General features: G+C 68.4%; 47 protein-coding genes and 5 pseudogenes (1 of these 52 only partly in view). 19 read left to right on the top strand and 33 right to left on the bottom strand.

The window, feature by feature from the left end; all coding sequences use genetic code 11:
* The 3 genes from MTDSW087_RS12315 to MTDSW087_RS12305 all read right to left on the bottom strand — a co-directional run.
* Positions 1-2,112 carry the 5' portion of a tetratricopeptide repeat protein gene (locus MTDSW087_RS12315; protein WP_186383822.1) on the bottom strand. 39 nt of this gene lie to the left of the window's left edge, so 2,112 of the gene's 2,151 nt are visible here — the first part of the coding sequence; its start codon is at positions 2,110-2,112; its stop codon lies beyond the left edge, outside the window.
* Positions 2,113-2,230: 118 nt separating this feature from the next.
* Positions 2,231-3,439: a flagellin N-terminal helical domain-containing protein gene (locus MTDSW087_RS12310; protein ID WP_144764211.1), complete on the bottom strand. Its 1,209-nt coding sequence runs from the start codon at positions 3,437-3,439 to the stop codon at positions 2,231-2,233.
* A 205-nt stretch (positions 3,440-3,644) separates the two neighbouring features.
* A complete protein-coding gene (locus MTDSW087_RS12305; protein WP_144764209.1) occupies positions 3,645-4,853 on the bottom strand; it encodes a flagellin N-terminal helical domain-containing protein in 1,209 nt (402 codons plus the stop codon).
* 210 nt (positions 4,854-5,063) lie between these two features.
* Here MTDSW087_RS12305 and MTDSW087_RS12300 point away from each other — a divergent pair, with 210 nt between their 5' ends.
* Complete coding sequence (locus MTDSW087_RS12300; protein WP_144764207.1) at positions 5,064-5,453, top strand: flagellar biosynthesis repressor FlbT; 390 nt, start codon at positions 5,064-5,066, stop codon at positions 5,451-5,453.
* A 45-nt stretch (positions 5,454-5,498) separates the two neighbouring features.
* Here MTDSW087_RS12300 and MTDSW087_RS12295 read toward each other — a convergent pair whose 3' ends face one another.
* From MTDSW087_RS12295 to rfbF, 7 genes are read right to left on the bottom strand one after another with little or no spacing between them, the layout of a single operon-like run.
* Positions 5,499-6,674 (bottom strand): class I SAM-dependent methyltransferase, encoded by a 1,176-nt coding sequence (locus tag MTDSW087_RS12295; RefSeq protein ID WP_186383821.1) that lies wholly within the window; start codon positions 6,672-6,674, stop codon positions 5,499-5,501.
* Entirely contained in the window at positions 6,661-7,497 is an 837-nt protein-coding gene (locus MTDSW087_RS12290; protein ID WP_144764204.1) for a sulfotransferase family protein, read from the bottom strand. The genes MTDSW087_RS12295 and MTDSW087_RS12290 overlap by 14 nt, the downstream gene beginning before the upstream one ends.
* A 5-nt stretch (positions 7,498-7,502) precedes the next feature.
* Positions 7,503-8,387: an NAD-dependent epimerase/dehydratase family protein gene (locus tag MTDSW087_RS12285; protein ID WP_144764202.1), complete on the bottom strand. Its 885-nt coding sequence runs from the start codon at positions 8,385-8,387 to the stop codon at positions 7,503-7,505.
* Between the two features lie 46 nt (positions 8,388-8,433).
* On the bottom strand, positions 8,434-10,284 hold the full coding sequence (locus tag MTDSW087_RS12280; RefSeq protein ID WP_144764200.1) for a thiamine pyrophosphate-binding protein: 1,851 nt from the start codon (positions 10,282-10,284) through the stop codon (positions 8,434-8,436).
* Between the two features lie 31 nt (positions 10,285-10,315).
* Positions 10,316-11,845 carry an N-acetylneuraminate synthase family protein gene (locus MTDSW087_RS12275; protein ID WP_210248284.1) on the bottom strand — a complete coding sequence of 510 codons (1,530 nt, stop codon included), beginning with the start codon at positions 11,843-11,845 and terminating at the stop codon, positions 10,316-10,318.
* A gap of 23 nt (positions 11,846-11,868) precedes the next feature.
* Positions 11,869-13,038 (bottom strand): CDP-glucose 4,6-dehydratase, encoded by a 1,170-nt coding sequence (gene rfbG, locus MTDSW087_RS12270; RefSeq protein ID WP_306421675.1) that lies wholly within the window; start codon positions 13,036-13,038, stop codon positions 11,869-11,871.
* Entirely contained in the window at positions 13,035-13,802 is a 768-nt protein-coding gene (rfbF, locus tag MTDSW087_RS12265) for a glucose-1-phosphate cytidylyltransferase (RefSeq protein WP_144764198.1), read from the bottom strand. The genes rfbG and rfbF overlap by 4 nt, the downstream gene beginning before the upstream one ends.
* 176 nt (positions 13,803-13,978) lie before the next feature.
* On the opposite strand from rfbF, the gene rfbH reads away from it, so the two are divergent.
* Positions 13,979-15,340, top strand: coding sequence for a lipopolysaccharide biosynthesis protein RfbH (rfbH, locus tag MTDSW087_RS12260; protein ID WP_144764196.1), 1,362 nt, complete (start codon positions 13,979-13,981; stop codon positions 15,338-15,340).
* Here rfbH and flaF read toward each other — a convergent pair.
* On the bottom strand, positions 15,327-15,689 hold the full coding sequence (flaF, locus tag MTDSW087_RS12255) for a flagellar biosynthesis regulator FlaF (RefSeq protein WP_144764194.1): 363 nt from the start codon (positions 15,687-15,689) through the stop codon (positions 15,327-15,329). The genes rfbH and flaF overlap by 14 nt on opposite strands.
* Before the next feature lie 171 nt (positions 15,690-15,860).
* Here flaF and MTDSW087_RS12250 point away from each other — a divergent pair, with 171 nt between their 5' ends.
* Positions 15,861-16,112, top strand: coding sequence for a hypothetical protein (locus MTDSW087_RS12250; protein WP_144764192.1), 252 nt, complete (start codon positions 15,861-15,863; stop codon positions 16,110-16,112).
* Between the two features lie 30 nt (positions 16,113-16,142).
* Here MTDSW087_RS12250 and MTDSW087_RS12245 read toward each other — a convergent pair whose 3' ends face one another.
* Positions 16,143-16,601: an Lrp/AsnC family transcriptional regulator gene (locus tag MTDSW087_RS12245; protein WP_144764190.1), complete on the bottom strand. Its 459-nt coding sequence runs from the start codon at positions 16,599-16,601 to the stop codon at positions 16,143-16,145.
* A 143-nt stretch (positions 16,602-16,744) separates the two neighbouring features.
* Between MTDSW087_RS12245 and alr the strand changes: the two genes are divergently transcribed.
* Positions 16,745-17,902 (top strand): alanine racemase, encoded by a 1,158-nt coding sequence (gene alr, locus MTDSW087_RS12240; protein ID WP_144764188.1) that lies wholly within the window; start codon positions 16,745-16,747, stop codon positions 17,900-17,902.
* 8 nt (positions 17,903-17,910) lie between these two features.
* On the top strand, positions 17,911-19,176 hold the full coding sequence (locus MTDSW087_RS12235; protein ID WP_144764186.1) for a D-amino acid dehydrogenase: 1,266 nt from the start codon (positions 17,911-17,913) through the stop codon (positions 19,174-19,176).
* 18 nt (positions 19,177-19,194) lie between these two features.
* Here MTDSW087_RS12235 and MTDSW087_RS12230 read toward each other — a convergent pair whose 3' ends face one another.
* The 4 genes from MTDSW087_RS12230 to MTDSW087_RS12215 form a co-directional block, all read right to left on the bottom strand.
* A complete protein-coding gene (locus MTDSW087_RS12230) occupies positions 19,195-20,034 on the bottom strand; it encodes an EamA family transporter (protein ID WP_144764184.1) in 840 nt (279 codons plus the stop codon).
* Positions 20,031-22,451, bottom strand: coding sequence for a GcvT family protein (locus tag MTDSW087_RS12225; RefSeq protein ID WP_144764326.1), 2,421 nt, complete (start codon positions 22,449-22,451; stop codon positions 20,031-20,033). Before MTDSW087_RS12225 ends, MTDSW087_RS12230 begins: the two co-directional genes overlap by 4 nt.
* A gap of 177 nt (positions 22,452-22,628) precedes the next feature.
* Positions 22,629-23,429, bottom strand: a complete 801-nt coding sequence (locus MTDSW087_RS12220) for a DeoR/GlpR family DNA-binding transcription regulator (RefSeq protein ID WP_144764182.1) — start codon at positions 23,427-23,429, stop codon at positions 22,629-22,631.
* Entirely contained in the window at positions 23,426-24,307 is an 882-nt protein-coding gene (locus tag MTDSW087_RS12215; RefSeq protein WP_144764180.1) for a LysR substrate-binding domain-containing protein, read from the bottom strand. The genes MTDSW087_RS12220 and MTDSW087_RS12215 overlap by 4 nt, the downstream gene beginning before the upstream one ends.
* A gap of 118 nt (positions 24,308-24,425) precedes the next feature.
* Between MTDSW087_RS12215 and MTDSW087_RS12210 the strand changes: the two genes are divergently transcribed.
* The 8 genes from MTDSW087_RS12210 (at position 24,426) to MTDSW087_RS12175 (ending at position 34,419) form a co-directional block, all read left to right on the top strand.
* Complete coding sequence (locus MTDSW087_RS12210) at positions 24,426-25,535, top strand: 2-aminoethylphosphonate--pyruvate transaminase (protein ID WP_144764178.1); 1,110 nt, start codon at positions 24,426-24,428, stop codon at positions 25,533-25,535.
* Positions 25,536-25,556: 21 nt separating this feature from the next.
* Complete coding sequence (phnX, locus tag MTDSW087_RS12205; protein WP_144764176.1) at positions 25,557-26,384, top strand: phosphonoacetaldehyde hydrolase; 828 nt, start codon at positions 25,557-25,559, stop codon at positions 26,382-26,384.
* A gap of 228 nt (positions 26,385-26,612) precedes the next feature.
* Positions 26,613-27,629: a putative 2-aminoethylphosphonate ABC transporter substrate-binding protein gene (locus MTDSW087_RS12200; protein ID WP_144764174.1), complete on the top strand. Its 1,017-nt coding sequence runs from the start codon at positions 26,613-26,615 to the stop codon at positions 27,627-27,629.
* A 44-nt stretch (positions 27,630-27,673) separates the two neighbouring features.
* Entirely contained in the window at positions 27,674-28,771 is a 1,098-nt protein-coding gene (locus MTDSW087_RS12195; RefSeq protein ID WP_144764172.1) for a putative 2-aminoethylphosphonate ABC transporter ATP-binding protein, read from the top strand.
* 25 nt (positions 28,772-28,796) lie between these two features.
* On the top strand, positions 28,797-30,521 hold the full coding sequence (locus tag MTDSW087_RS12190; protein WP_144764170.1) for a putative 2-aminoethylphosphonate ABC transporter permease subunit: 1,725 nt from the start codon (positions 28,797-28,799) through the stop codon (positions 30,519-30,521).
* 1 nt (position 30,522) lies between these two features.
* A complete protein-coding gene (pbfA, locus tag MTDSW087_RS12185) occupies positions 30,523-31,896 on the top strand; it encodes a (R)-1-hydroxy-2-aminoethylphosphonate ammonia-lyase (protein ID WP_144764168.1) in 1,374 nt (457 codons plus the stop codon).
* Entirely contained in the window at positions 31,893-33,557 is a 1,665-nt protein-coding gene (locus MTDSW087_RS12180) for a Na/Pi cotransporter family protein (RefSeq protein ID WP_144764166.1), read from the top strand. The genes pbfA and MTDSW087_RS12180 overlap by 4 nt, the downstream gene beginning before the upstream one ends.
* 121 nt (positions 33,558-33,678) lie before the next feature.
* Entirely contained in the window at positions 33,679-34,419 is a 741-nt protein-coding gene (locus tag MTDSW087_RS12175) for a helix-turn-helix domain-containing protein (RefSeq protein ID WP_144764164.1), read from the top strand.
* A gap of 13 nt (positions 34,420-34,432) precedes the next feature.
* Here the strand turns inward: MTDSW087_RS12175 and MTDSW087_RS12170 are convergent, their stop codons facing one another.
* The 11 genes from MTDSW087_RS12170 to MTDSW087_RS12120 all read right to left on the bottom strand — a co-directional run bounded on the left by MTDSW087_RS12170 (position 34,433) and on the right by MTDSW087_RS12120 (position 45,918).
* The gene (locus MTDSW087_RS12170; protein ID WP_144764162.1) at positions 34,433-35,245 is read right to left on the bottom strand and encodes a universal stress protein; all 813 of its coding nucleotides are present in this window, start codon (positions 35,243-35,245) and stop codon (positions 34,433-34,435) included.
* A gap of 120 nt (positions 35,246-35,365) precedes the next feature.
* Positions 35,366-35,596, bottom strand: a complete 231-nt coding sequence (locus tag MTDSW087_RS12165) for a hypothetical protein (protein WP_144764160.1) — start codon at positions 35,594-35,596, stop codon at positions 35,366-35,368.
* Positions 35,597-35,771: 175 nt separating this feature from the next.
* A complete protein-coding gene (gene ccoS, locus MTDSW087_RS12160; RefSeq protein WP_144764158.1) occupies positions 35,772-35,909 on the bottom strand; it encodes a cbb3-type cytochrome oxidase assembly protein CcoS in 138 nt (45 codons plus the stop codon).
* Complete coding sequence (locus MTDSW087_RS12155) at positions 35,906-38,233, bottom strand: heavy metal translocating P-type ATPase (protein WP_144764156.1); 2,328 nt, start codon at positions 38,231-38,233, stop codon at positions 35,906-35,908. Before MTDSW087_RS12155 ends, ccoS begins: the two co-directional genes overlap by 4 nt.
* 11 nt (positions 38,234-38,244) lie before the next feature.
* Positions 38,245-38,772 (bottom strand): FixH family protein, encoded by a 528-nt coding sequence (locus MTDSW087_RS12150; RefSeq protein WP_144764154.1) that lies wholly within the window; start codon positions 38,770-38,772, stop codon positions 38,245-38,247.
* A 2-nt stretch (positions 38,773-38,774) separates the two neighbouring features.
* Positions 38,775-40,277 (bottom strand): cytochrome c oxidase accessory protein CcoG, encoded by a 1,503-nt coding sequence (ccoG, locus tag MTDSW087_RS12145; protein WP_144764153.1) that lies wholly within the window; start codon positions 40,275-40,277, stop codon positions 38,775-38,777.
* 121 nt (positions 40,278-40,398) lie between these two features.
* Positions 40,399-41,277: a cytochrome-c oxidase, cbb3-type subunit III gene (gene ccoP, locus MTDSW087_RS12140; protein ID WP_144764151.1), complete on the bottom strand. Its 879-nt coding sequence runs from the start codon at positions 41,275-41,277 to the stop codon at positions 40,399-40,401.
* A 5-nt stretch (positions 41,278-41,282) separates the two neighbouring features.
* Positions 41,283-41,432 carry a cbb3-type cytochrome c oxidase subunit 3 gene (locus MTDSW087_RS12135; RefSeq protein WP_144764149.1) on the bottom strand — a complete coding sequence of 50 codons (150 nt, stop codon included), beginning with the start codon at positions 41,430-41,432 and terminating at the stop codon, positions 41,283-41,285.
* Between the two features lie 5 nt (positions 41,433-41,437).
* A complete protein-coding gene (ccoO, locus tag MTDSW087_RS12130; protein WP_144764148.1) occupies positions 41,438-42,184 on the bottom strand; it encodes a cytochrome-c oxidase, cbb3-type subunit II in 747 nt (248 codons plus the stop codon).
* 71 nt (positions 42,185-42,255) lie between these two features.
* On the bottom strand, positions 42,256-43,902 hold the full coding sequence (ccoN, locus tag MTDSW087_RS12125; protein ID WP_373321882.1) for a cytochrome-c oxidase, cbb3-type subunit I: 1,647 nt from the start codon (positions 43,900-43,902) through the stop codon (positions 42,256-42,258).
* Between the two features lie 1,051 nt (positions 43,903-44,953).
* A protein-coding gene (locus MTDSW087_RS12120) for an IS630 family transposase (protein ID WP_144764144.1) occupies positions 44,954-45,918 on the bottom strand; the annotation gives its coding sequence in 2 pieces (ribosomal slippage) (positions 44,954-45,579 and positions 45,579-45,918; 966 coding nt in all).
* Between the two features lie 214 nt (positions 45,919-46,132).
* Between MTDSW087_RS12120 and MTDSW087_RS12115 the strand changes: the two genes are divergently transcribed.
* Entirely contained in the window at positions 46,133-46,285 is a 153-nt protein-coding gene (locus tag MTDSW087_RS12115) for a DUF4113 domain-containing protein (RefSeq protein ID WP_238178621.1), read from the top strand.
* Positions 46,286-46,604: 319 nt separating this feature from the next.
* Here MTDSW087_RS12115 and cysC read toward each other — a convergent pair whose 3' ends face one another.
* The 5 genes and pseudogenes from cysC to MTDSW087_RS12090 all read right to left on the bottom strand — a co-directional run bounded on the left by cysC (position 46,605) and on the right by MTDSW087_RS12090 (position 51,745).
* Complete coding sequence (cysC, locus tag MTDSW087_RS12110) at positions 46,605-47,273, bottom strand: adenylyl-sulfate kinase (protein ID WP_244948383.1); 669 nt, start codon at positions 47,271-47,273, stop codon at positions 46,605-46,607.
* Positions 47,274-47,651: 378 nt separating this feature from the next.
* The gene (locus MTDSW087_RS12105; RefSeq protein ID WP_186383820.1) at positions 47,652-47,873 is read right to left on the bottom strand and encodes a hypothetical protein; all 222 of its coding nucleotides are present in this window, start codon (positions 47,871-47,873) and stop codon (positions 47,652-47,654) included.
* Between the two features lie 129 nt (positions 47,874-48,002).
* Positions 48,003-48,822: pseudogene (gene istB, locus MTDSW087_RS12100) on the bottom strand (IS21-like element helper ATPase IstB).
* Positions 48,819-50,296, bottom strand: a pseudogene (istA, locus tag MTDSW087_RS12095) (IS21 family transposase). The pseudogenes istB and istA overlap by 4 nt, the downstream one beginning before the upstream one ends.
* Before the next feature lie 420 nt (positions 50,297-50,716).
* Positions 50,717-51,745 carry an IS110 family RNA-guided transposase gene (locus tag MTDSW087_RS12090; protein ID WP_144764140.1) on the bottom strand — a complete coding sequence of 343 codons (1,029 nt, stop codon included), beginning with the start codon at positions 51,743-51,745 and terminating at the stop codon, positions 50,717-50,719.
* Positions 51,746-51,837: 92 nt separating this feature from the next.
* Here MTDSW087_RS12090 and MTDSW087_RS12085 point away from each other — a divergent pair.
* Positions 51,838-51,978 (top strand): annotated as a pseudogene (locus MTDSW087_RS12085) (IS5/IS1182 family transposase); the annotation flags it as partial.
* Here the strand turns inward: MTDSW087_RS12085 and MTDSW087_RS12080 are convergent.
* Complete coding sequence (locus MTDSW087_RS12080) at positions 51,975-53,390, bottom strand: phosphohexomutase domain-containing protein (protein WP_144764138.1); 1,416 nt, start codon at positions 53,388-53,390, stop codon at positions 51,975-51,977. The pseudogene MTDSW087_RS12085 and the gene MTDSW087_RS12080 overlap by 4 nt on opposite strands.
* Before the next feature lie 236 nt (positions 53,391-53,626).
* Here MTDSW087_RS12080 and MTDSW087_RS31415 point away from each other — a divergent pair.
* The 4 genes and pseudogenes from MTDSW087_RS31415 to MTDSW087_RS12060 form a co-directional block, all read left to right on the top strand.
* Positions 53,627-53,845, top strand: a pseudogene (locus MTDSW087_RS31415) (transposase); the annotation flags it as partial.
* Positions 53,846-53,968: 123 nt separating this feature from the next.
* Positions 53,969-54,289, top strand: a pseudogene (locus tag MTDSW087_RS12070) (transposase); the annotation flags it as partial.
* 616 nt (positions 54,290-54,905) lie between these two features.
* A complete protein-coding gene (locus MTDSW087_RS12065; protein WP_144764136.1) occupies positions 54,906-55,871 on the top strand; it encodes an NAD-dependent epimerase/dehydratase family protein in 966 nt (321 codons plus the stop codon).
* A gap of 382 nt (positions 55,872-56,253) precedes the next feature.
* Positions 56,254-56,370, top strand: a 117-nt coding sequence (locus tag MTDSW087_RS12060; protein ID WP_144764134.1) for a sugar phosphate nucleotidyltransferase, incomplete at its 3' end; no start/stop codon positions are given.

The raw sequence follows: 56,370 nt of genomic DNA, 5'->3' as shown, positions 1-56,370 counted from the left end.
CTCGAACGCGTCGGCGAGGTCCGCGGAGAGGAGCTGGTGGTCCATGTGAGGGCTGCGCATCATCCGCCCGCGCAGGTCGTCGCGCAGGTCGAGCAGCCAGTCGCGGTCCTCCGCCATGCGCACCGCCAGATCGATATAGGCCTCCACGGTCGGAACGCTGAGTTCCGGCAGACCGACATTGTTCAGGATGGAGTGGCCCATGCGTGAGGAGAAGGTATCTCCTTCGAGGGCGATGAACGGCACCCCCATGTAGAGCGTATCGAGGCTCGTCGTGCCGCCGTTGTAGGGGAAGGGGTCGAGGGCGGCGTCGACGCGGTTGTTCAGCACGAAGCGGTTGCGCGGCAGGCGCGGCTCCAGGGTCACCCGGTCGAGCGGCAAGCCATTGTCGCTCAGCCGCTGCTCCACCTGTGCGCGGATCGCGTCGGAATCGACGCTCGCCACCTCCAGCAGGAGGCGCGCGTCCGGGATGCGCCGCTGGATCTCGGCCCAGGCCTGGAGGGTGCGGTCGCTGACCTTCGTGAAGCGGTTGAAGCAACCGAAGGTGAGGTGGCCGTTCTCCAGGAACGGTGCGCGCGGCGCGACGGCGGGCATTGTCGGGGTCGCTTGGTAGCAGGCGCTCACCCGGGGGAGCCGCCACAGGGTTTCCACGTAGAGGTCGTCGCCGATTCCCTCCGGCTCCGAGAAGCCCTCGGTGAAGCGGTAGTCGATCGCGCTCACGCCCGTCGAGGCGACGAAGCCGAGCCAGGTCACCTGAATCGGGGCAGGCTTGCGGGCGAAGACGAGAAGCCGGTTGCCCGCCGTGTGCCCGGACATGTCTACGAGGATGTCGATTCCGTCGGCCTCGATCAGGTCGGCCGTCTGGTCGTCGTCGAGACAGCGGATCGAGCGCCAGACGTCGAAATGGGTCTTGAGGCGCGCGGTCGCTTTGTCCTCTCCCGGGGTGTTGGAGTAGGCGAACAGTTCGAGCCGGGTCTTGTCGAAGTTGCGCAGAGCCGGCTCGAAGAAGTGGTTGACGGCGTGCTCGAAGAAGTCGCCGGAGACGAACCCGACGCGCAGGCGCCGCCCGGGTTCGCGGTCGTTCGTGAAGGGGCGGCGGCGCAGCAGCGGATCGGCGAAGGTGGTGCCGAAGGCGCGCGCGTCGGCGATGAACTCGGCGGGGTCATAGGCGTTCGCGTAGAGCCGGCTGAACAGCCGGTTGCTGTGGCTGCACACCAGCGTCGGATCGATGGCGAGCGCCTGGTCGAAGGCGGCGATCGCCTGCTCGATTCGGCCCATGTCGTGGTAGACGGTGCCCAGGTTGTTGTGGGCGAGCGCGCATTCGGCATTGAGCGCGATGGACGTCTCGAGATGCCTGATCGCATCCTCGAAGCGATGGGCCTTGTGCAGCACCAGCCCGAGATTGTTATGGGCCAGGAAGTTGTCCTCCCCGAGCTCGATCGCCTTTTCGAGACACTCGATGGCCGGGAGGAATTCACGCCGATTCGAGAAGATGTTCGAGAGGTTGACGAAGAAGCGCCCCGCGTTGCCGTCCTGGTAGATCGAGATGCTCATCAGATCGTAGGCGAGCTCCGGACGATCCGTCGATGCCGCGATCAGGCCTGCGAAATGGATGGCCTCGGAATTGTTCTCGTCGAGGAGAACGATGATGTCGACGAGCTCTTCCGCCTCCTTGAACTTGCGCTCGCCGAACAAGCCCTGCGCCTGCTGGTACAGGTTGCCGACGAGTGCGGTCTTGGTCGCCAGGGTGAGCGGGTCGGAGAAGGATTCGCGCGTGAACCGTTCGAGGATCGCGCGCGCGTCCGCGACGCGTCCGAGACCGAGCAGCGCGGTGGTGAGCGAGAGCCAGTAGCGTGGTTCGGCCGGGTTGCCCTTCAGGGCTGTTGTTAGATGGGGGATGGCGTCGTTGGCGAAGCCGGCCTGGACCTTGATGATGCCCAGCTTGTAGTTGGCCTCGGCATGGACCGCGTTGCGCTGTAAGACGCGCTCCAGCTGCTGCACGGCGTCGCGCAGGCGGCCGGCCTCCTGAAGCGCCGCCGCCTTGCGCAGGATGCGCTCCTCCAGCGGCGGCTGGCTCGTGAGCGTCGCCGTCTGCGTCCTGCCGGTGCGGGCCATGCGCGCCCCTCCCCTGCTGTACCGTGCCATCGGGCGCGGGCGCGCCGATGCGAGTGAGGCGGCGCGGCCCTTCAGAGCCCCGCCGCCTCGGAAATGTGTCGCGCCTGCCTAGAGCCGATCAGCGCAGGAGCTGGAGGATGCTCTGCTGGGCCTGGTTGGCGAGCGACAGCGCCGAGATGCCGAGCGACTGCCGGGTCGAGAGCGCCTGGGAGTTCGCCGCTTCCTCGTTCAGGTCCGCATCCGTCAGCTTCGAGGCGCCCGTGTCGAGCACGTTCTGAAGCTGCTTCGTGAAGTCCTGCCGGTTTTGCACCACCGAGAGGTTCGAGCCGAAGGTCGAGGCGCTGGAGCGCAGGGAGGCCGAGGCGGCGGTCAGCGTCGTCGCGGTCGCCTTGATGTCGGTGTCGAGCAGGAAGTTGCCGACATTGGCGTTGGTGCTCGAGGCGTTGGTGACCGCGCTGAGGCCGAGCCCGAGCGAGGTCGCGTCGATGCCCTGGACGTCGAGGTTCGACGTGTCCTTCTCGTTGAAGGCGATGTGCAGCTTGTTGGTCGAGGCGTTGCTCGAGATCAGGTTCACGCCGTTGTAGCTGGCGTCGCGGGCGAGCTGGTCGATCTGGGTCAGCAGGCTGTTGTACTGCGCGGCGAGGCTCGCGCGCTCCTTCACGCCCGTGACCGTCAGCTCCTTGGCCTGCGGCACGCCCGTGACCGTCGAGCCGGTGGTGCCGTAGACGGCCGAGGCGCCCGAGCCGGCGGTGAAGCCGAGCGCGGTCTGGCTGCTGGTGTTGGCGAACTCGATGTCGGCGTTCGCGCTGATCGCGATCTTCGTGCCGGCAGTATCCTTCGAGAAGATGTTGCCGACGCCCGCCGAGACCGCCGCCGAGTTCAGCGCGACGAGGGCCTGGTCGATGCTGGCGCTCGCCGCGATGGTGGCCGAGAAGGCCGTGCCGTTGGCGAACAGGTTGATCGTGGTCGAGCTGCTGCTCGCCGAGTAGGCGCTCGACGCCGTGCCCGAGGTGTTGATCTGGGTGGCGAGCGCCTGGTTGGCGGTGGACTTGGCGGAGTCCACGAGCTTCTGGATCGAGGTGAGGCCCTGGTTGGCCGCCTGGATCGTCTGGATGCCGTTCGAGATGTTGTCGAGCAGGGTGCCGAGGTCCGACGAACGGTTCGACAGCGACTGCGCCGTGAAGAAGTTGACCGGGTTGTCGAGGGCCGAGGAGACCTTCTTGCCGGTGGAGAGACGGTTCTGCGTCGTCGCTGTCAGCGAGGCGGTGTCCTGCAGCGAGAGCAGGTTCTGGCGCGTCGCGGCGGAGAGCGTGACATTGGTGGCCATGACGGGACCCACGGTTGGTGGACGGCGTTAAGGTTAAACAACCACGGGTTCGTTGCCATTCGGTTAAGGTTTCCGGAAGCTTGCGGCGGTTCGGGCCTGTCCTGACCCGTTTCGGCGCCGGGGCCAAAAAAGAACGGCCGGGCGCAACGCCCGGCCGTTCCATGCTTCGTCTGCCGCGCCCCGGGGACCGGGGCGCAAGCGGGGCTCAGCGCAGGAGCTGGAGGATGCTCTGCTGGGCCTGGTTGGCGAGCGACAGCGCCGAGATGCCGAGCGACTGCCGGGTCGAGAGCGCCTGGGAGTTCGCCGCTTCCTCGTTCAGGTCCGCATCCGTCAGCTTCGAGGCGCCCGTATCGAGCACGTTCTGAAGCTGCTTCGTGAAGTCCTGCCGGTTCTGCACCGTCGAGAGGTTCGAGCCGAAGGTCGAGGCACTGGTGCGCAGCGTCGATGACGCGCTCGTCAGCGTCGCCGCGGTCGACTTGATGTCGGTGTCGAGCAGGAAGTTGCCGACATTGGCGCTGGTACCCGAGGCGTTGGTGACCGCGTTGAGGCCGAGACCCTTCGAGGTCGCGTCCACGCCCTGGACGTCAAGGTTCGACGTGTCCTTCTCGTTGAACGAGATGTGCAGCTTGTTGGTCGAGGCGTTGTTCGAGATCAGGTTCACGCCGTTGTAGCTGGCGTCCTTGGCGAGCTGGTCGATCTGGGTCAGCAGGCTGTTGTACTGCGCGGCGAGGCTCGCGCGCTCCTTCACGCCCGTGACCGTCAGCTCCTTGGCCTGGGCGACGCCGGTGACCGTCGAGCCGGTGGTGCCGTAGACGGCCGAGGCGCCCGAGCCGGCGGTGAAGCCGAGCGCGGTCTGGCTGGTGGTGTCAGCGAACTCGATGTCGGCATTCGCGCTGATCGTGATCTTCGTGCCGGCGGTATCCTTCGAGAAGATGTTGCCGATGCCCGCCGAGGAGGCGGCCGAGTTCAGGGCGGTGAGGGCCTGGTCGATGTTGGAGCTCGCCGCGATGGTGGCCGAGAAGGCCGTGCCGTTGGCGAACAGGTTGATCGTGGTCGAGCTGCTGCTCGTCGAGAAGCCGCTCGAAGCCGTGCCGGTCGTGGTGATCTGGGTGGCGAGCGCCTGGTTGGCGGTGGATTTGGCGGAGTCCACGAGCTTCTGGATCGAGGTGAGGCCCTGGTTGGCCGCCTGGATCGCCTGGATGCCGTTCGAGATGTTGTCGAGCAGGGTGCCGAGGTCCGACGAGCGGTTCGACAGCGACTGCGCCGTGAAGAAGTTGACCGGGCTGTCGAGGGCCGAGGAGACCTTCTTGCCGGTGGAGAGACGGTTCTGCGTCGTCGCCGTCAGCGAGGCGGTGTCCTGCAGCGAGAGCAGGTTCTGGCGCGTCGAGGCGGAGAGCGTGACAGCGGAGGCCATGGTCGGTGATCCATATTGATCGGTGGACCGTCGTTTTGACGGCACATGAGACTGACCATGCCGGGCTCTGCCGAGCGGTTAAGCGGATCGGCGCAATTCGAACCTTTCCCCAGATCCGGGCCCGGTTCAGGGAAAACCGCGCCACTTTTTTCAATCGTCGTTAACGAGATCTGACCATGCTCCGGCCTCGACCCAGAGCCGGAGCCGCCCATGCCCCTCAAGATCGAGCTGAAGCCCTCGGAGCGCCTGATCATCAACGGCGCCCTCATCCGGAATCTCGACCGCAAGGCGACCCTGCTCGTCGAAGGCCGCTGCAAGTTCCTGCGCGAGAGCGAGATCATCCGGGAGAGCGAGGCGGACACCCCTTGCAAGAAGCTCTGCGTGACGCTGCAGGTCCTCTATCTCGCCGACGACCCGACCGCGCCGGAGAACCTGTTCGTGCAGCAATCGACGGAACTCATGGGCCTGATGCCGAGCGCCGGCCCCTTCCTGCTCGCGATCCACGATGCCATCGCCGCGCAGGAGTATCACCGGGCGATCAAGCTCGGGAAGCAGCTCGTCGCCCACGAGGCGGCGTCCCGCGAGGCCAGCGCGGCCTGACCAGGGGGGCGGGAAGGCGCGCAGGACTCGCGCGCCGCTCCGCCCTCAAACGGATTGATAGAGCTGCGAGAAGGTGACGACGTTCGTGATGCCGTGGGTCCGGGCCTGCCGGACGATATCGTCCGTGGACGATTTGGCGAGCACCACGAGGACCTGCGGCACCTTGGCCTTGAGGGCCTCGGGAAGGTTCAGGTCGATGCCGTGAACCTGCTTCACGTATCGCCCGATATAGGCGTCGACGAGGACGTGGATCCGGTCGGTCCGCAGGCCGCCGAATGTGACCAGGGCGTCGAAGATCCGCCCTCCCCCCCAGAAGCCGACCCGCTGGCGCTCCATCAGGGCGTTCAGCCGCTCGGCGATCCGCTTCAGAGTCTCGCGGTTCCGGCGCAGGGTTTCCGCATAGGCGGAGACCAGCGACGCGGCCTCGGCGGGGCGTGACGGGCGGTCGGGAGCGAAGGGCGCCGCGTTCAGGGGCTCTGCGGGGCGTGTCGCCACGAGGGTGACGTTCGAGATGTCCTCTTCCGGGCTGACGAACCGAAATTCGAAGCCCAGATGGGCCATGAACGCGCGGAGCAGATCGCGGTCGAAATGGAAGCTGTGCTTGTCGATGAAGAATTCCTCGGAGATCTCGGGATCCGTCAGGATGGCGAGATTCGGGACTTCGAGGAACAGGCGCCCGCCGGGCTTGAGGGACCGATAGATCCTGGCGAGCATGGCGCTCGCCGAGGCGGCATGCTCCAGCGTGTGCGAGCAATGGATCAGATCGAACGATTCCGCCGGTAGCGCGACGTCCTCGAAGCGCGCGATATCGAGCGCGACCTGCGGCAGGTCCTGGTAGGTCGAGACGACCGAGGCGTCGGGCTCGATCGCCGTGATCGCGGCGCCCGGCCGGATGCCGAGCAGCCAGTGGATGAAATCCCCGCGGTTCGAGCCGATGTCGAGCACGGTCGAGACCGTCTCCAGATGCACATGGGCCGTCAGGACCGGGATGGTGGCCTTCAGGCGCAGGCCCTTGCCGTGGCGGATGTTGCCCCAACCCGCGGCGCTGCTGATCGAGACCGTGCGGGTCTCCGGCTTGGGGGCGTGGTAGAGCGATTGCACCAAGCCGCACCGGCCGCAGACCGCGACCTCCGCCTTGCGGTCCGAATGGAGCACGGCATAGGCCGCCTCCCCGTCCGCGGCGCCGCAGAAGTCGCAGCGGAAGCCTTCAATACGTGACACGATACGGCTCCCTCTCCGCGTAGCCGAGACGTTCCATCATCGGCCATGCGATCTCGGTGAATTGTGCCGCCTGCTTGGGCGTGAGCTTGAAATCCATGGGGAAGAACACCCCCTGGGGCGTCTGCATCGTCTCGAAGTACGGGTCGCTGTAGTCGATGCCGACCATGGCGAGGAACCGTGCGAGAAGGTCCCTGTCGCCCGTCAGATCCTCGAGACGGACGAAGAGTTTCTGCGCGTCCGGGATCCGGGTGAAGCTTTCGAGGATGACGCGGTTGGACTCGCTCCAGTGATAGGCCATCCTCTGGTATTGGTCGAAACCGGGAAACGCCTCGCAGAAAGGCTGGCCCTGGCGCGGAATGTTCCACCAGTACTTCTTCTCCGGCGGCGGCTTCGGCACCGCATGCGGATCGTCGAGCCAGGCCGAGAGCGCGGCCGTGCTGTCGTCGTCGTAGGATTCGCTCGTGAGCTTATGGAGGAAGGAACTCGTGACGTTGCGTCCGTCGCGCGCCAGATGGATGAAGCGCGCCTTGGGGAACAGGTCCAGGATCGGCTCGATGAGCCACGACAGCTTGTTGGAGCTGTCGACGAAGTAACGCGCCTTGGAATAGTGGATGCCCGCCCCATGGGCTTCCATGAAGCGCGCCTTGGCCTCGTCCCTGCTGCAGAGTCCCATGTAATATTCGCACGCCACCGGCTGGATATGCGTGCAGAGATATTCGTGGTGCGCCTCGATCGTATCGTGCCCCGCCAGGAGCTTCGAGATCATGCGCGTTCCCGAGCGGCCGCTGCCGACGATGAAGACGGGGATCGTATCGCTTGCCATGGGGCCTACCTCGCCGCCGCGAGCACGTCACGGTCGATCTGATGCTGATGTTCGATGTACCAACGGTAGAGATTGTCCATGCTCGTGCGCAGGTCGCGAAACGGAAAGTCGCCGATGTCGCTGAGCAGGCGCGTATTGTCGCCGCTATAGTCCCGGCCGAGGCCGCCTTCGAAGATCTCGATCGGGAGATCCTTGCCTGAGATCTCGAGCGCCATCCGGGCGATCGCCGACAGGCGGACGCCTCGGCCGGTGCAGACATTGTAGACCGTGTGCGTGGGCTCGTTCTCCAGGAACCACCCGGTGATCGCCGCAAGGTCGGCCACGTCGAGATAATCGAATACGGTGTCCTGGCGGATGGTGATCGGCAGGTCGAACAGGGCCTTGCACAGCACATTCGAGATGAAGCGGATGCGCCAGTCCTCGTGCGGGCCGAACACGCCGAACAGCCGGAGATTGCAGAGTTTCTCAGCCCTCTCGACATGGAGCGATTGCAGGTATTTCGACAGGCCGTAATCGTTCTGCGGCAGCGCCTGCCCGAAATGATCCTCCGTCACGAAAGGCGGCATCGCCGTCTTGGCATATTCGGCGCCGGAGCCGTAATGGATCATCCGGCCGAAGCTGTCCGCGCAGCGCGCGACGTTGAAGAACATTTGCAGGTTGTTCTGCAAGGTCAGCGAGCGGTCCTTCGTGGAGGCTGGCGTCGCGTCCCAGGTCGCCGCATGAACGATTGCATCGAAGCGGCCGGCCCGGAGATAGGTGCGGGTCGCCTCCGCATCGAGCAGGTTCAGCGCGGCGCTGCCGGGGGCCGCGACCTCGCAGGTGGCCGACAGGGCCGCGACGACGTTGCGCCCGATGAAGCCCGAGCCCCCGGTGACGAGAACCCGCTTCACCGCGGCACCCTATGCTGAGGATGCCGATGAGCCGCGGTACCGGCGCTCATCGGCGGCGCGTCACGAGGTGCTCGGGCACCGCTTCCGAGGCGGGATCGACCGGCACCAGCATGTTCGCGAAGAACTCGTCGCGCGGCAGGAGCGGCGACATGTCCTCGAGCGGCATCGACAGGATCGAGCCGTCGGGCTGCGGCAGCGCCGCCGATTTGGGGAAGAGGGCCTCGTCCTGCACGACGCGCACGTCCACGAGGAGCGGGCCGGTCGCGTCGAGCGCCCGCCGGATGCCGGCCTTCAGGTCGGCGACATCCGCGATGGCGAAGGCGTCCCAGCCGAAGGTGCGGGCGAGCGGCACGAGGTCCGGAATGTCCAGCTTGCCCTGCGGCCCGCTGCCGACATAGCGGCCCTCGAAATAGTTGCGCTGCGTGTTGCGGATCGAGGCGTAGCCGCCATTGTTGACCACGAACAGCCGCAGCGGCAGGCCGAGCGTCGCGATGGTCTGCAATTCCTGCAGGTTCATCATCAGCGAGCCGTCGCTCTCGATGCCGATGAAGGGCCGGCGGTCCGAGGCCATGTAGGCGCCGATCATCGCCGGCAGGCCGTAGCCCATCGCTCCGAGGCCGGAGGTGAGGAAGACGCGCTGGCCCGGCTTGTTGCGGAAGCCCGTGTAGAAGAACTCGACCGCGAGGCCGGAGCTGCCGGTGACGATGAGGCTGTCCTCGGGCAATTCGTCGGAGAGGGCGTCAGTCAGGTGGAAATGGCCGATCGGGCCGGATTCCGGGAAGGGGGCGCCGTCGTTGATCGGATAGCGCGCCTTCCAGTCGGCGCAGCGGGCGAGCCAGCCGGAGCGGTCCGGCACCTGCGCCGCGCGCGCCTCCGGCAGGAGGGCGGCGATGAAGTCGCGGGCATCGGCCTCGATGCGCCGGGCGAAGCCCGCATTGCCGGCGAACTTGGCGAGTTCGGCCGGGTCCACGTCGACCACGATCTTCTGCGCGTGGCGGCCGAACTTGGCCGGGTTGTAGGCGGTGACCACGTTGTCGAGGCGGGCGCCGATGCTGAGGATCAGGTCGGCATTCTGCACGGCGAAATTCGGCGGGCGCAGCGCCACCGTGCCCGGCTTGCCGATGCTGAGGGGATGGCTCGCCGGGATCAGGTCGGTGGCGTTCCAGGTCGTCGCCACCGGCACCTGCAGCGCCTCGTAGAGCTCGCGGAACGGCCCGGCCGCCTCGGCGAGACGGATGCCGTGTCCGGCGAGGATGAGGGGCCGCTCGGCACGCGCCAGCATCGCCATGACGGCGCCGGCTTCCGCGCGGAGCGGCGCCTCGGGCGCGGGCGGCGGCGGCATGAAGGGCGCGAGCGCTTCGGGATCGATCGGCGCATTCTGCACGTCGAGCGGGATGTCGAGCCAGACCGGGCCGCGCCGACCGGTGGTCGCCGCGTGAACCGCCTCCTCCAGGTGCCGCCGGATGGCGAGCGGGTCCATCACGCGGGCGACGAATTTGGTGATCGGGCGCACGATCGAGACGATGTCGACCTCCTGCGGGCCCATCTGGCGCACGCCGCTCTCCCCGATCAGGTCGGCGCGCTTGACCTGGCCGGAGATGATCAGGAGAGGCACCGACTCGATCCAGGCGCCCGCGCAGCCGGTCACCGCGTTGGTCGCGCCCGGCCCCGTGGTGACGACGGCGCAGCCGAGCCGCCCGTTGATGCGGGCATAGGCCTCGGCCGCGATGCTGGAGGCCTGCTCGTGGTGGTTGGCCACGTAGGTCAGATCGGGATGGTTGCCGAAGGCGTCCACGAGGTACATGGCGCCCCCGCCCGGCACCAGGAAGACGCATTCCACGCCCTGCCGGGCGACGAAGCCTGCCACATAGTCGGCAAGGCGAACCGGACCAGTCATCGTCGTGTCTCTCGTCGCGGCCGGCGGGCTCTCAGCCGAGCCAGTACCGGAGGAAGGTCTTGCGCTCGGCCGTGCCGGCGATGGCGGGGTCGGTGTAGAAGGAATCGTCCGCCGCATGGGTTGTCGAGATCTCCTCGAACACCGCCCCCGTCGCGCTCTCGAAGGCGTGCCGCACGCCCGGCGCGATGGTGACGACGGAGCCCGGGCGGCAAGGCTGCGCCACCCCGTCGAGGGTCAGGGTCAGGTCGCCGTGGAGGACGTGGAAGGTCTCCTCCTTGCTGCGGTGGTACTGCTCCGGATGGGCCTGGCCCGGCAGCACGACGATCAGCTTCTTGCAGTAGCCGCGGTTGACCACCGTCACCATGGTGATGCCGTGGCTCTCGAAGCGGTCGAGCCCGTAATGGTGCGAGATCTCGAGCTCCGCCTCGCCGGGCACCACGCCGCGGCTCTCGGCGATCAGGGCCTTCACCCGCTCGACGATCGAGAGGATGCGGGCGCGCACCTCCTCGCGCCGCGTCTGCTGGCCCATCACGGGCGCGCCGGCCGGGATGGCGTCGGTCGCGGTGAAATGGGTGTATTTCGACCAGTCGTTGGCGGTCACCTGCCCCGCTTGCGTCGGGATCGCGAAGAACACGTCCCCGTCGCGCAGGCGCTCGCCGGGGCGGATGGGCCGCTTGGCGAAGGCGCCGCGGCGGAGATCCCGCAGGGCCGCGAGCTCGCCCTCCGAGGGCTCGACGCGCTGGCCCGACACGCCCGCGCAGGCATAGGCCTTGGCCGCCGCGTCGAGCCAGGCCTTGGCCTGGGCCGGCGAGGCCGAATAGGCGTTGAGTGCGTAGGCCTCGGTCGGCACGCCCACATGCTTCTCGAACAGGCTCGCGCCCTTGGCGATCGCCATGGCCACCGGCAGCGTCTCGTCCGGGTCCTCGTGCGTCGAGTAGCCGATGCGCAGATGCGGGTAGCGGGCCTGGAGCAGGTCGATCTGGTTGAGCTGGAGGTCCGCGGCCGGGGTCGGATACTGCGCGACGCAGGCCATCAGCGCGAAGTCCTTCTGCCGGTTGCGCATGAAGGCGACGACGTTGTCGAGATCGTCGAGGGCGATGCCGGCGGTGGAGCCGATCACCGGCAGGTCGGTGGCGCCGATCTTTTCGAGCAGCGGCCAGTCGGTGAAGGAGCAGCTCGCGATCTTGAGGATGTCGAACCCGTCCGCGACGATCCGGTCGACGGAGGCCTCGTCGAAGGGCGTGCACATGGCGGAGAGCCCGTGGCCCTTGATCGCCGCCACCAGGCGCCGCGTCTCCTCGCGGCTGAGCCGGGTCTCGGAGAAGCGCTTGATGTACTTGATGTCCGTCCGGCCCTGGAAATCCGGGTGGATGAAGGTGTCGAGCTCGCGGAACTGCAGCTTGATCGCGAAGCGGAAGGCGTAGCCGCGCGCGATCTCGGCGAAGGTGTCGATGATGCGCAGGCCGTGCTCGACATCTCCCATGTGATTGTTGGCCAGCTCGAAGATCACGAGCGGCTCGGGGATGCGCGAGGGCTGAGGCGTCGGGTGGGCGGGCATCATGTGCTTTCCGGGTTCCGGCCCCGTCACGCTGTGAGGCGGGCGGTGGACGGGCGGGCTTGGGCTACGGCGCCGCCGACGGGAGAGGCCGGGTGGTTCGTGTAATCCGCGATCTGGCCGAGGGCGAGCCGGCGCAGGTCCGCGCCCGACAGGTCGGCGCGGTAGAGGGCAACGCTCGCGGCGAGAGCCTGGTCGAGGTCCCAGCGCGGCGCCCAGCCGAGGCGCGCGCGCGCCTTGGCGGACTCGAGGTGCAGGAGGTGCGCCTCGTGCGGGGCGCCGGGCTCTGGGACCGCCTGCCAGCCCTCGGGGCGCCCCCACAGCCGGCAGAACGTCTCGGCCACGGTGCCGACCGTCGCCTCCGAGCCCGCATCGGGTCCGAAGTTCCAGGCCTCGCCGGAGACAGGACCCGACTCGCCGGAGGCGCCCTCCCCCGTCGCCGCGCGCTCGGCGAGGAGCAGATAGCCGCAGAGCGGTTCGAGGACGTGCTGCCAGGGACGGACCGCGCCGGGATTGCGGATCGGCACCGGCCTGCCGGCCATGAGGCCGCGCGCGAGGTCGGGCACGAGGCGGTCCGCCGCCCAGTCGCCGCCGCCCACCACGTTGCCGGCCCGGGCCGTTGCCACGCGCAGGCGGCCGGCGGCGCCGAAGGAGCGGGCATAGGCCAGGGCCGCGATCTCGGCGCAGGCCTTGCTGGCGCTGTAGGGATCATGGCCGCCGAGCGGATCGCCCTCGACATGGGCGCGCCCGGTCTCGCGGTTCTCGTAGCACTTGTCGCTCGTCACCACGATCACCGGGCAGGCGCCGCCGAGGCCGCGGACCGCCTCCAGCAGATGCACCGTGCCCATCAGGTTCGCCGCGAAGGTCGCCGCCGGCTCCGCGTAGGAGGCGCGCACCAGGGATTGCGCGGCGAGATGGATCACCACTTCCGGCTCCCTCCGCGCCACGGCTTCGCGCGTCGCCGCCGCGTCGCGGATGTCGCCGCGCCCGTCGGAGGCGAGGGGCAGAGGGCCCGCATCCGCGTAGAGGCTTCGCCCCGGCAGCGGCCCGTCGGAGAAGCCGTGGACCCGCGCGCCGAGCGCGTGCAGCCAGAGGGCGGCCCAGGCGCCCTTGAAGCCGGTATGGCCCGTGAGCAGCACGCGCCGCCCCGCCCAGAAGGCGGGATCGGGCAGGCCGCCGGCCATGGGGCTCGCGCTCACCAGCGCTTCCACGGCGCTTCGCCCCGGTCCCAGAGATCCTCGAGGTGCAGCTTGTCGCGCAGCATGTCCATCGGGTGCCAGAAGCCCATATGGCGGAAGGCGCACATCTGGCCCTCGCGGGCCAGGGACTCCATCGGTTCCTGCTCCCACACGGTGTCGTCGCCCTCGATCCGGTCGAGGGCCTCGGGGGTCAGCACGAAGAAGCCGCCATTGATGAAGTCGTTGGCCGCGCTCGGCTTCTCCTTGAAGCTCGTCACCTGGTCGCCGTCGAGGCCGAGCGCGCCGAAGCGGGCGGCGGGCGCCACTGCGGTGACCGTGGCGAGCCGCCCATGGTCCCGGTGGAAGGCGATCAGGTCCGAGAGGTCGATATTCGCGAGGCCGTCGCCGTAGGTCATGCAGAAGGGGGCATCGCCCAGATACTTGCGGACGCGGCGCAGGCGGCCGCCGGTCATCGTCGCCTCGCCCGTCTCGACGAGGGTGATCTGCCAGGGCTCGGAGGTGTTGCTGTGCACCGTGGTGGTGTTGGTGCGCAGATCGATCGTCACGTCGGAATTGTGCAGGTAATAGTTCGAAAAATATTCCTTGATCATATAGCCCTTGTAGCCGAGGCAGATGATGAATTCCGTCAGGCCAAAGGACGAATAATACTTCATGATATGCCAGATGATCGGCTTGCCTGCGAGCTCGACCATCGGCTTCGGCCGGATCAGGGTCTCCTCGCCGAGCCGCGTCCCGCGTCCGCCGGCCAAGATGACGACTTTCATGGCTCCTCGTCCTCACCGATCGAGCGCGCACGGGCGGAGAGCCGAGGCCCGGTGACCGCGCGGCGATCAAATGCGATCATGGTTAACCAAATCTTTCTTTTCCCGCCGCAAGCCTGCGGCGGACCCAATCCAGCCGCCGGGCCGTCCCGGCCGGCGCCGCGCACGGATTCCTGCCGATGGCCGATACCAGCGACGCGCATCCCCGCGAGGATAACCCCGAAAACCTGCGCCGCCAGATCCTCGACCTCGTCGCGCGCTACGCCGATCTCGCCCACGTGCCGCAGCCCTTCGCGCCGGGGCACTCGCCGGTGCCGGTCTCGGGCCGCGTCTACGGCGCGGAGGAGATGCAGCTCCTCGTCGATTCGGCCCTCGAATTCTGGCTGACCACGGGACGGTTCAACGACGCGTTCGAGACGCGCCTCGCCCGCATCATCGGGGCGCGGTATCTCCTCACCTGCAATTCGGGCTCGTCGGCCAACCTCCTCGCGGTCACGGCGCTGACCTCGCACCTTCTCGGCGAGCGGCAGCTCAAGCCCGGGGACGAGGTGATCACCTGCGCCACCGGCTTCCCGACCACGGTGAACCCGATCCTCCAGAACGGGCTCGTGCCGGTCTTCGTCGATGTCGAGATCCCGACCTACAATATCGACGTGCGCCAGCTCGAGGCCGCGCTCTCACCGCGCACCCGCGCCGTGGTGGTCGCGCACACCCTCGGCAACCCGTTCGGCCTCGCCGCCGTCACCGCCTTCTGCAAGGCGCACGGCCTCTTCCTCGTGGAGGATTGCTGCGACGCGCTCGGCGCCACCTACGAGGGCCGCATGGTCGGCACCTTCGGCGATGTCGGCACCCTGAGCTTCTACCCCGCCCACCACATCACCATGGGCGAAGGCGGCGCCGTCTTCACGGGCTCGAGCCGGCTCAAGCGGGCGCTCGAATCCCTGCGGGACTGGGGCCGCGACTGCTACTGCGCGCCGGGCCGGGACGATACCTGCGGCAAGCGCTTCGGCTGGCGGCTCGGCGAGCTGCCGGAAGGCTACGATCACAAATACATCTACGCCCATCTCGGCTACAATCTGAAGATCACCGACATGCAGGCGGCCGTGGGTCTCGGCCAGCTCGACCGTCTCGACGGCTTCATCGCGGCCAGGCGGCGCAACTTCGTCCGCCTGCACGAGCGCCTGAGCCCCTTCGCGGACCGCCTGATCCTGCCGGAGGCGACGCCGGGATCGGACCCGTCCTGGTTCGGCTTCCCGATCACGCTGCGCGAGACGGGCACGCGCACCGCGCTCCTGCGACATCTCACCGAGCGGCGGATCGGCACGCGGCTCCTGTTCGGCGGCAACCTGACCCGGCAGCCCTACATGCTGGGACGCCCGTTCCGGGCGGTCGGCGACCTCGCGGCGAGCGACCGCGTGATGCACGACACCTTCTGGATCGGCGTCTATCCGGGACTCGGAGACGCCGCCATCGACTATGCGGCCGAGGCGATCGGCGAGTTCCTCGACGGCGCCCGGGCGATGCGCCTCAGCGCATGCTGAGGCCGGCGGCGAGGTGATGGTTGATCGAGATCAGCGCCGCGAGCTTCTCGGGCTTCGGGTCGACCATGGTGTCGATCACGCGGCGGAACACGAAGACCGCGAGGTCGGCGACGTTGGTCTTGATCTCGGCCGGCAGCGGGCTCGCGGGATCGGTCGCCGCGCCGGCGATCACGGTCCAGACCTTCTGGTTGAAGGTCAGCGCCGCGGTGAGGGCCGATTCCTGATTCGCCCAATCGTCCTGCACGGCCTGGAGCTGGCGGGCCGCCTTCATCAGCACCGCGGCTTCCGCCTCGCGCGGGCTGACGGCGCTCTGCGAGGTGCGGGCATAGGCGTTCGCGGCGTGCATCATGGATGGAGGATCCTCGGCGCGCCCGCGCGCCGGGCGCGGAGCGGGGGTGAGGAATCGCATGCGGGCTCTTAAGACAGGGTAAGCGCCCCGCATGCCGTAATGCCGCCCGCTTGCCGGAGGAACCATGCCGGCGGCATCGGGATCTGCCGAAAGCCCCGGGAATTCGTGGAGATGATGAACTTTCTGCTCGGCGCGACGGCCGGCGCGCTGATCGCCTGCGTCGGCACGATCACGGCCCTGCGCCATCCCGACCTTCAGGTCCGCCTCGGCCTCCGGCCCGCGGTGGTCGCTGCGGCCCCGGCGCCGCGCGCGCCTGAGCCCGTCTGCCCGCCGCGCGCGGCCGAGCACGCGGTCGGCACCACCGAGATGCTGCTCTCGCCGCGCCGCTTCTGGTCGATCGCGCCGGACAAGCGGCCGCAATAGCCGCCGGCCCGTCATGCGGGATTGCGAAATCTAGATTCGCGGCGCGTGCGAGACGACCGTCCGGATCGCGAAGCTCGATTGCAGGCGCGCGACACCCGGCAGGCGCGAGAGCACCTCCTTGTGCAGGCGCTCGTAATCGCTCGCATCCTTCACCTCCAGCTTCACGAGGTAATCCGCGCTGCCGGTCATCAGGTAGCAGTCGCGCACCTCCGGGCAGCGGCGCACCGCGGCCTCGAAGCGGTTGAGGTAATCCTCCGTCTGCCGGTCGAGGGTGATCTGCGTGACGACGACGAGGCCGCCCTCGTCGGGCAGGGCGTCGATCAGCGCCGCGTAGCCCCGGATGACGCCCGTCTCCTCCATCAGGCGCACGCGCCGGTGGCAGGCGGAGGGTGAGAGGCCGACCCGCTCCGAGAGATCGGCATTGCTGATCCGCCCCTCGCCGCGCAGGACGCGGATGATGCGGCGGTCGATGTCGTCGATGTTCGGCATTCGGAGAAGATTCGCGAGAGGCGTAGATCCTTGCGCGGGCAAGCTTACAGCGGGAGGTTCTGCGCGTCATCGCGGAGAAATTCGAGGATCCTTCGCCTAGCCTGGAGGTGCCCGCATCGGTGGGGTCTCGGAGGGGCGGTGGCATGGCGTTCCTGGCTGCGCGTTCCGTCGATCCGTCCCGGGCCGATCCTCTCGCCGGCAGCGCGGCCCGCCGCGCCGGCGCGATCCTGACGATCGATCTCGCCGCCATCGCGGAGAACTACCGCTTCCTGCGCCGGCAGGCCGGGCGGGCCACCTGCGCCGCGGTGGTCAAGGCCGACGCCTACGGGCTCGGGGCGGCCCGCGTCGCGCCGACCCTCGCGCGGGCGGGGTGCCGCGACTTCTTCGTCGCCCATCTCGAGGAGGGCATCGCGCTGCGCGCCATCCTCGGCCGGGGCCCGCGGATCGCGATCCTGCACGGCGCGCCGGCCGGCACGGAGACGGACTGCCTCGCCGAGGACCTCGTCCCCGTCCTCAACGATCTTGAGCAGGTCGCTGCCTGGCGCGCCCTCGCCCGGCGGCGCGGGGAGGTTCTTCCGGCGATCCTGCAGGTCGATACCGGCATGGCCCGGTTCGGCCTCCCGCGCGCGGGCCTCGACCGGCTGCTCGCCGAGCCGGACGGCCTCGCCGGTCTCTCCCTCGGGCTCGTCATGAGCCATCTCGCCTGCGCCGACGCGCCGGACCATCCGGCCAATGCCGACCAGCGCGCGGCCTTCGCGAGCCTCCGCGCGCGGCTGCCGGGCGTGCCCGCGAGCCTCGCGGCCTCGTCCGGCATCTTCCTCGGCCCCGAATTCCAGGCCGACCTCGTCCGGCCGGGCGCCGCGCTCTACGGCGTGAACCCGCAGCCCGGGCGCCCCAACCCGATGCGGCCGGTGGTGCGCCTGCAGGCCCGCATCCTGCAGCTGCGCGACGTCGCGGCCGGAGACGGCGTCGGCTACGGGCATGCCGCGGTCGCGCACCGCCCGATGCGCCTCGCCGTCGTCGCGGCCGGCTATGCCGACGGCTACCTGCGCAGCGCCTCCGGGCGCGGCATGGCTTTTGCCGGTCCGCATCCGCTGGCGGGGGTCGGACGCGTCTCGATGGACAGCCTGATCCTCGACGTCACGGACGTGCCGCCGGACGCGGTTCCGCTCGGCGGGTTCGTCGACCTGATCGGGCCGGGCCACGGCGTGGACGCCCTGGCCGAGGCCGCCGGCACGATCGGCTACGAGGTGCTGACGAGCCTCGGGAGCCGCTACCACCGCATCTATCGCGAGGCTTGAGAGATCCGATGCACGTTCTGGTTCTCGGCGGCGGCGTCGTCGGCGTCACCTCGGCCTGGTACCTCGCCAAGGCCGGCCATCGGGTCACGGTGCTCGACCGCCAGCCCGGCGCCGGGCTGGAGACCAGCTTCGCCAATGCTGGTCAGGTCTCGCCCGGCTACTCGGCCCCCTGGGCGGCGCCCGGCATCCCGGTCAAGGCGCTCAAATGGCTGATGATGCGCCACCGTCCGCTCGTGCTCTGGCCGAGCCTGGAGCCGCGCCTCTACGGCTGGCTCGCCCGGATGCTCGCGAACTGCACCGAGGAGGCCTATACGCGCAACAAGGGCCGTATGGTCCGGCTCGCCGAGTACAGCCGCGACGCGCTCCGCGACCTGCGCGCCGAGACCGGCATCGCCTACGATCACCGCGAGCAGGGCACGCTCCAGCTCTTCCGGACGCAGAAGCAGCTCGACCACGTCCCCGACGACACCCGCGTCCTCGACGCCTACGGCGTGCCTTACGCGGTGCTCGATCCCGCCGGCTGCATCGCGGCCGAGCCGGCCCTCGCCCGGGTGTCCGGCACCTTCGTCGGCGGCCTGCGCCTGCCCGGCGACGAGACCGGCGACGCGCATCTGTTCACGCAGCGGCTCGCCGCGCTCTGCGAGGCGCAGGGCGTCACCTTCCGCTACGGCACGGCGATCACGGGCCTGCGCAGCGAGGGCGGCGCCGTCATGGGCGTCGTCACCGGCACGGGCGAGGTCCTGAGCGCGGACGCCTACGTCGCGGCGATGGGCAGCTACACGCCGGCTTTGGTGCGCCCGCTCGGAATCGACCTGCCGGTCTATCCGGTGAAGGGCTACTCGCTGACCCTGCCGGTGACGGACCCTGAGGCCGCCCCGGTCTCCACGGTGATGGACGAGACCTACAAGGTCGCGATCACGCGGCTCGGCGACCGCATCCGGGTCGGCGGCACGGCGGAGCTGGCGGGATTCAGCCAGATCCTGCGCTCCCCGCGCCGCGAGACCCTGGCCCGCTCGCTCGGCGACCTGTTCCCGGCGGGCGGCGACGTGGCCCAGGCGCGGTTCTGGACAGGCCTGCGCCCGATGACGCCGGACGGCACGCCGATCGTCGGTGCGACCCGGCTCGCCAACCTCTACACCAATACCGGCCACGGCACGCTCGGCTGGACCATGGCCTGCGGCTCGGGGCGCCTCCTGGCCGACCTCGTCTCCAGTCGCACGCCCGAGATCGCCGCGGACGACCTCGCGGTCGGCCGCTACCGCCGAGCGGCGTGACCGGTGATCTGACGGGCGTCAGGCGAGCCGCATCGCGGCGATGCCGGCGAGGATGACCACGGCCGCCACCGCGCGGCCCCTGATGAGCGGCTCCTTGAGGATGGTCACCGAGATCAGCGCGGCCACGAGCACGCTGGTCTCGCGGAGCGCCGCCACGAGCGGGATCGGCGCGACGGTCATCGCCCAGATCGCGATCCAGTAGGAGCCGAGCGAGAACAGGCCGCCGAACAGGCCCGGCACCACGACGCCCTTGAGCTGATGCAGGACGCTCAAGCCCCGCCGCCACAGCACGAAGGTGATGAGCGGGATGCCGTCCACGACGAACAGGGCCGCCGAATAGGCGTGGGCGTCGCCCGCGACGCGGGCGCCGATGCCGTCGACCAGGGTGTAGCCGCAGATCGTCAGCGCGGTCAGCCCCGCCCAGCCGAGGGCCCGCGGCTGCAGTCGGCCGTTGCGGCTGCCGAAGGCCATCAGGCCGACGCCGAGGCAGAGGATCGCGATGCCGGCCGCGGCGAGCGGGGCTATCGGCTCGCCCAGCACAAGGAGGGAGGCGAGGGTCGTGAGGAGCGGCGCGCTGCCCCGCGCGATCGGGTAGACCTGCCCCATATCGGCGTGCCGGTAGGCCTCCGTCAGGGCGATGTAGTAGCCGAGATGCAGGACGATCGAGCCGAACAGCCAGGGCCATGCGGCCAGGATGGGCGGCCCGAGAACCACGAGCGCCGGCAGGGCGATCACCCCCGCGCTCGCCGTGATCAGCGCCATGGTCAGGATCGGTTCCAGGCGCAGCTTCACCAGCGCGTTCCAGCCGGCATGCATGCAGGCCGCGGCGAGCACCGCGGCGAAGACCGGGGCGCTCATGCGGCCTCCGCGGCGGTGAAGGGACGGATGGCGAGGCGGGCGGGCAGGAGCCGGCCGGCGAGGTCGATCGCGTAGGAGCGGCCCGGCTGCTCGACGCCCTCCCCGCCCGCGATCCGTCCGATCGCGACGAGGCCGCCGAGCCGCTCGCTCCAGGCCGCGGAGGTGATCTCGCCGACGGGATCGCCGTCGCGCAGGATCGGCTCGCCGCCCCAGGCCATGGCGTCGTCCGGCAGGTCGCAGGTGAGGTGGACGAGGCGCTGGGCCGGCGGCGCGGCGCGGGCGGCGAAGGCCGCCTCGCGGCCCGTGAAGCTCGGCTTGGCGAAGGCGAGAACGCCGTCGAGCCCGGCCTCGGCGGGCGTCGTGCCCGGGCCGATGTCGCGGCCCCAGGCCGGGTGGCCACGCTCGATCCTCAGGGCATCGACCGCCTGGAAGCCGATATCGCGCAGGCCAAGCGCCGCGCCCGCCGCGGCGAGGCTGTCATAGACCCCGGCCGCGAACTCGGTCGGCACCAGAAGCTCGACTCCGTCGGCCGCGATGTAGCTGCGCCGCACGGCGCGGACCGTCGCGTAGCCGATCTCGATCTCGGCCGAGCCCTCCGGTGGGATGTCGGACAGCCGTGACCGCCCGACGCGCCCGAGCAGGTCCGACGTCCGCGGGCCGGCGAGCGCCGGGACGGCATAGGCCGAGGTCACGTCAGTGAGGACGGCGTGGCAATCGGCGGCAATCGCGCGGCGGACGAGATGCGCGTCGCGCACCGCCTGGCCGGAGCCGGTCGTCAGGAGGAAGGCGTCGTCCGCGAGGCGCAGCGCCATCACCTCGCTCTCGATGCCGCCGCGCCGGTTCAGGATCGGCGCGTAGCGGCTCTCGCCGACCGCCATGGCGAGATCAGCGGCGCACAGGGTCTGGAGCACGGCGAGGGCGTCGCGCCCCTGCACCAGGAGCTTGCCGAGGCTCGTCATGTCGACGAGGCCGACCGCCTCGTGGACGGCGCGCTGCTCGGCGGCCACCGCCGCGAGCCAGGGGCCGCGGCCGAACCCGTAGGCGGGCGGGGCGGCGGCCTCCCCGGGCGCGAACCGGTTCGGCCGCTCCCAGCCCATCTTCGAGCCGAACACCGCGCCCTTGGCGGCGAGGCGGTCGTGCAGGGGCGAGCGGCGCAGCGGCCGGGCCGATTCGAGCTCGCGGTTCGGCCAGGGCATGGCGTAGTGCAGGACGAGCGTCTCCTTCACCCGGTCGTGCAGCCAGGCCGGATTCGCGTTGAAGCGCCCGAAGCGGCGGATATCGACCGCCCAGAGGTCGTCCGTCGGCTCGCCGGCCACGATCCATTCCGCGAGAGCCCGGCCGGCGCCACCGCCGAGCGCGATGCCCGCCGAATTGAAGCCGGCCGCGACGAAGACGCCCTCGCATTCGGGCGCCGGCCCGAGCAGGCAGTTGTTGTCCGGCGTGAAGCTCTCCGGCCCGTTGAGGAAGAGCTTGACCGGGGCGGTCTCCAGGGCCGGGACGCGCTGGATCGCGTTCTCCATCAGGATCTCGAACTGGTCCCAGTCGTCGGGCAGGAGCTGGAACTCGAAATCCTCGGGGATGCCGGCCATGCCCCAGGGCTTGGCCTGCGGCTCGAACCCGCCCATCACGAGCCCGCCGACCTCCTCCTTGAAGTAGATGTAGCCGTCGGGGTCGCGCATCACGGGCAGGTCCGGATGGACACCGGGTATCGCCTCGGTGACCACGTACATGTGCTCGGCCGAATGCAGCGGCACCGCGACCCCGCACAGGGCGCCGACCTGCCGCGACCATTGCCCGGCGGCGATCACCACCGTCTCGCAGGCGATGCGGCCGCGCTCCGTCACTACGGCGGCGGCGCGGCCGTTCACCGTTTCGATCGCGCGGACGCGGGTCTTCTCGAACAGGCGGGCGCCGCCCGCACGGGCTCCCCGCGCCAGCGCCGCCGTCACGTCGGACGGGTTGGCCTTGCCGTCCCCGGGCAGCCAGACGGCGCCGAGCAGATCGTCGTGGCGCATCGGCGGGAAGAGGCGGCCGGCCTCCGCCGCGGAGATCGGCTCGACGGCAACACCCTGCATGCGGGCCATCGCGACGGTGCGGGCGAGCACCGTCATGCGCTCGGGCGCGCGCGCCACGGTAAGCGAGCCGCAGCGCTTCCACCCCGTCGCCTGGCCCGTCTCGGCCTCCAGCCGCTCGTAGAGGCCGGTCGAGTAGCGAATCATACGCGTCAGCGCGGCCTGCTGGCGGAGCTGCCCGACGAGGCCCGCCGCGTGCCAGGTAGTGCCGCTCGACAGGCGCCCCTGCTCCACGAGGACCACGTCGCGCTGGCCGAGACCGGCGAGATGATAGGCGATCGAGGTGCCGACGATGCCGCCGCCGACGATCACGGTCCGGGCCTGGGTCGGGAAGGCGGCATCCATCATCGCGGCTCTCCTGTGCTCGCCCGAGCCCTGGAGCCACGCCCAATCGCGTTGCGACAGGGCACAGCGCCAGACCTTTGCTGTCACGCGCGCTCGCCGAACCGGCTTCCACGTCGGCGGAGAGCGGTCTAGCGCGGCCTTGCTCGAATAAGCAACAGAAAACCACAAAAAACCACATCAAGCGGCAACGATGATCCCAAGGGCGCGCGCCGCCAGGGCCTCGGCCATGGCAGATGGCGGAGCGGCGTCGACGATGAGGGCGGTGCCCGGCGGGATCGGCTGCAGGCGGATCGGCGTCAGGCGGCCGAACTTCGTGCGGTCGACCACGACGAAGCCGCGCTCGGCCGCGCCGAGCATCGCCGCGCGCAGCTCGGTCGGCAGCACCGCGAAGTCGGTGAGGTCGCCCGATTCGGAGATGCCGCCGACCCCGATGAAGGCGAGGTCGGCGCGAAAGCGCGCCAGCGCGGCGATGCTCTCGGTGCCGAAGGCCGCCTCGTCCGCACCGTTCACCTCGCCGCCCAGCATATGCAGACGGATGCCGGGCACCCGGCAGAGCACGAGCCCGATCGACAGGCTGTTGGTGCAGACCGTCAGCCCGCGCCAGTCCGGGCGATCGGGGCCGGCCAGCGCCTGCGCGACCGCCAGGGTGGTCGAGCCCGAATCGAGCAACAGCACCATGCCGTCCTCGACGAGGCCGGCCGCGGCCCGGCCGATCGCCGCCTTGCCCTCCGGGTTGTCGCCCTGGCGCACGGCGAGCGTCGGCTCGTCGGAGCGGCGGGTCGCGCCGCCATGCACGATGGCGAGCTGGCCGCGGCCGGCGAGCGTCTTGAGGTCGCGCCGGATGGTCTCGCGCGAGACCGCGAAGCGCGCGGCCATCTCCTCGACGCTGATATGCCCGTCCGCGGCGAGGCGCTTCAGGATCTCGCCATGCCGGCGCGCGGCGATCGCGCGCGCGGAAGGGGTGACGTCGGCGCTCACGGGCGGGCTCCTTCGGGCTGCGTCTCGGCGGCGAGGTCGAGCACCGCCCGGATCAGGCGCAGCGAGCGGCGGCGGGCGAGGCAGGCGATGGCATGCCGGTTCGACAGGTCCGCCCCGGCGATCGGGATTGCGTGGATGCGCCCGTCCTCGCCGCATTCGAGGGAGGACACGATGCCGATGCCGATCCCGGCGGCGGCGGCCTCGATCACCGCCTCGCGGCTGTCGAGTTCCATCAGGACCAGGGGCTCGACGCCGCGGGCGCGGCAGGCGCGGTCGAAGGTCCGGCGGGTGACCGAGGTGGGCTCGCGCAGGACCATCGCCTGCCCGTCGAGTTCGGCGAGGTCGAGGGCCGCGCGCCCTGCGAGGGGGTGGCTCCGGGCCAGCACGGCGCGGACCTCCGAGACCGCCAGCGCCTCGAGGTGAAGCTCCTCGCGCGGCTCGGCCTCCGTCACCACGCCGATGCTCGCCCGCTCGGTCAGCAGGGCCTCGTAGGTCTCGGCCGCGTTGCCGAGGCTCAAGCCGACCGTGATGCCGGGATGCCGTGCACGCAGGCGCGCCAGCAGCGGCATCACCACGTGGGGCGAATCGGCTGCGATCTCGATGCGCCCGGTGACCAGGGCGCGGTTCGCCAGGAGCAGGTCCTCGGCCTGCTCGACGAGGCCGAACAAGGGCCGCGTCAGCGCCGCCAGCGCCTCGCCCTGGGGCGTCAGCTCGGCGCTGCGGGCGGTGCGGCGGAACAGGACGAGGTCGTAGCGCTCCTCCAGCGCCTTCACGTGCCCGGTCACGGCCGGCTGGCTGATGCTCAGGCGCTTGGCCGCGCGGGTGAAGCTGCCCTCGCGGGACACGGCGTCGAAGGCGCGGAGCTGGAACAGGTTCATCGCGATCCATCGGCCTGACTGATGGGAAACATCACGACAAACGATTTGATCTGATGGGAGCGCGAACGCAAGATCCTCCTCGTCCGCAGCGATCCGGCACGGACGATCGAGGGCGATCATGGCTTCCTCCGCTCCCATCCTCCTGACCCCGGGCCCCCTCACGACCTCCGAGCGCACCCGCGCGGCGATGCTGACCGACTGGGGCTCCTGGGACGGCAGCTTCAACGGGCTCACCGCCAGCCTCTGCGACAAGCTCGTGGCGATCGCGAACGGCTCCGGCAGCCATGCCTGCGTGCCGCTCCAGGGCAGCGGCACCTTCGCGGTGGAGGCGGCGGTCGGCACCTTCGTGCCGCGGACGGGCAAGATGCTCGTCCTCGTCAACGGCGCCTACGGCAAGCGCCTCGCGAAGATCTGCGAGATGCTCGGGCGCGACCACAGCGTCTACGAGACGCCCGAGGACGTGCCGACCACGCCGGAGGCCGTCGACCGGCTGCTCGCCGAGGATCGCGCGGTCACTCATGTCGGCCTGATCCATTGCGAGACCTCCACCGGCATCCTCAACCCGCTGCCCGAGATCGCCACCGTGGTGGCCCGGCACGGCCGCCGCCTGATCATCGACGCGATGAGCTCGTTCGGGGCGCTGCCGATCGACGCGCGCGCCGTACCCTTCGAGGCGCTGATCGCGGCCTCGGGCAAATGCCTGGAGGGCGTGCCGGGCATGGGCTTCGTCCTCGCTCGCGAGGAGGCGCTGCTGGCGGCCGAGGGCAACATCGCCTCCCTCGCGCTCGATCTGCGCGACCAGCACCTCTACATGCAGCGCACCGGCCAGTGGCGCTTCACGCCGCCGACCCATGTGGTCGCGGCCCTGCACGAGGCGCTGCTCCAGTACGAGGACGAGGGCGGCCTGCCGGCCCGCCACGCCCGCTACGCGCGCAACTGCGAGACCCTGATCGCCGGCATGCGGCGGCTCGGCCTGCGCAGCTTCCTGCCGCCCGAGATCCAGGCGCCGATCATCGTCACCTTCCACGCCCCGCGCGACGGGCGCTACCGCTTCGCGGACTTCTACCAGGCGGTGCGGGCCAAGGGCTTCATCCTCTATCCGGGCAAGCTCACCCAGGTGGAGACCTTCCGGGTCGGCTGCATCGGCGCCGTCGAGCCCACCGACATGGAACGCGCGGTCGAGGCAGTGGCCGAGACCTTCCGCGAACTCCGCATCGAGACCCTCTGAACCCTCCGCCGGGAGCGCGCCATGCCTTACGAGAACCCGAGATCCGTCCAGGCGGTGGTCCTGGACTGGGCCGGAACGGTGGTCGATTTCGGCTCCTTCGCCCCCACCCAGATCTTCGTCGAGGCCTTCGGCGAGTTCGGCGTCGCGGTCAGCCTGGAAGAGGCGCGCGGGCCGATGGGCATGGGCAAGTGGGACCACATCCGCACCCTCTGCAACGAGCCGCAAATCGCCGCCCGCTATGCGGAGAGGTTCGGCCGCACGCCGACGGACGCCGACGTGACCGCGATCTACGAGCGCTTCATGCCGCTGCAGATCGAGAAGATCGCCGCGCATTCCGGCATCATCCCGGGCGCCCTCGACGCGATCGCCCAATTGCGCGCCCGCGGCATCAGGATCGGCTCCTGCTCGGGCTACCCGGCCTGCGTGATGGAGCGCGTCGTCGCGCTCGCCCGGACCAACGGCTACGAGGCCGACCACGTGGTCGCCACCGACGAGGTGCCGAACGGTCGTCCCTACCCGGCCCAGGCTCTCGCCAACGTCATCGCCCTCGGGATCGATGACGTCGCCGCCTGCGTGAAGGTGGACGACACCGTCCCCGGTATCCTCGAAGGCCGCAAGGCCGGCATGTGGACGGTGGCGCTCACCTGCTCCGGCAACGCGATGGGCCTGAGCTACGAGGCGTTCAAGGCGCTGACCGCCGACCAACTCGCCGCCGAGCGCAACCGGATCAAGGCCCTCTTCGCCGATTCGCGGCCGCACTTCCTCATCGACACCATCGCCGACCTGCCCGGCGTGATCGCCGACATCGAGGGGCTGCTCGCGGCCGGCCGCATGCCGCAGGCCTGCTGACGCCGGCGCCCGCGCCGGCCACCACTGGACGCCCCGTATCGTCCGACCACATCGGGCGATATCGCGAAGTCATGCCAAACAGAATGGAAGATTTTCTCTGACTAGATCGCCCAAAAACTGCGCACGCTTGCAAAAACTACAAACTTGTCGCCGGGTGGTATTGTCTTTCTACTGTCATCATGCCGGAGCTATGTGCGCCCGGTACAGTTCGATGCTGGAGCCCCGCGCATGAAGTTCTTCTCGACCGTTGCCCTCGTCCTCGCTCTAGCCGGATCGGCGGCGCAGGCGGCCGAGCGGACGAAGCTTACGATCTACACCGCCCTGGAGAACGACCAGCTCGGCCCCTTCAAGGCGGCCATCGAGCGGGCGGTGCCCGAGGCCGAGGTGGTCTGGGTGCGCGATTCCACGGGCGTCATCACCGCCCGCTTCCTGGCGGAGAAGGACAATCCGCGCGCCGACATGGTGATCGGGCTCGCCGCCTCGAGCCTGCTGATGTTCGAGAAGCTCAACCTGCTGGCCGAGTACAAGCCGGCCGGGGCCGATGCCCTGAAGGAGGCGTTCCGGGACCCGAAGGCGCCCTACACCTGGACCGGCATGGACGCCTATCTCGGCGTCGTCTGCTTCAACACCGCGGAAGCCGGCCGCGACGGCGTGAAGACGCCCCAGCGCTGGGAGGACCTCCTCCAGCCCGGCCTCAAGGGCAAGATCGTGATGCCGCACCCGGCCTCCTCGGGCACCGGATACCTGATGGTGGCCGGCTGGCTCCAGAGCATGGGCGAGGAGAAGGGCTGGGCCTTCATGGACCGCCTCCACGACAACATCGCGGCCTATCTCCATTCGGGCTCGGCGCCCTGCGTCCAGGCCGCCCGCGGCGAGCGCACGGCGGGCCTCTCCCTCGACATGCGCGGCGCCTCCGAGAAGACCAAGGGCGCGCCGATCGAGGTCGTCGTGCCCGCCGACGGCACCGGCTGGGACGAGGAGGCCATGGCGGTGGTGGCGGGCGCGAAGAACCTGGCGCTCGCCAAGAAGGTCGCCGACTGGGGGGCCACCAAGGCCGCGAGCGAGCTCTACGCGAAGAGCTACGCGATCGTCGCCTATCCGGGCGTGTCGAGCGCCCCGGCCAACTATCCGGCCAATGCCGAGGCGGGCATGATCAAGAACGACCTCGGCTGGATGGCCGAGAACCGCGACCGCATCCTGGCCGAGTGGTCGCGCCGCTACGAGGCGAAGGCCGCCAAGAAGTAGGACCGGGGCAGGCGAAGCGCGACGCGTCGAGGAGCGAGAGTGGCATGACGAGACCCGATCCCACACCGTTCCTGAAGGTTCAGGGCCTCTCGAAGAGCTACGGCAGCTTCCTCGCCCTGGACGGGATCGACCTCGCGATCCCGCGCGGCGCCTTCGTCTGCTTCCTCGGTCCCTCCGGCTGCGGCAAGACCACGCTCCTGCGCATCATCGCGGGCCTCGACCGCCAGGACGAGGGCCGCATCGCGATGGGCGGGGTCGACGTCTCGGACGCGGCCCCGGCGGAGCGGGATTTCGGCATCGTCTTCCAGTCCTACGCCCTGTTCCCGAACCTCACGGTGGCGGACAACGTCGCCTACGGGCTCGTCAACCGCCGGATGAAGCGCGACCGGATCAAGGCCCGCGTCGCCGAGCTCCTCGCCCTGGTCGGCCTGCCCGACCAGGCGGCGAAGTATCCGGTCCAGCTCTCGGGCGGGCAGCAGCAGCGCATCGCCCTCGCCCGCGCGCTCGCCACCTCGCCCTCGCTGCTGCTCCTCGACGAGCCGCTCTCCGCCCTCGACGCCAAGGTCCGCATCCGCCTGCGCGAGGAGATCCGCTCGCTCCAGAAGCGTCTCGGCATCACCACGATCATGGTCACCCACGATCAGGAGGAGGCGCTCGCCATGGCCGACCGCGTCGTGGTGATGAACCACGGCCGGATCGAGCAGGTCGGCACGCCGGAGGAGATCTACCGCAACCCGGCGACCGCCTTCGTCGCCGACTTCATCGGCGCGATGACCTTCCTCGACGGGACGGTCTCGCAGTCGCAGGCGCTACGCGTCGGCGCGGTGGATCTCGTCTGCGAGGACGGGCGCGGCTTCGTGCCGGGCAGCCCCGTGCGCCTCGGCTTCCGGCCGGAGGAGATCCGGGTCGGGGGCGTCGCCGCGGGCGACGTCAACGCGATCGAGGTGCGGGTGAAGAGCCTCGAATTCCTTGGCTCCTTCTACCGGGCGCGGCTGGAGCCGAGCCGCGACCTTGGCTGCAGCCTCGTCGCCGACCTCTCGGCCAACCTGTTCGGCGACCTGCGGCTCGCCGAGGGACAATACCTCTACGTCGCGCTGCCGCCCCGGGCGCTGCGCGCCTTCCCGCAGGTCTCCGCGGCCTGATCGACGAGACGGAGGCCCGGACGCGATGAGCGATGCAGCGATCACCCTGCCCCTGCCCGACGCCGGCGCGCCGGTGACCGCCCGCCGCCGCGTCCCGGAATCGGCGATCGCCGCGGGCCTCGTCGCGGCGCTCTGCGTGCTCCTCGTCCTGATCATCGCGCTGCCGCTCGGGGCGCTGCTGATCAAGAGCTTCGAGGGGCCGAGCGGGGGCTTTGCCGGAATCGCCAATTTCCGCACCTATTTCGCGACGCCGACCCTCGTCGAGGCCCTCGTCAACAGCCTCACCATCGCCGCGCTCGCGGTGGCGCTCGTGGTGCCGCTCGCCTTCGGCTACGCCTATGCGCTGACGCGCACGGCCATGCCGTTCAAGGGCCTGTTCCTGGCCGCAGCGCTGCTGCCGATCTTCGCGCCCTCGCTGCTGTCGGGCATCGCGCTCACCTACATCCTGGGCAACCAGGGTTTCCTGCGCGGGCTCCTGTTCGGGCACTCGGTCTACGGGCCGATCGGCATCGTGATCGCCGAGTGCCTTTACGCCTTCCCGCACGCGCTGATCATCCTGACGACCGCGCTCTCCCTCTCCGACGGGCGCCTCTACGAGGCCGCCGCCGCCATGGGCACGAGCCGGCTGCGCACCTTCGCCACCGTGACGCTGCCCGGCGCGCGCTACGGCCTCGTCAGCGCGGGCTTCGTGGTCTTCACCCTGGTCGTGACCGATTTCGGCATCCCGAAGGTGATCGGCGGCCAGTATTCCGTGCTCGCCACCGACGCCTACCGGCAGGTGGTCGGCCAGCAGAATTTCCCGATGGGCGCCGTCGTCGGGTTGCTGATGCTGGTGCCTGCCGTGCTCGCCTTCGCGGTGGACCGGATGATCCAGCGCCGCCAGTCCGCCCTCCTCTCGGCCCGCTCGGTGCCCTACGAGCCGAAGCCGCGGCGCCTGCGCGACCGCCTGTCCCTCGCCTACGCGCTCGGCGTGGCGGGCGTGATCGTGGGCACCTACGGCGTCGCGGTCTGGGCCTCCTTCATCCGCTACTGGCCCTACAACCTCGCCCTCACCTTCGACCATTACGACTTCGCCGCCACCGATGCCGATGGCTGGTCGCCCTACTGGAACTCGCTCGCCATGGCGGGATCGGTCGCCGCCATCGGCACCGTGGTGGTCTTCTCCGGCGCCTACCTGATCGAGAAGCTGAAGGTCTTCCCCGCCGGCCGGATGGTGGCGCAGCTCCTCGCCATGCTGCCGCTCGCGGTGCCCGGCCTCGTCCTCGGCCTCGGCTACGTGTTCTTCTTCAACGCGCCCTGGAACCCGCTCAACGTCCTCTACGGCTCGCTGGCCCTGCTCGCGATCAATACGCTCGCGCACTACTACACCGTCGCCCACGTGACCGCGACGACGGCGCTCAAGCAGATCGATCCCGAGTTCGAGGCGGTCTCGGCCTCGCTCAAGGTGCCGTTCTGGCGGACCTTCACCCGGGTCAGCCTGCCGATCTGCCTGCCGACCGTGCTGGAACTCGCCGTCTACCTCTTCGTCAACGCCATGACGACGGTCTCGGCGGTGATCTTCCTCTACGGGGCCGATACCAAGCTCGCCTCCATCGCCATCGTCCACATGGACGAGGCCGGCACCACCGCCTCCGCCGCGGCGATGGCGAGCGTCATCATGGCGACCGCGCTGACCGCACGGCTCCTTCTCGCGTTGATCGGATGGGGGGTCGTCGCGCACCTGCAGCGCTGGCGCCGTCGCGAGGCCTGACATGAGCCGTCCCCTGGGAATCGCCGAATCCGAGAGCGACACCAACCTCACCGGCCGACGCGCCGCCTGGCAGGCCCGCAGCCTCGACGGTGAGACGCGCGGCCTGCTCGCCCGCGACGCGCGCGCCTTCCTGCACCAGTCGGTCTCGACGCCCTGCCTCAACGCCATCGCGCGGGCCGAGGGCATCTGGATCGAGGACGTGGCGGGACGCCGCTACATGGATTTCCACGGCAACAACGTCCACCACATCGGCTACGGGCATCCGCGCCTCAAGCGGGCGATCGCCGATCAGATGGACGCCCTGCCCTTCGCGCCGCGCCGCTACGCCTGCGCCCCCTCGCTGGCGCTCGCCGAGAAGCTCGGCGCAATCACCCCGGGCGACCTCGGCAAGGTCCTGTTCACGACCGGCGGCTCGGACGCGGTCGAGGTCGCCGTGAAGGTTGCCCGCGCGGCGACCGGCCGGCACAAGACCCTGTCCTTCTGGGACGCCTTCCACGGGGCCGGCACCGGCTCCGCGGCGATGTCGGGCGAGATGCTGTTCCGCTCGGGGCCGGCCGGGCCGCTGGTCGCGGGCGCGCTCCACGTGGCGCCCTTCGGCGGCTACCGCTGCCCCTACGGCACGGAGAGCCCTGAGGCGAGCGGCCGGGCCTGCGCCCGGATGATCGACTACGTGCTCGCCCGCGACAGCGACGTCGCCGCCCTGGTCGCCGAGCCGACGCGCGCCGTGCCCTACCTGGCCCCGCCGGGCTTCTGGGCGGAGGTGCGCGCCATCTGCGACCGCCACGGCGTCCTGCTGATCTTCGACGAGATCCCCACCGGTCTCGGCAAGACCGGCCGCATGTTCTCCTGCGAGCATGACGGCGTGGTCCCGGACATCCTCGTCCTCGGCAAGGGGCTCGGCGGCGGCATCCTGCCGATCGCGGCGGTGGTCGCCGACCGGAGCCTCGACGTCGGCGGGGACTGGGCCTTCGGGCACTACACCCACGAGAAGAACCCGGTGACCGCCCGCGCGGCGCTGGAGACCCTCGCGATCATCGAGGACGAGGATCTCGTCGCCAACGCCGCCCGGGTCGGCGCGCTCGCCCTCGACCGGCTCGAGGCGATGAAAGCGCGGCTGCCGGCCATCGGCGACGTGCGCGGCCGCGGCTGCCTCATCGGGATCGAGCTGGTGCGCGACCGCGAGACCCGGGAGCCCGATTCCGACCTCGCCGAGGCGGCGCTCTACCGCGCCCTCGATGCCGGCCTGTCCTTCAAGACCACCATGGGCAACGTGCTGACCCTGACGCCGCCGCTCGTGGTGAGCGAGGCGCAGATGCTCGATGCCCTCGCGATCCTGGAGGCGGCCATCGCCGACGTCTCGGGAGGGCGGCCATGACCGGCACCCTCCTCCTCCTCGACCTCGCCGGCTGGGTGGCCCTGCTCCTCTGGGGCATCCACATGATCCGCACCGGGGTGCAGCGCGCCTACGGCGCCGACCTGCAGCGCGTGCTCGCGCGGAGCCTCGGCCACCCGCTGAAGGCGCTGCTCGCGGGCCTCGGCGTCACGATGCTCCTCCAGAGCAGCACAGCGACCGGCCTGATGGCGACGAGCTTCGCGGCCGGCGGACTCGTCGAGCTGGTTCCGGCGCTTGCCGTGATGCTCGGCGCCAATGTCGGCACGGCGCTCATCGTGAAGGCGCTCTCCTTCGATGTCGCGAAGGCCGCCCCGATCCTCGTGCTGATCGGCGCCGTCGCCTTCCGCCGTGCGAGCGGGCCCAAGGGCCGGGCCCTCGGACGGATCGCGATCGGGCTCGGCCTCGTGCTGCTGGCCCTGATCCAGCTCGTCGCGACGCTGGAGCCCTATTCCGCCGCTCCGGGCCTGCACGCCCTGCTCCGGGCCGTCTCGGCGGATCCGATCATCGCGGCCCTGCTCGCCGCGATCCTCGCCTGGGCAGCCCATTCGAGCGTCGCCGTCGTGCTGCTCGTGGCCGCCTTCGCGCAGCAAGGCATCGTCTCGGCGGAGACGGCGCTCGCCCTCGTGCTCGGGGCCAATCTCGGCAGTTCGCTCAACCCGCTCCTGGCGAGCCGCGAGGCCGCGGGCCGGCGCGTCGCCCTCGGCAACCTGATCGTCCGCCTCGGCGGCTGCGCCGTGGCCCTGCCCCTCCTGCCCTGGCTCGCGGACGGCCTCGTGCTGCTCGCAGGGGGCGGCCGGGTGCTGGTCGCCGACTTCCACGTCCTGTTCAACCTCGCTCTCGCCGTGATCGGCCTTCCCCTGCTCCAGCCCCTGGCGATGCTCGTCCGGCGGCTCCTGCCCGATCCTGCGGCCTCGCCGGCCGATCCGCCGCTCCGCCTCGACGAGGGCCTCGCCGAGACGCCCTCGATCGCCCTCGGCCTCGCCGCACGCCACGCCCTGCGCATGGCTGACCGGCTCGAGGTCATGCTGACCGACGCCGTCCGCCTGATCTCCGCCGATGCCGGCCAGCAGGAGCGCATCCGGCTCGCCGAGCACGACATCGACGCGCGCGGGGCGGATGTGCAGCGCTTTCTCGCGCGGCTCGATCCCGAGGCGCTCACCGAGGCCGAGCAGCGCCGCCTCGCCACCCTCGTCAGCTTCACCGTCCAGATCGGCCACGCCGCCGACGTCCTCTCGCGCAACGTCGTCGCGCAGATCGGCCGCAGGCGGAAGCAGGTCGGCCGGCCGGCGCGACGCCAGGATGCGGACCTGACCGCTATGATCGACCGGCTCTCCGCCAATCTCCGCACCGCCGCCTCGCTCCTCGTGACCGAGGACGAGGTGCTGGCCCGCCGCCTCGCGGACGAGAAGCACGGGTTCCGGAGCCTGGAGGAGAAGCGCATCGCCTCGCATGTCGCGCATCTGCGCGACGAGCCCGGCCTCGACGCGTCGGCTCAGGCCGTCGATCTCGATCTCGTGCGCGACATCAAGCGCATCAACGATCATCTGGTCGCCTCGGCGGCCTATCCGATCCTGAGGACGCGCGGCGAGTTGCTGGACAGCCGCCTTCGCGCGGCGAACGGGGAATTCGCCCGCTCCGGCTGACGCCGGAGCGCCCTGGCGCTTGCGGTGAATCAATGTGCGGCGCGCCGCGCCCGCCATGCTGCGCCCCGGACGGGAAGCCGGGGCCGACCTCGCGCCGCGGCCCGGCCTCGGAGGATGCGGCATGCTGGTCGATACGGGCTCTCGCGACGTGCCCGCCCATATCTGCCACCACCGGCGGTCGGAGGATGGTTGCGCGGATTGCAAGGTGCGCCTGATCAGCGTCTGCGCCGGGCTGGCACTCGCCGAACTGGAGGAGCTCGAGGCCCTGAGCCAGCACCTGACCCTCGACAAGGGCCATACCCTGTTCGGGCAGGGCGAGCCGGCGAACGCGGTCTACAATGTCATCGCGGGCGCGCTCCGGCTCACCCGCCTGCTCCCCGATGGCCGGCGGCAGGTGATGGGGTTCGCGCTTCCGGGCGACTTCCTCGGCCTCGCCCTGCGGGAGTGTTTCTCGGTCTCGGCCGAGGCGCTCGGTCCGGTGAGGACCTGCCGCTTCGGCCGCCAGGACTTCGCGGCCGTGGTCGAGGCGAAGCCGCATCTTCTCAGGAGCCTGCACGCACGCGCCGGCTACGAGCTGACGCTGGCCGAGGACCAGATGCTGCTCCTCGGGCGCCGCACGGCCGAGGAGAAGGTGGCCGCCTTCCTGCTGTCGCTGCGCGACCGCTTCGCCCGCACCGGGCACCTGTCCGTCACGGTCGAGCTGCCGATGGGACGGCAGGACATGGCCGACCATCTCGGGCTGACCATCGAGACGGTCAGCCGCATGCTGTCGCGCCTCGACCGCGCCCGCACGATCCTGCTCGTGCCCGGCGGCGTGCGCCTGCTCGACATGGACCGGCTGGAGCAACTCGCGGCCGGCTGATGCGCGGCGCGCATCAGTGGCTCATCAGGCAGCAGAGGGGCGAGATCTGCAGGATGTCGCGGGTCACGCCGCCGAACAGCCATTCGCGCAGGCGCGAATGGCCGTAGCCGCCCATCACGATCAGGTCCGCATCCTGGCGTCCGGCGAAGCGCAGGATCTCGTCGGCGACGGTGCCGGCGGGAGCATGGAGCAGGTGCGTGGTGACATGCGCGCCGTGCCGGGCCAGCAACTCGGAGACGTCCTCGGCGCCCTCGAGGCGCGCCTCGCCGCCCGCGCTCACGACGAAGACCTGATCCGCATGCGCGATGAACGGCAGGGCGGCACTCACCGCGCGGCGCGCCTCCGGCGCGTCCTTCCAGGCGATCACGATGCGGTCGGCCTTGAGGCGGTCGAGCCCGGGCGGGACGACGAGGATCGGCCGGCCGGCCTCCATCAGCACCGGGCCGGGCGTGCAGGAGAAGGTGCCGGCACCGTCCCCGCGCGGATCGCGGCCGACCACGACGAGGTCGGCGCCGCGTGCCTGCCGGATCAGGACGGTCTCGGGCCCGGCCTCGGCCTCCCGCCAGACCGTACGCGTCGCCTTTCCGGCATTGCCCAGGAAGAGATCCTTGGCACGCCCCAGCTCCGCGGCGAGCTTCGCCTTGTCGGAATCGTAGGCGACCTGCGCGGCCTCGATGTCGGCGACCGGGCCGAGATCGGCGAGCCTGCGGGCGGCGATGCCGGTGAGGGTTGCGCCGAACCGGTCGGCGAGATCGGCCGCCAGGCGCACGCGGGATGCCGCCGACTGCCCGAGATCGACGGACACCATGATGCTGGCAATGGACATGGGGTGCTCCTGAATGGGTCGGTGACGGCGACCTTGCCGAGGCAGCTTCGTCGGGCGCGAGGTCGGGAGCCTTGATCCAGCTCAAGCAAGCCCGAGCCCTCTCGGGGCCGCCCGCGCTCCTCAGGCGAAGCAGCCCATCTGCAGCTTCTCAAGCGGGTCGGGCGCGCATTCTCTGGCCTCGTGTGTCGCGAGATCCGACTCAGGCCCCTCATCCGCTTCCGAGGCGGGGTCGGCATCCAGGCCGAGCGCGCGGAGCCCGGGCCCACCAGCGAGGGCGAGCGGCAGGTCGAGCCAGACCGTCCGCCACAATCCGAGCCAGACCTCCGGGGCTGCGGGATGGGAACGAGGCATGGGCACGATCCTTCACTCTCGGGCGGGTGGTCGCGCGGTGCATCGCCTCGCGGCGTCACGCTCCGAGCGTCGACCCTCGGCTGCCGATCGTTGGGCCCGTGGCGCCGGTCCATCCTTGATCCAGCGCAAGACGCGTGGCCGGCCTGCCGGCGGCGCCCTGCCGTGGGAGCCGCTCCTAGTCGTCGTGGAGCACGCGGTACTCGGCGCCCTCGATGTCGTCGTACTGGCCGCTCCTGAGCGCCCACAGGAAGGCGAACAGGCCGAGCGTGCCCAGAGCCAGCGCGATCGGGATGACGAGGAGAAGGACGTTCACGTGCCGCCTCCGACGCGCTGTGGCACGAGATTTGGGCCGGTGGAAACATCCGCCGCGCCCGGCAGGACGCACGGCGTCATCGCGCGGGCGCGCAGGGCGTTCAGCGTGACGACGAGGGAGGAGCCCGACATGGCGAGCGCCGCGATCAGGGGCGTCAGCAGGCCGGCGGCCGCGAGCGGAACGGCGACCACGTTGTAGGCGGCCGAGAACCAGAGGTTCTGGACCATGAGACGCCGCGCCCGCCGGCCTGCCGCGAGCACGGCGAGCACGGGCGCGAGGTCGCGGCCGAGGAACAGGGCGTCGGCGGCCGCCTGGCTGACATGCGAGGCGGTCACCGGCGAGAGCGAGGCGTGCGCGGCGGCGAGCGCTGGCGCGTCGTTGAGTCCGTCGCCTACCATCAGCACCCGCCTGCCCTCCCGCTGGAGGGCCTCGATCCGCCCGATCTTGTCCGGCGGCGTCAGGCCCGCCTCCCATTCGGTGACGCCGAGCCGTCGGGCGACGGCCTCGACCGCCGAGGGCCGATCGCCGGAGAGGATCATCACGCGCCGGCCTGCCTGCCTCAGGCTCGCGACAACCTCCACTGCGTCGGGGCGCAGGGCTTGGCGCACCACGAAGGCAACGGGCGTATCGTTTCCTGCCCGGAAGCAGATCACCGAGGCGTCCGGGTTCGCCGCCAAGGCCGCTTCCGCCTGCGCCTCGGCTTCGCAGAAGCGGGCCGAGCCGAGGCGCAGCTCGACGCCGTCGATGTGGGCGCGTACGCCGAGACCCGCGGCCTCTTGCGCGCCGGGGAACGGGTCCGCGCCCGAGGCGGCCGGTGCGAGGGCCGCCGCCATGGGGTGCCGGCTCGACAGCGCGAGCCGTGCCGCCTGCATGAGCGCGCCGTCGTCGGGCGGCCCCTCCGCCAGGGTGGGCAACGGGAGGGTGAGGGTCCCGGTCTTGTCGAACACCACGGTGTCGATCTCGGCGAAGCGCTCCAGCGCCGTGCCGTCGTTGAGCAGCACACCCTCGCGGAACAGGGCACCGGCCGCCACCACCTGCACGGCGGGGATCGCGAGGCCGAGCGCGCAGGGGCAGGTCACAATGAGGACCGCGACGGCATCGAGCAGCGCCGCGTGCCAACCGGCACCGGCTGCGAGCCATCCGGCGAGGGTGAGAGCGGCGGCCGTATGGACCAGGGGGACATACAGGCGCGTAGCGGTGTCGGCGAGGACGAGGGCGCGCGAGCGCGCTTCGAGGGCTCGCTGCATCAGCCCCTCGACCTCGTCGAGCAGGCTCGCGCCGGCAGCGGCGGTGACCCGCACCGTCAGAGCGCCGTTGCCGTTGAGTGCGCCCGCGAAGACCCGGTCGCCGCCGCGCACGGTGACGGCGGCGGTCTCGCCGGTGACGAGGCTCTGGTCGAGGTCGGAGGCGCCGTGCTCGACGACGCCGTCCGCGGGCACCCGTTCGCCCGGCCGCACCAGGATGCGCGCGCCGGCCCGCAGCTCCGCCGCGGGCACGTCGCGCAGGGTTCCCGCCGCATCGACCAGCGTCGCGCTCTCGCTGCGGAGCGCGGCGAGGTTCTCCGCGAAGGCGCGGGTGCGCCGGCGCATGGTCTGGTCGAGGACGCGACCAATCAGCAGGAAGAACAGCAGCATCACGGCGCCGTCGAAATAGGCGTGCGCGGCGCCCGAGAGCGATTCCACCACCGACATCACGAGCGTCAGCACGACGCCGAGCGTGATGGGGAAGTCCATCGTCACGCGGCCCGCCCGCAGCCCGCGGAAGGCGCCCTCGTAGAAGGGCCGCCCGGCATAGGCCGCGGCCGGCAGCGCGATGACCGCCTGGATCCAGTGGAAGAGATCCCGGTTCTCGGGCGTCATGTCCGAAACGTTGCCCGCCCAGACCGAGATCGCGAGCAGCATCACGTTCATCGAGGCGAAGCCGGCCACCGCCAGCGCCCGGATCAGCCGCTGCGACTCGGCCGCCTCTGCATCCGAGAGCCGGCCGGGAGCGAAGGGCTGGGCCTTGAAGCCGAGCGCATCGAGTGCCGCGAGGACGGCGCCGATATCGGCCTCCGCCTCCGGCTTCCACGTCACGGTGAGGCGCCGATCCGAGAAATTGAGCCGGGCGCCCCCGATGCCCGGCAGGTCGGCGAGTCCGCGCTCGATCGCGTTCATGCAGCCGGCGCAGCGGACGCCCTCGACGGCGAAGGCGGCGCGCGCCGTGCCGTCCGCCGCACGGGAGAGGAAGGTGGCGTAGTCCCGGGCGAGCGAGGGCTTGGTGTTCGCCTCGCTCCAGGCGGCGTGGGCCTCCACATAGGCGAGCGCCATATCGGTGCAGCACATCGGGCGCCTCCTCAGTCCAGGATGATCCGGTGCCTGCGCCGGAAGGCGAGGCGCTCGGCCTCGACCACCTCCACGACGAGGTCCCATTGCCCGCTCGCCACGCCCGCCAGGCGGCCGGCATAGGTTCCGCGACCAGCCGGAGCCAGGGCGACCGAGAGATCGGCGCGCTTGTCGGCCGGCCGCTCGAGCCGGGCTCGCAGGCTGCGCCCCTCCAGAGGCGCCCCCGCGCCGTCCCGGAGCGTGACGGACAGCGCCGCGTCGGCCCGGCCCTCCCGCACGGCCGTGCTCGCCAAGGTCCAGCCGCGCGCGCTCTGGGCGCGCGCGGCGCGCAACTCCGCGTTGTAGCGCTGGCTCGCCCGATAGGGCGAAGGCTCCTCGAGCCCGGACCATGTCCGCAGGGCGGAGGTGACGAGCACGGCGTCGGCGCAGGCGATCGTGCCGAAGAAGGCGGCGAAGATCGCGAACATCCGGCCTCCCGTGAGGCGGGGCGCCGCCGGGGCGGGATGCCCCGCGGCGTGAAGGGGGCGGGCGGCGCTCATGCTTAGGGTGCCTTGAAGTAGTCCTGGGCCCCGGCGGTCTCGCCGGTGGCGGGATCGGTGATCCGGAAGGCGAGCGGGGCGCTCGCCGCGGGGGCGCCTGGCGGCACGAAGACGAGGACGCGGAATTCCTGCGTCGCGTCGGAGGGAACCGGCAGCGCGTCCGGCACGCCGCCCACCACCTCGACGCGCGACTCCGGCAGCCCCTCGACGGAGAGCGCGAAGCGGCGCTCGACGGGCCGTTTGTTGACGATGCGCAGGGTGAAGCCGTTGCGAACCGAGCCGTCGGACAGGATCACGAATTGCGGGTTGCGGTCGTGCAGCACGCTGAGGGCGGTGAAGCTGCGGGTCAGCAGGCTGTAGAGCATGAACCCGCCGACCCCGGCGACGAGCGCCGCGTACAGCACGGTTCGCGGCCGCACGATCCGGCTCACCGGGCCTCCGCCGGAAGCCCGGCTCCGGCGGTTCGCCTCGGTATCGTAGCCGATCAGGCCGGTGGGACGGCCGAGCCGCATCATCACGGCGTCGCAGGCATCGACGCAGAGGCCGCACTGGATGCAGTCCATCTGCAGGCCGTCGCGGATGTCGATGCCGGCCGGGCAGGCGGTGACGCAGGCGAAGCAATCCACGCAATCGCCGGCCGGCTGCCCGGCGGCGCGCAGGAGGGCGGACTTCTTCGCCGAATTGCGGGGCTCGCCGCGGTCGTCGCGATAGAGGATGTTGAGGGCGTGCTCGTCGGTGAGCGCGGCCTGGATGCGCGGCCAGGGGCACATATAGGTGCAGACCTGCTCGCGCATGTGGCCGGCGAGCCCGTAGGTCGTCGCCGTCAGGATCAGGATCGCCGTGTAGGCGGCCGGGGGCGCCTGGAAGGTGGCGAGATCGGCGACGAGCGTCGGCGCGTCGGCGAAGTAGAGGACCCAGGCGCCGCCGGTCCACCACGCGATCATCAGCCAGATCGCGTGCTTCATGCCCCGCAGCGCGATCTTCTCGACCGACCAGGGCGCTGCGTCGAGCTTCAGGCGCTCGCGCCGGTCGCCCTCGATCAGGCGCTCGACGGCGAGGAACAGGTCGGTCCACACCGTCTGGGGGCAGAGATAGCCGCACCAGATCCGGCCGGCGACCGCGTTCATCAGGAACAGGATCAGCGCCGCCAGGATCAGCAGGCCCATCACGTAGGTGACGTCCTGCGGCCAGAGCTCGATGGAGAAGACATAGAACCGGCCCCGATCGAGATCGAGCAGGACGGCCTGGGACGGCTCGCCCGCACCCCGGTGCCAGCGCAGGAAGGGAACGAGGTAGTAGACGCCGAGCGCGACCGCGAGGAGCACCCACTTGATCCACCGGAAGGTGCCGCGGACCGCCTGCGGCTGGATCTTCCTCCGGGCGGCGTAAAGGGAGCCGGTGACCGCGGGGATGGCCGCGCGGGTCGCCGCCGTGCCGAACTTCTTGGCGCGCCCGGCGGGGGCGGCGGCGACGGCTCTCGGCTCGGTGGATTCGGCAAGCGGCATCGGTGCGGGTCCCGTCCGGCGGCACGGCCGGCACCGATGTCGATAGGCAGCGCCCTCCCCCGCCGCCTTGATCTCGCTCAAACGGGACCGGGCGGATGCATCGGGCGCCGTGGCGCGGGCCCTATTTCCCGCCGCCCAGGCTGTGGACGTAGACCGCGAGCGACTTGATGGTGGCGGGGTCGAGCCGGCCCTCCCAGGCGGGCATCACGCCCTTGCGGCCGTTCGTCACCGTGGCGACGACCTGCTCCGGCGCCGAGCCGTAGAGCCAGATCGCGTCCGAGAGGTTCGGCGCGCCCATCTCGGGATTGCCCTTCCCCGCCTCGCCGTGGCAGCCCGCGCAGTTGCCGGCGAAGACCTCCGCACCCTTGTCCGGCTTCGCCCCGGCGACGCCCGGCTTGCCCGAGAGCGAGAGCACGTAGCTCGCCACCGCCTCGACCTCGGCACGCGTGAGGATTCCGTCGCGTCCGAAGGCCGGCATGTCGCCCACATGCGCCTCGCCATGGCCGGAACGCGCGCCGAAGCGGATGGTGCGCTCGATCGCCTCGGCCGTCCCGCCCCAGAGCCACTCGTCGTCCTGCAGGTTCGGGTAGCCCTGCCGGCCCGTGGCCGCGCTGCCGTGGCAGCCGGCGCAATTGTCGCCGAAGGCCGCCTTACCGGTGGCGAGCGCGAGCCGCAGCAGGGCCGGGTCGGCGCGGATCTCCGCGACCGCGGCGCTGGCGAGCTGCGCCTGGCCGCGCGCGTCGCGCTCCCGGCGCACGGCCGCGACCTCGCCGAGCACGGTTGCGCGCTGCGAGTAGCCGAGTAGGCCGCCGGTATAGCCGGAGACCAGCGGCCAAGCCGGATACGCGATCCAGTAGCCGAAGGCCCAGATGATCGTTGCGTAGAGCCCGTAGAGCCACCAGCGCGGCAGGGGATTGTTGTACTCGGCGATGCCGTCCCACTCGTGCCCGGTGGTCTCCGGGCCGGCGGGCGGCGTGCCGGGATTCGCGGTGTCGGCCACGGCGATCAGTCCTCGATCAGGGGAAGATGGGCGGCGGCGTCGAACCGGGCCCGGTTGCGCGGCCAGAAGGCGTACAGGCACACGGCGGTGAAGATGCCGACGAAGTAGATGAGGCCGCTGGTCTGCGCGAAGGCGGCTGCGCTCTCGTAGGTCACGGCTCTCACCTCAGGTTCTTCTTGTCTTCGTAGATCTTGAAGTCGACCATGGTGCCGAGCACCTGGAGGTAGGCGATCAGCGCGTCGATCTCGGCGGCCTTGGTCTTGTCGCCGCCGAAATCGCGGATGGTCGCGCCCGGATAGCGGCGTTGCAGCTCGGCGGCGCCCGAACCGTCGGGATCGAGCTGCGCCTTCAGGTCGGTCCGCGCCAGCGCGATCATCTCGTCGGTGTAGGGCACCCCGAGCGCGCGGTTGGCCTTGAGGTCGTCGGCGATGGCGTCGGCGTCGAGCGGCCGGTCAAGGAAGCCATAGGCCGGCATGATCGAGGCGGGCACGACGGCGCGCGGATCGATCAAGTGCTCGCGGTGCCACTGGTCCGAATACTTGCCGCCGACGCGGGCGAGATCCGGCCCCGTCCGCTTGGAGCCCCATTGGAAGGGGTGGTCGTACATGCTCTCGGCCGCGAGCGAGAAGTGGCCGTAGCGCTCGATCTCGTCGCGCATAGGCCGGACCATCTGGCTGTGGCAGAGGTAGCAGCCCTCGCGGATGTAGATGTTGCGGCCGGCGAGCTCGAGCGGCGTATAGGGGCGGACGCCCTCCACCGCCTCGACGGTGCTCTTCAGGTAGAACAGCGGCGTGATCTCCACGAGGCCGCCGATGGCGACGACGATGAGCGCGCCGATGAGCAGGATGATGGAGTTCTTCTCGAAGATCTCGTGCCTCTTCCAGAGGCCGGGCTGGGCGGTAGCCATCGGGCTTCTTCCGTGATGCGGCGGACGTGATGGGGGCGGGGCCGCTATCAGAGGCGGCCCCGCGGCGCGGATCACTCGGCCGGGGCGAGGCCGGCGGATCCGGGGAGCGTGTCGACCAGCGGCTCGCTCGCGGCGGAGGTCTTGCCGGCGATCGTCATGGCGAGGTTGTAGGCCATGATCAGCGCGCCGATCAGGAACAGCACACCGCCGAGCGCCCGGACCAGATAGTAGGGCTGCATCGCCTCGACGGTCTCGACGAAGGAATATTCGAGGAAGCCGAGGGCATTGTAGGCGCGCCACATCAGGCCCTGCATGATGCCGGCGACCCACATGGAGGTGATGTACAGCACGATGCCGAGCGTGGAGATCCAGAAGTGCCACTCGACGAGCTTCAGGGAATAGACCTCGCGCCGGTTCCACAGCCACGGCACGAGGCAATACAGCGCGCCGAAGGAGATGTAGGCGACCCAGCCGAGCGCACCCGAATGCACGTGGCCGATGGTCCAGTCCGTGTAGTGCGACAGCGCGTTGACGGCCTTGATCGACATCATCGGCCCCTCGAAGGTCGCCATGCCGTAGAAGGCCAGCGACACGACCATGAAGCGCAGGACCGGGTCGGTGCGCAGCTTGTCCCAGGCCCCGGACAGGGTCATCAGGCCGTTGATCATGCCGCCCCAGGAGGGCATCCAGAGCATGATCGAGAAGGTCATCCCGAGCGTCTGCGCCCAGTCGGGCAAAGCCGTGTAGTGCAAGTGGTGCGGGCCTGCCCAGATATACATGAAGATCAGCGCCCAGAAGTGGATGATCGATAGCCGGTAGGAATAGATCGGCCGCTCGGCCCGCTTCGGGACGAAGTAGTACATGATCGCCAGGAAGCCGGCGGTGAGGAAGAAGCCCACCGCGTTATGGCCGTACCACCACTGGATCAGGGCATCCTGCACGCCGGCGAAGATCGGGTACGACTTCGAGCCGAACACAGTCACCGGCAGCGCGAGGTTGTTGACCACGTGCAGCATCGCGATGGTCACGATGAAGGCGAGGTAGAACCAGTTCGCGACGAAGATGTGCGGTTCGTTGCGCTTCCAGAGGGTTGCGAGGAACACGACGAGATAGGTGATCCAGACGATGGTCAGCCACAGGTCGGCGTACCATTCGGGCTCGGCATATTCCTTCGACTGGGTCACGCCCATCAGGTAGCCGGTACCCGCGATGACGATGAACAGGTTGTAGCCGAGCACCACGAACCAGGGCGCGAGATCCCCGGCGAGCCGCGCCCGGCAGGTGCGCTGCACGACGTAGAGCGAGGTCCCGATCAAGACGTTGCCGCCGAAGGCGAAGATCACCGCCGAGGTGTGCAGCGGCCGCAGCCGCCCGAAGCCGGTATATTCGAGGCCGAGATTGAGCGCCGGCGCCCAGAGCTGGAAGGCGATGATGCAGCCGACGAGGAAGCCCGCGATGCCCCAGGCCATGGCGGCGATGGAGGCGAACTTCACCGGGCCGAGATTGTAGTTCGGGCGGCCGTCGATCTCCTGCGGAGGCGCCAGGGCCGGGCGCCCCTCGTAGCGCTTCAGGATGCCGGCGATCCCAGCGAGCCCGGCCAGGGCGAACAGGTTCATATGGATGCCGAACGGCGCATCGACCGCGCGGGCCGAGGCGAGCCCGCACAGGAGCGCTCCGACGAGCAGGGTGAGGCCCAAGCCCACCTCCCCCTCTGTCATGTGTTTGGGAACGGGTGCCGCAGCCATGATCGCTCGGTTCGCCTCGCGCAGGGATCGATCCTGCAGCGATTACGGAGCGGTGGGGCTCGGAGCCTTGATTTGGGTCAAACGGGGCCCTGCGATCGGGCGGGGCCGATACCGCCGTGCCGGTTCACCCCTCTGCACGGCTCGCGGGCCGACATTTCCCAGTTCCGCTTCAATGTCGCCCATTAAACAGCGATTGTGCGTTGCTGACCTTTAGGCAGCGCCAATGATATCAATGTGTTATCAGAGATTTCCCGGGGCGTCCGGATCAGGGAAATCTGCGATCCAAACAGGGTATTCTGAGCGCGATGAGCGATTTTTGAAGGCGCGGGAACCAGTCTCGGGCACCTGCCGGGCTGGCGATCGGCTTTGGCATCGCGGTGCTCACTGTCTGCGCCATGATCGCGAGCAAGCCGAACATCGCCCCGTACCTCGAGCGGACCCGGCATTACATCGGGGACTGGTGCAAGACCTCGGAGCTGCGCGGCTTCTTTCGCGGGGCTCCCCCGGTATGATCCCGAACCCCGGCCTCCTCTGGATGGCCTTTTTTCTGGGCCTTGGAATCGGCCTGCTGGTCGGGAACTCGACGAAGTGCTGCCCGCTCTACGAGTAATGAACTGATCCTGCGAGCGTGCGTTGACCCGCGGAAATCGGAGGTCACACATGCAGGGCAAGTGGAGAACTGTGGCAGAGATTGCCGTCGAGAAGCACCTGACACTCGCCGAGGCGCAGCGTTTGGTCGACGAGTCGAACTGCCCGAAGGTGTTCAAGGCTCAGGGCACTCTCTACCTGATCTGAGCGCTCGGCCCAGCGCTCGAACCTTCAGCCCCGCCGGCAGCCGCCGCGCGGGGCGTTTTCGATTTGGAGCTGCAGCATCCGATGTCCGCCCATCCCATCCACTGCGTCCATGTGGCATGTAAGCGCTCGATCGCCTCGTCCCACATAGCCCGCACGCCATAGAGCGAGGGATCATAGGCGACGAGCGACAGACTGACGCTGATAAAGGCGGCGCTAGAGCCGTGCCCAATCATATAGCAACGGCTACGTCATCCGCGTATTCGGCAGCGGCGAGGTAGTTGCGGCACTCCTGCGCTGTGAAGAGGGTGAGCGCTTGTCGGATGGCAGTCCACAGGTCGGCGACGGTGCGGGCTGCCCTGGTCCGGAGCAGGCGCTTGAGCTTGGCGAAGACCTGTTCAATCGGGTTGAAGTCGGGTGAGTTGAGCAGGAGGTAGAGGAGCCACGCCCCCGCCGCCTCGATCGCCTCGCGCACCCTAGCCACCTTGTGAGCCCCAAGGTTGTCGAGGATGACCGTATCGTCAGGCCGCAGCATCGGGGCCAGGGTGCCGGTGATGTAAGCCCGGAAGCGTCCGCCGTTCGTGGCGCCGTCGGCCAGATCGAGCGCGCACAGGCCATCGGCGCGTAGCGCGGCGGTGAGGGTGGTGGTCTTGTAATGCCCCTGCGGCACGGCGATCCGGCAGCGCTGGCCGCGCGGCGCCCACCGGTAGCGACGGGTCATGTTGGTGGCGGCAGCGGTCTCGTCGAGGAACACCAAGCGGTCCGGATCGAGGGTGTCCTGAGTCGCGAACCAATCCTCCCCCGGGGCAGCCTTCAAGTCCGCCCGCTTGTGCTCGACCGCGTGCAGCGCCCCCTTTTGCGGGTGATTCGGTGGCGGGCGAAGAAGCGCGACAGTTCGCTCGTGCTGGTCGTCAGGCCCCGCTCGGCCAGTGCGGCACACAGTTCGCGCAGGCAGATCGTGGGCTGCGCTTCGTGGGTAGCGCAAGTCAGGTCGGCGTGCGCCTCGATGCCCAGTGAGCGCTGATCGCCGCCGCGTGACCGCGGCGCGACCTGGCCCTCCTGCCGTAAGCGCCCTGCCCACCGGCTGGCGCTCGACGCACTCACCCCGAAGCGGGCAGCCGCGCCGTGGCAGGAAACTCCCTCCGCCATCGCGGCGACGACGCGCTCACGCAGATCGATCGACAGGGCTGACGGCATCGAAGACTCCTCGGCCCATCAACGCCTCATCCCAAGCCATGTTGCAGATCGGTCGGGCGCAGCTCTAAACGGCGTTGTTCGGATCTGGGGTGGATTGGGGCGAGCGGCGGTGCCGCTATTCGAAGGCGGGCGTGGTCACGACGAATCTATTGTGGTTCGAGGACAGTTGACGAGTGCTGATCGGGCAAATGGGCCGGGAGCGCTCAAGCCGCTGATGGCGTTGATCGACGCCTGCAATGCCCACTTGGTCCGAGGCGCTGTGGTCCCGGCGCGGTCCAGCATCGCGGATCAGCGCGCGTGGAGCACGAAGTTCGAGATACGCACGCCTCGCCAAACGACGCAGGTGGAAGAAGTGGTGGTGGCATGAGGTGGTTATCACACCCTTAACGCCAGCGAGCCCCGAACCGTCATCCACCCGGAGACATTCGAACAGCAGGAATAAAGATGCAACGGTTTGCGCCCCCACCATGTGGACGAATTACAACTTCAGATCCGGCTTCGACGGGCCAGACGGCAACGATCACGCCATCAACACCGTGTTCGTCCGAAACAAAATTCTCTCCTGGGACAAGTCGAGGACGAAAATAGGTCATGCATGATTTCCAATCATTCGCGGGTGTCTACTGGCCGCAGAATCGATGGGATCAAACATCATGTGTGCTCAGCGGATGCAACGGTTGGAGATCTCACGTCCGCGAGATTGCACTCAAGTCGGCGTGAATTAGGTCTTCCTGCCGTTGCAACTCGTCGCTAAGGTTAAATAATTCTGCGTATAACACCGCAGCCGAATCCTCCACCGTCAGCCCCTGCGTGCGGATCACGAGGTCGGGCGCATCGGGCGCCTCGTAGGGGGCGGAGATGCCGGTGAAGTCCGGGATCTTGCCCGCCCGCGCCCGGTCGTAGAGCCCCTTCGGGTCGCGCGCCTCGCAGACCGCGAGCGGCGTGTCGATGAAGACCTCGCGGAACGGCACGTCGCCCGCGATGCGCCGGGCCATGGCGCGCTCCTCGCGGAAGGGCGAGATCAGCGAGACGATCACCACGAGGCCGGCCTCGGCCATCAGCCGGGCGGTCTCGGCGGCGCGGCGGATGTTCTCGGTGCGATCGGCGGCGCTGAAGCCGAGGTCGCGGTTGAGCCCGTGGCGCAGGTTGTCGCCGTCGAGCACCATGGTGTGGCGGCCGGCCCGCATCAGCGCGCGGTCAACGGCGTTGGCGATGCTCGACTTGCCGGCGCCCGACAGACCGGTGAACCAGGCGATGGCCGGCCGCTGGCCGAGCGCGCGCCAGCGCTCCTCGCGCGGCTGCAGCGTCTGCCACGTCAGGTTGCGGTCCGGCTCAGTAGCGCAACAAAGGTCCACTAGCATTCATCCCCAGCATCAATATCAGAGGGAAGCTAGCAGGCGTGCTCTGGCACGCCTGTAGATGCAATGCCACGTTGCAGGATTTCCGATCTTCAACTCTGGGTGGGCCGCGCCAGCAAGATCGCCGTTGGCGCCATGGTCCGGTGAAGGCCGGCAGGCATACCGGGCTAGCTTAGCACTACAGTTGCATTTTTTGGCGTGATCGCAGATGGGATGCCCGTGCGGCGGCCTGATGCCGTCGTCGCCAGAGGGACCAAGCCAACAGCACCGCGCGCACCGGGGCGAAGGCAAGAACGAGACGGGCGAGCAGGTGCCTGATCTTCGGGACGGAGAGCGGCAGCAGGTGCTCGGAGGGTTTCCGAAGCGGACGTCGCTTCAGGCGGCCTCGACGACGGCCTCTGGACTCCTTTCGTTCGATTTACCAGCGGCGACGCGCACCAGCTCGGCGCGCAGCCGGGCGAGGAAGGCGAGCGCGGCCATGCACAGCGTCATGTGGCGATGCCACCCGTCCCAGGAGCGCGCCTCGCAGTGGTCGAGGCCGAGTTCACCCTTGGGGGTGCCAAGGCAGGTCTCGATCGTCCAGCGCAGCCCAGCCACCCCAGTGTAAAGGGCGGCCCAATTCCGGGCCGCTGTGGCGGAATAAAAGCAGGCCACCGGCGGCTGGCGGCCTGAACGACGAAGGGCCTCGATGGGGCTCCTTCCGCGGTTCTGGGCTGATCGCGCGGCTCAGGTGGGCGTGATCGCGCCCGTCCCGGGATCGTGGCCGGCGGTGGCCTGGTTTTGCTCCGCCCTGCCGTCAGCGCGGCCGCGCCGGTTGCGGGAGGATCTGAGGCGGTAGCTGTCGCCGTTCAGGCTCAGGATGCTGACGTGGTGGGTCAGCCGGTCGAGCAACGCGCCGGTGAGCCGCTCCGAGCCCAGAACCGACGTCCAGTCCTCGAACGGCAGGTTCGAGGTCACCACGGTCAAGCCGCGCTCGTAGCGCTGGGAGAACACCTCGAACAGCAACTCCGCCCCGGTCGGCGACAGCGGCACGTAGCCGAGCTCGTCGACGATGAGCAGCTTCACCGCCGCCAGTTCGCGCTGCAGCCGCAGCAGACGGCGCTCGTCGCGGGCCTCCAGGAACTGGTTGACCAGCGAGGCCGTTGCGATGAACGTTACCGAGAAGCCCTTCTGGCAAGCCGCCAAGCCCAGCGCCAAGGCGATGTGCGTCTTGCCGGTGCCCGAGTTGCCCAGGGCGATGACGTTCTCCCGCCCGAGGATGTAGCCGCAGCGCGCCAGTTCCAGCACGAGCATCTTGTTCAGGCTCGGGATCGCGGCGAAGTCGAAGGTGTCGAGGCACTTCACCGCCGGGAAGCGCGCCGCCCGGATCCGGCGCTCGACCAGACGCCGCTCGCGGTCGATCAACTCCAGCTCGACCAGCCGCAGCAGGTAGCGCGGGTGGGAGGCCGCCCTGGGCTCACTCGCGCAGCACCGTGGGCAGCTTGAGCTGCTTGAGATGGTGGGCGAGCAGGATGCCCAGTGTGGTCTCCTCCCGCGCCGGGCTCATGCGGCCACCTCCGGCACCAGCACGGTGTCGTCGGCGGCCGCGGTGGTCCTCACCGCGGTCCTGGGCAGGTGCGGATAGGCCGACAAGTCGAGCCGGGCCAGCGCGATCAGCTTGACCGCATCGAAGCCGATCGCACCGAGCCGGACCGCCTCCGTGGCGGCCGCGGCCACCATGTCCTTGGGCATCGCCTCCATCAGACGCAGCACCTGGATGAATTCGCGCTTGCCCCGGTTGCCCATGCGCGCCTCCAGAAGGTGGCGCAGGTGCTGGAACACCTCGGGCAGGTCCCAGCCCTGGAGCGCGGCGGCCCGGTCGAGCGCGTTCGGCTTGGTCTCGATCAGCGCGAGGTAGTGCAGCGGATCGGACACAAAGACGCCGGTGCCGTAGCAGCGTTCATGCCGGGCGAACTCGATCCCGCCGCACAGGATCACGACCTCTGCGACGAAGCCTTCACCAGCACATCCCGGAAGCCGTAGGCGGTGGGCACCGAGTAGTCGTTGCCGTGGTAGCGCACCAGCGCGGTCGAGGAGACGCGTGCCGCCCGCGTCTCGCACGGCTCCAGCGGCACCGCCGGCAGCGGGCACAGGACCGCGCGGTCGGGAACGAGCCGCGTGCCGATGGTCTCGGCCTGCCGCCCAGCCCGCTCGTCCTGCCGCGCCCGGCAGCGCTGCTCCAGGTCGGCGTTCAGCGCCTCGAACGAGGCCGCCTCTGGGGCCGAGGTCAATAAGTTGGACCGGGCGAACTTGACCAGGCCCTTGACCTTGCCCTTGTCGTTGCCCCGGCCCGGGCGCCCGAAGCGGTCGCGGAACAGGTAGTGGCTGACCAGCGCGGTGAAGGCGCGCGTGCGCTCGCGCTGGCCGTCGCCGCAGATCCGGGCCACCGCGATCTTGGTGTTGTCGTACAGGATCGACAGCGGCACGCCGCCGAAGAAGCCGAAGGCAGCGACGTGCGCGTCGAGGAACGCCTCGGTGGTCTCCCGCGGATTCACCCTCACGAAGCAGGCGTAGGAGTGCGGCAGGTCCATGCAGAAGAAGTGGACCTTGCGCTGCACGCCGCCGATCGTGGCCACCGCCTCGCCGAAGTCGACCTGGGCGTCGCCGGGCGGGTGGGCGAGCGGCACGAAGGTCTCCCGGCCCTGGGCCCGGCAGACCCGCACGTGGTCTTTCACCACCGTGTAGCCGCCGGCATAGCCGTGCTCGTCGCGCAGCCGCTCGAAGATGCGCTTGGCGGTGTGGTGCTGCTTGACCGGCGCGCGCCGGTCCGCCTCTAGGATCGCCGCGATCACCGGCAGCAGGGGCCCAAGCTTCGGCTTCGCGACCGGCTTGGTGCGGGTGTAGCCCGGCGGCAGCGAGAACCGGCACATCTTGGCGATCGTCTCGCGGCTCAGCCCGAACACACGGGCCGCCTCACGCCGAGAGTTGCCGTCGATGAATACGAACTGTCGAACGGCCGTGTAGACTTCCACGGCGAACATCCTCGGCTCCTCTCGACAGAAAAGCCTCTCCACTGGCCGGCGTTTATACCGGCCGCATCAGCACGGCGCCGACGCTCCAGTGGATGGTTTTGTCACCGCCCTACACAGCCCGAAAGGGCATCGAAAGCAGCGAGCGGCTCGGACGTCACCGCTGGATTGTTGTTTGATCGCGTTGCAGGCGTCAAGTCAGACGAGAGTGGTCACCGCCGGATCGTGATTGCTTCCGCGGTCGGTCCATCTGACCGCCGCACCATGCGTCTCGAAGCGAGGCTCACCATGTCGAACGCGCGGTCCGGCACGACACCGGCCGCAAGACCCAACCCGGGATGGCCCTGCTCGCGTCCCGGCGGGGACGCCCCTGTCCGCCTCACGTCGGCGGAACTCGATGAACGGTACCTGTGCGCTTGGGCGACGCGCAGCTCATGCAGCGGCCGTCGGCCACGGCTGGAACGGCGTACCCGCCCGCCACATCGCGTGCAACACGACGGCGAGCTTGCGCGCCACCGCGACCACGGCGTGCTTGAACCCCATGCGTTCAACCCGTGCCCGTCCCCATGCCTTCAGGGCCGAGTCCTGTCGAACGCGCACTAGCAGGCTGGCTGCCGCTTCGAACAGATAGCTCCGCATCAGCCGGTCACCGCGACGCGAGATCCCACCCGTCCGATCGGTCTCGCCGGACTGAGGGCGTACCGGCGTCAGCCCGAGATAGGCCCCCACGGAGCGTGAGTGGCGGAAGTGTTCGGGCGCCTCGATGGCGGCCGCGAAGCTTGTGGCGACGATGACCCCAACGCCGGGGCAGGTCATCAGCAGGCGGCAGGTCGCATCGCCCTTGGCCAGGACGATGAGCCTCCGATCCAGGACGCCGATCTGGCCGCGCACGGCGCGCCATGCCGCCAGAAGCGGCTCGACGATGGCGACGACGGTCAGACGGTCCGCGATGAGGTCGTGCACCCGGATCTCGAAGGCACGCCCTGCTCCCTTGCCGGCCATCAGGCCGAACGTCTTGAGGGTGCTGCGGATCTGATTGGACAGGTCGACCGCGACGCCCATGAGCTGGGCGCGGGCGCCGACGAGGTGGCGCACGGCATGGGCGGCGTAGCTTTTGACACGGGCCTCGCGGTACCAGCCCATGCGCACGAGTTGCGCCAGTGTCTCTGCGTCGCGCGCATCGGTCTTGTTCCGCTGCGGGGCGGTGGCGGCTCGCGCATGCCGCGCATCCAGGCAGACGATGGGCAGGCCGAGCGTCTTGCAGGTGTGGTAGATCCAAGGGGTGAGCGGCCCCGTCTCCAGGCCGACACGTACGAGGTCGGGAGCGTGACGCCGCAAGGTCGTGGTAAGCACATCTGGATCGCTGGCGCGTTTACCGCACCAGACCGTGGCTCCGGTCTCGTCGATGACGTGGAGGGCGGTCTCTTCGTTGGAGACGTCGAGGGCGGCGTACTGGGGCATGGCGGCGCTCCGATGCAGGTGAGGACGCGGCTATCAGACCGCATCGCGTCCCCCTCGGCAGCCTTCAATCCCGGCTCGGGTCGCGATCAGCGCATGTCGAGCGCACCCACGGTTGGTTCAACCGCGTCCGCCGCCTGCCAGTCCGCTACGAGCGGCGCAGCGAGATCTACCAAGCCTTCACCAGCCTCGCTGCGAGCCTCATCACACTCAACCAGATCAGACGGTTTTGTTAGGCGCTCTTAATTGCAGCGGCCGCAGCTGCCAATCCCCAACTGACGAGGCCCTGCGCCTCCGCCGCTGTGCTCGCCTCCGCATAGCATCGCAATTCGGGTGCATTGCCAGACGCACGGAAATGAATAGTCCGACCGCCGTTCAGTTCGATCCGTATACCATCTTGTTGATTAATCGCCGTCGGAATTCCAATTGGCGCGAGAAATTGCCGTACGGCTGGCATCATACTCAGTTGCTTGAGTAAGGCTCCACTTCGCTCTGATGAGATATTGGAAAGTCGGTCGCTTGCCGTCTCGCCAACGTCAAGGGAAGAGACGAGACAGTCCAACGCCATACTACCGGACCGCGCAGCGGCAAGGGTTGCCAGAATCGGCAATATTGCATCGCGAGTTGGCAGTGCACAAAGTATACCTCCGCTCATTATAATGTTCGATCCGAGCAAAAAGCCACCGTTGGCTTCAAACCCGCCAATAGATGTTCGGCCGCTCTGCTTCATATGCTCCATACCGGCGATGACGAAAGGAGATCCGACCTTGGTACGAATTACGTCCCGAAAGCTTCCGGCACGTACCAGTCGCGATCCAGCCGTGACGGGTACCACTATTGTTTCGATGCGCAGATACCGAGCCGTGAGCATTCCGAGTACGTCTCCCCTTACGATTCGGCCTTTCCCATCAGCGACAAGAGGTCTATCAGCGTCACCATCGGTCGTCACAAGTGCATCGAATTCACCGCCAGCCATAACGTTTCGAATGAAATCGACGTCTTCAGGCCGATGCGCCTCGGTATCGATGGGCACGAAAGTAGCTGACCAACCAATCGGCACCCCTTTTGCACCAAGCGCTGCAAGTAATTCGGTCAGGAGATCACGAGCAACGGAACTCTGCTGATAGACGGCGATTCGCAACCCAGACAGGGCATCAGATGAGAAGGCATCAATGTAACGTTTGAGGTACCGCTTGGACACTTCTGTTTCCACTGACGCGGGAACTTCCATGATACGACCATCAATCTCGAACTTGCCAAGGGCACCAATGATCGCAGCTTCATCGGCTTTAGTAATTTCACCGTCTGGTAGATAAAATTTAAGTCCATTGCGATCTTCAGGGATGTGGCTCCCGGTGACCATGATCGCGCACGCTCGTAGACGCATTGCTTCTAGCGCGAGAGCAGGAGTGGGTAGCGCTCCGCAATCAATTGCTTTGAAGCCATTCGCCGCAGCAGCGTTAGCAACAGTCGCTGCGATGTCCATGCTGCTGTCGCGCAGATCTCGCCCTACTACAACAGTTCGACAGTCTCCGTTGGCAGCCGCGACAGATCGAAAGAATGCACTCGCGTAGGCGTAGCTTGGCCACCCTACAAGGTCTGTCACAAGACCTCGGAGGCCACTCGTACCAAACTTAAGGCTGCTCATAAGGTATCCACTGTTCCGGCGCTGAGATGTAACTTGTGAAACGCACAAGCTATTATAGCAACATTGGAAGCCTGAACGATGATCGCATCATATTCTCTCAAACCTTCTCTCCGCGTCCGACCGACACTAATCTACTAAGACCCCGTTTTCAGAACAGGTGTGCAAGCTTGGGCGTTTGGTGAGCGGCAGGCGTCGCGGGCGTTGGGAGAGTGTCTGATGCTCACCCGAGAGACCCGATGTGGACGCCTGCCGCCCGCGCCGAGCTTGCGCGTGAAACCCTGCCGTATGCAACCTGCCTGAGCGATGCCGAATGGGCCGTGCTCGCCCCGCTGCTGCCCGCGCCTGCCCGGACCGGTCGCCCGTGGCTCTGGTCGCAGCGCGCCGTGCTCGACGGCATCCTGTACGTCCTGCGCACCGGCTGCGCCTGGCGTCACCTGCCGCTCGACTTCCCACCTTGGGGAACGGTGTACCGCTGGTTCCTGCGTTGGGCCGAAGCAGTCGTGTTCGAGCGGCTGGCTCATGCCTTGACCCTGGCCGATCGCGAGAGGGTCGGGCGCGAGGCTGGTCCGACGGGAGCCACCGAGACCTTGGTCCCGGTGCTGCAGCCCGGCGACATCGTCGTCATGGACAACCTGCCAGCCCACAAGGTCGCCGGCGTGCAGGATGCGATCGAGGCCGCAGGAGCGCGGCTGCTCTACCTCCCGTCCTACAGTCCTGATTTCAACCCGATCGAGCAGGTTTTCGCAAAGCTGAAGGCGCTGTTGCGCAGCGCGGCCGCTCGCACGATCCCAGATCTCTGGGCGGCGATCCGTCAGGCCTTCACGCGCCTCACGCCGCAGGAGTGCCGCAACTACCTCGCCGCAGCCAGCTCCGAGAACGACTTGGCCGTCGCTACCTGACCGGGAACAGCTCTAGTGCGGAATTTCGACCGCGGCACTAGGGCCCCATCAAATTATTTGCAGTCGCTCTCTATTTTACAGCCAAATCGAGCCGCCTCCACTCGAATTAGCTGATTTCAATGACCGGTATAGCAGGCGAAGGTGCCCATTTTCTGACTTGTTAATGCTTTTTCACGTCGCCGCCAAGTCAATAGAATTCAAATTTCGACTTAAGTCCGCTTACCGATGCGAAGCCATCGCCGCCTATCTAAAACAACTGATCTAACAACTTTCAATATTAAGACGGTGCCACCCATCTAATCAGTCTATAGCAAAGGCGTTCTATGATATACGACTATCAATCTCCAATTAATAAAAATATCATAACTGTAATTCATTCAACTTGCGCGAGGTTTTATGTGCAGAGTGCGATGCTGAATGATGAAAAGACTTTTTTCGAGGAGGAAATTCACCACTATAGCCCTCGCACATGTGGAAATAAATTTATAATATATCAGAACATATACCAGCGCATTGCCTAAATTCGCCGTTATATTTAAAATCGCCCTACGCAATACTTGAAACTTGACAGGATCTTCACACAGCGTTAGCCGGAGCCTAATCGCAGGAGATGAGAATGCGCACAGCTTTAGTATGCGGAGCAGGTGGTTTTATCGGGGGGCATCTCGTCAAGCGTCTGAAGGCTGAGGGCTTTTGGGTTAGAGGTGTTGACCTAAAATTCAATGAGCATGCAGAAACAGCCGCCGATGATTTTGTTATTGGCGATCTGCGAGATGGAAATTTTTGTCGATCAGTAGTAGATCGCAAGTTTGACGAGGTGTATCAGCTGGCTGCAGATATGGGCGGCGCCGGGTACATATTTACGGGCGAGCATGATGCAGATATCATGCATAATTCAGCGTTAATAAACCTTAATATGATTGAAGCATTAAGAAAAAGACAGAATAGAAATATATTTTATTCTTCCTCGGCATGCATGTATCCGGCTCACAATCAGGAAGATCCTGAAAATCCGAACTGTGTGGAAGACTCTGCATATCCTGCAGCCCCCGACAGTGAGTACGGATGGGAGAAGCTCTTCAGTGAGCGTTTGTATCTTTCATTCAACCGCAATTATAATATGCGGTGCAGAGTTGCGCGGTATCACAATATTTTTGGTCCCGAAGGAACATGGACTGGAGGAAAAGAGAAGGCTCCGGCCGCGATTTGCCGAAAAGTGGCCTCGGCACGCTCCGGCGAGTCCATCGATATTTGGGGTGACGGCAACCAAACTCGCTCTTTTTTATACATAGACCAATGTCTCGAAGGCACAATCCGACTTCTACGGTCCGACTTTGAGGGGCCGGTGAACATCGGCTCCGAAGAGATGGTAACAATCAACCAACTAGTGGACATTGTGAGCGAAATTGCTGGTAAACGTCTGCATAAGAACCATATTCCAGGGCCCATTGGTGTTCGAGGTCGTAACTCAGATAATAATTTAATACGCAAGAAACTGGATTGGTCGCCCTCAGAACCTCTAATAAAAGGTCTAGAACGGACATACGCATGGATTGAAGGGCGAGTGCGGGCCAATAGTTGATAGGAATAGCTATCACTATTTCGTCAAAATCGCTGTTCTAAAATTTGCGCAAACGTAAATTAAGAGCAGCGCAATATTTGACTGTAAAATATAGACATGATTATTATATGTGATTAGAGCCTCAAGGCGCGAGCTTGATCTCAAGCTTGCGCCTGAAGGTTTGGCAGATTATAGATTGGCAATGTGTACTGTGGGTCAGCTACTTAAAAGTATCGGAATTTAATAGATTCCTTACATGAAGTGCTCAAAGAATATGGTCGTTTCGTTTTAATTTGTTATACAGCGCAATGGCTTGAATTTACGCAAATTAATACCATGAGACACTAGATAAGCATCAGTCCATGACTAATGTGTGCTTGGGTGGCGACTGAATATGTTAGATATGAGTTTTGTTCTACCCGTGATCCTGTGCGGCGGCTCCGGCACGCGGCTGTGGCCGGCCTCGCGCGAGAGCATGCCCAAGCAGTTCGCCCGCCTCGTCGATCCGGTGCAGTCCACC

This window comes from Methylobacterium dankookense, from assembly GCF_902141855.1.
In the GTDB taxonomy this organism is placed as follows: Bacteria; Pseudomonadota; Alphaproteobacteria; order Rhizobiales; family Beijerinckiaceae; genus Methylobacterium; species Methylobacterium dankookense.
This window is presented reverse-complemented; position numbering and strand designations above follow the sequence as displayed.

What these genes read in the sequence shown, in the direction of transcription:
- pbfA (WP_144764168.1), top strand. Translation starts at nt 30,523, where the DNA reads ATGAGCCGTCCCCTGGGAATCGCCGAATCCGAGAGCGACACCAACCTC.
- MTDSW087_RS12195 (WP_144764172.1), top strand. Translation starts at nt 27,674, where the DNA reads ATGACGAGACCCGATCCCACACCGTTCCTGAAGGTTCAGGGCCTCTCG.
- MTDSW087_RS12180 (WP_144764166.1), top strand. Translation starts at nt 31,893, where the DNA reads ATGACCGGCACCCTCCTCCTCCTCGACCTCGCCGGCTGGGTGGCCCTG.
- MTDSW087_RS12310 (WP_144764211.1), bottom strand. Translation starts at nt 3,439, where the DNA reads ATGGCCACCAATGTCACGCTCTCCGCCGCGACGCGCCAGAACCTGCTC.
- MTDSW087_RS12235 (WP_144764186.1), top strand. Translation starts at nt 17,911, where the DNA reads ATGCACGTTCTGGTTCTCGGCGGCGGCGTCGTCGGCGTCACCTCGGCC.
- MTDSW087_RS12165 (WP_144764160.1), bottom strand. Translation starts at nt 35,596, where the DNA reads ATGCCTCGTTCCCATCCCGCAGCCCCGGAGGTCTGGCTCGGATTGTGG.
- MTDSW087_RS12150 (WP_144764154.1), bottom strand. Translation starts at nt 38,772, where the DNA reads ATGAGCGCCGCCCGCCCCCTTCACGCCGCGGGGCATCCCGCCCCGGCG.
- MTDSW087_RS12215 (WP_144764180.1), bottom strand. Translation starts at nt 24,307, where the DNA reads ATGAACCTGTTCCAGCTCCGCGCCTTCGACGCCGTGTCCCGCGAGGGC.
- alr (WP_144764188.1), top strand. Translation starts at nt 16,745, where the DNA reads ATGGCGTTCCTGGCTGCGCGTTCCGTCGATCCGTCCCGGGCCGATCCT.
- MTDSW087_RS12090 (WP_144764140.1), bottom strand. Translation starts at nt 51,745, where the DNA reads ATGCCCCAGTACGCCGCCCTCGACGTCTCCAACGAAGAGACCGCCCTC.
- MTDSW087_RS12200 (WP_144764174.1), top strand. Translation starts at nt 26,613, where the DNA reads ATGAAGTTCTTCTCGACCGTTGCCCTCGTCCTCGCTCTAGCCGGATCG.
- phnX (WP_144764176.1), top strand. Translation starts at nt 25,557, where the DNA reads ATGCCTTACGAGAACCCGAGATCCGTCCAGGCGGTGGTCCTGGACTGG.
- flaF (WP_144764194.1), bottom strand. Translation starts at nt 15,689, where the DNA reads ATGATGCACGCCGCGAACGCCTATGCCCGCACCTCGCAGAGCGCCGTC.
- MTDSW087_RS12225 (WP_144764326.1), bottom strand. Translation starts at nt 22,451, where the DNA reads ATGGATGCCGCCTTCCCGACCCAGGCCCGGACCGTGATCGTCGGCGGC.
- rfbH (WP_144764196.1), top strand. Translation starts at nt 13,979, where the DNA reads ATGGCCGATACCAGCGACGCGCATCCCCGCGAGGATAACCCCGAAAAC.
- MTDSW087_RS12155 (WP_144764156.1), bottom strand. Translation starts at nt 38,233, where the DNA reads ATGTGCTGCACCGATATGGCGCTCGCCTATGTGGAGGCCCACGCCGCC.
- rfbF (WP_144764198.1), bottom strand. Translation starts at nt 13,802, where the DNA reads ATGAAAGTCGTCATCTTGGCCGGCGGACGCGGGACGCGGCTCGGCGAG.
- MTDSW087_RS12230 (WP_144764184.1), bottom strand. Translation starts at nt 20,034, where the DNA reads ATGAGCGCCCCGGTCTTCGCCGCGGTGCTCGCCGCGGCCTGCATGCAT.
- MTDSW087_RS12245 (WP_144764190.1), bottom strand. Translation starts at nt 16,601, where the DNA reads ATGCCGAACATCGACGACATCGACCGCCGCATCATCCGCGTCCTGCGC.
- MTDSW087_RS12280 (WP_144764200.1), bottom strand. Translation starts at nt 10,284, where the DNA reads ATGACTGGTCCGGTTCGCCTTGCCGACTATGTGGCAGGCTTCGTCGCC.
- MTDSW087_RS12190 (WP_144764170.1), top strand. Translation starts at nt 28,797, where the DNA reads ATGAGCGATGCAGCGATCACCCTGCCCCTGCCCGACGCCGGCGCGCCG.
- ccoG (WP_144764153.1), bottom strand. Translation starts at nt 40,277, where the DNA reads ATGCCGCTTGCCGAATCCACCGAGCCGAGAGCCGTCGCCGCCGCCCCC.
- MTDSW087_RS12080 (WP_144764138.1), bottom strand. Translation starts at nt 53,390, where the DNA reads ATGAGCAGCCTTAAGTTTGGTACGAGTGGCCTCCGAGGTCTTGTGACA.
- MTDSW087_RS12250 (WP_144764192.1), top strand. Translation starts at nt 15,861, where the DNA reads ATGATGAACTTTCTGCTCGGCGCGACGGCCGGCGCGCTGATCGCCTGC.
- MTDSW087_RS12170 (WP_144764162.1), bottom strand. Translation starts at nt 35,245, where the DNA reads ATGTCCATTGCCAGCATCATGGTGTCCGTCGATCTCGGGCAGTCGGCG.
- MTDSW087_RS12065 (WP_144764136.1), top strand. Translation starts at nt 54,906, where the DNA reads ATGCGCACAGCTTTAGTATGCGGAGCAGGTGGTTTTATCGGGGGGCAT.
- MTDSW087_RS12210 (WP_144764178.1), top strand. Translation starts at nt 24,426, where the DNA reads ATGGCTTCCTCCGCTCCCATCCTCCTGACCCCGGGCCCCCTCACGACC.
- MTDSW087_RS12175 (WP_144764164.1), top strand. Translation starts at nt 33,679, where the DNA reads ATGCTGGTCGATACGGGCTCTCGCGACGTGCCCGCCCATATCTGCCAC.
- MTDSW087_RS12305 (WP_144764209.1), bottom strand. Translation starts at nt 4,853, where the DNA reads ATGGCCTCCGCTGTCACGCTCTCCGCCTCGACGCGCCAGAACCTGCTC.
- MTDSW087_RS12115 (WP_238178621.1), top strand. Translation starts at nt 46,133, where the DNA reads ATGGCGTTGATCGACGCCTGCAATGCCCACTTGGTCCGAGGCGCTGTG.
- MTDSW087_RS12300 (WP_144764207.1), top strand. Translation starts at nt 5,064, where the DNA reads ATGCCCCTCAAGATCGAGCTGAAGCCCTCGGAGCGCCTGATCATCAAC.
- ccoO (WP_144764148.1), bottom strand. Translation starts at nt 42,184, where the DNA reads ATGGCTACCGCCCAGCCCGGCCTCTGGAAGAGGCACGAGATCTTCGAG.
- MTDSW087_RS12275 (WP_210248284.1), bottom strand. Translation starts at nt 11,845, where the DNA reads ATGATGCCCGCCCACCCGACGCCTCAGCCCTCGCGCATCCCCGAGCCG.
- MTDSW087_RS12290 (WP_144764204.1), bottom strand. Translation starts at nt 7,497, where the DNA reads ATGGCAAGCGATACGATCCCCGTCTTCATCGTCGGCAGCGGCCGCTCG.
- ccoN (WP_373321882.1), bottom strand. Translation starts at nt 43,902, where the DNA reads ATGACAGAGGGGGAGGTGGGCTTGGGCCTCACCCTGCTCGTCGGAGCG.